Source organism: Trichococcus collinsii, assembly GCF_900107505.1.
Lineage (GTDB): Bacteria > Bacillota > Bacilli > Lactobacillales > Aerococcaceae > Trichococcus > Trichococcus collinsii.
In genome coordinates this window covers 171,931-229,601 of sequence record NZ_FNQH01000003.1, presented here as the reverse complement: position 1 = coordinate 229,601, position 57,671 = coordinate 171,931, and the positions used below count along the sequence as shown (strand labels likewise).

Genomic DNA, 57,671 nt, shown 5'->3' with positions numbered 1-57,671 from the left:
AGAATTGAATAACACCTGTATCTTGACAAGATGGACGGTTCAGTTTCATTGCTTTGTCTTGGTTATCCATCATTGATTGATAAACAACTTTGGATAAAGGAGCCACTTCCTCTTTCTCCAACTCGACCAGTCTCTTACCCACGTCATCCGGTAATCTTTTGCCGATCAAACCTATAAATTTACCTACTGTTTCAGTGATTTTCTGTTGCGCTGTCACTTCATTGTTAAGCGTTTCCATTGTTCTTCCTCCTCGTAATCGGTAACTGAAGCAAAACCAAGTTTCCCTTCGTTCCACTGTGATGCGGTACTGCTGGATTAAAGTCGCACACTAAGGATATCATTTATATTTGATATCTGATAATGTATCCCTTTTACAAGTAGAAATTTACCATATCCTTTTTTCGTTGTCAACACCAATGTGAATTTTTTATTATCTTTTTTAAAACGCTTACATGGTTTTCCGCACCATCATGGGATTTTGCTTATTTGTTTCGGGCAAAAAAAAATAATCCGCACTCCCTTGTTGGTTGGGAGTGCGGACTCGATGGCTCATTGTTGTTTTATTGTGTGGGTTCTTCTATTTGAACCGCGTCAGGACATTCTCCATGCTGCGGTAGATATGCTTCAGCATGACTTTGCGGGACAATTCTTCATCCCCTGCAATGAGTGCATTTACGATTTCATCATGTTCCTGGATGGATATTTGGGCATACTGCTCTTCCGTTTGGAGATCCCCCATCGATAAGCCGTTCCACAGATTGGAGGCCATTTCGATCAGACGCGCATTTTCACTGGCGTTCCAGATGGCAAAGTGAAAGGCCTGGTTCAGATCGGAATAGGAGCTGACATCCCCTGACAGGATGGTTTCTTTTGCATCTTCATGCACTTTGATGATTTCGCTGATGTCTTTTTTCTTTCTGCAAATGATGGCGCAGGCTTCACTTTCTAGGGAAGCTCGGATTTCATAATGATCCTCGAGGAAAGTCGGGGTGATGCCCATGACGATGGCTCCCTTATTGGGGCGCAGTTGGATGAAGCCTTCACGGGACAAAATTTGAAAAGCCTCGCGGACCGGCGTAACCGAAACGCCCAACATCTTCGCAACAGCATCCAGCATCAATTCATGGCCCGGCTCGAATTCCTTCAGGATGATCGCTTTTCTCAGGGAGGAAGCCACTCTTTCCCTTGCAGGCAATAGTTTGATCGGTTTAAGGATGCTCATTGTTCATACCCTCCAGTTCTTTCTTCAGGATCTCAACATAATATTGAAAATAGTCTTCAAATCCATCCATCAATTTTGATAGATCCTTTTCCGCCAGGTACTGGCTGATTTTTTCAATATAGTGGCAGTTTGCTTCAAAATCAAAGTCATAATTTCCGATTACGAAGGTGAAGAAGCCGCTCAATAGTTGGTCGTGTGCCCGCTTAATGGTCGGAACGCCCGTTGCTTCCGACAACAGGTGATGGAAATCCAGTTCCAGCTTGCGACAACCTTCACTATCTTTGGCGACCATTTCCTCTTTGTATTCGTCCGCTATTTTTTGAAATGGCTGCGCATCAGCTTGCTTCTCGGAAAGGATTAGGCAAATTTCTTTTTCAAGCGCCTTGATCATCCTGAATTGGGCTTTGGCCGATTCAAAGGAGATGCCGTTGACTTTCATATGTCTGTTGCCCAGTCTTTCAAGCACGCCTTCCATCTCCAGCATCTGCAAGGCTTCCCTTACGGGCATTCTGGAAACGCCCATTGCGGCAGCGACCTCGGATTGTCTCAGCTTCTCGCCATCCTTGATGTTTCTTTTGAATATTTCATTGCGCAGGATGTCCGCAATATAATCCTTTGTTTGTGTTCTCTCTAATGATTCCAAAGACTACAGTCCCTTTAAATTTTATAGGTCAGTGCAAGATTATGACATTAGCATCCTTAAAGTTTACAGTTCCGCCAATCAGCATCGATAATTCCTTGTCGTTTCTTGCTTCATTTATAGTTTACATGATTTCCTTCATTTTTCAACCTGTTTCTTTTGCGGATGGACAGAATCCGTCCCTAATTTTCAAATACTCCAAAGCAAGAAATCCTTCCCGACTAAGGAAGGATTTCTGAATCAAATCATTTCATTTTGTTAAAGTGCGGCTGTATACACGGCTCTTGCATCTTCGGAAGTGAAGTCGCCGCGCTCAGAAATGTTCTCTTTCTTGTGGCGAACGAGTGCTTCCACCAGACCCGGAATGTCGCTTTCATCCAGCTCGACATCGGAGAAACGGATCGGTGCGCCCAGGCTGGCGAAGAAGTCTTCGGTCTTTTTGATCGCCAAATCGATTTTTTCTTCATCGGTCAGATTGGAATCGCCGCGGATATCCCACACGCGTTCCGCGTATTGTAGCAATTTGTCCCATTTCTGCTGCTTGCGGACTTTCATCATGGCCGGAAGGACGATTGATAACGTGCGCGCATGGTCGATCCCGAATGCCAACGTCATCTCATGGCCCAGTTGATGCGTCGCCCAATCCTGGGGAACACCTGGAGAAATGAAACGGTTGAGCGCATTCGTGGCTGTCCACATGAAATTGGCGCGGGTAGCATAGTCGTGGTTGTCCTCCTCGACAACGTCCGGGCCGATTTCAATTAATGTCTGCAGCAGCCCTTCCGCCCAGCGGTCCTGTACCTTTGCATCGATTGGATAGGTCAGATAGGCTTCCATCACATGGATGAAGGAATCGATGATACCGTTGGCCAGTTGGCGTTTGGGTAACGTGTAGGTCGCTTCCGGTTCTAGGATGGAGAATTGTGGATAAGTATGTGGACTGGCGAAACTGATCTTCGCTTGCTTTTCCACAAAGGTGACAACCGAATTGTTATTCATTTCCGATGCCGTGGCCGGCAGCGTCAATACCGTACCGAAAGGCAGCGCTTTGGTGACCGGCAATCCCTTGCCTACGCCACTGCCGAACATATCGACAGGATTGCCATCGAATACCGCACCTGCCGCAACGAATTTCACACCATCGATGACGCTGCCGCCGCCGACTGCCAACAAGTAATCATAGCCTTCCACTTTGATCTTGTCGACTGCTTGTATCAGCGTTTCATAGGTCGGATTCGCTTCGATGCCGCCGAATTCAGCCCACTCGCGGTTGCCCAAGGCTTCGACGACGCGATCGAAGGTGCCAAATTTTTTGACGCTGCCCCCGCCATACAAAATCAGCACTTTCGCGTCCTGCGGAATCAAGCCGTCGATGCGCTTGATCTGGTCCTTGCCGAAAACTATTTTTGTCAGATTTTGAAACTCAAAATTACGGATTCCGTTTTCCAATCTCATCACTCACTTTTCATTTTTATTCTTTTTTCATTGTAGCACAGCCGTGTGGATAATCCGCTTGGGACGCTTCAGTAGGCGCGGCCGCTAGCGTCGGGTTTCCTGAACTCCGGGGAACAGGGGCCTCGCCGGAAGACAGAAGCCCAGTTAAGACTCCACCTCCGATAAGGACAGCTTCCCCGGAGTTCAGCAAAATTTGCTTCACACTACGTTCGGTGAGCCATACGCTCATAAGAGCTGACATCCGTTTCCAACGCGTTGCTCCGGTGGACACCGGAGCTGACAAAAAATAGGGGCCGCTAGCGGCCCCCACATACTAACAATCATTTTTTCAGGATACGGATACTGTTCAACACGGCCAAAACGGTCACGCCGACATCGGCGAAGACCGCTTCCCACATCGTAGCGATGCCGAACGCTCCGAGAATCAAGAACACCCCTTTGACTGACATGGCGAAAATGATGTTCTGCCAAACGATTTTGCGTGTTTCCTCAGCCACGGTTATTGCGGTCAAAATCTTGGATGGTTTGTCATCCATGATGACGATATCGGCCGCTTCGATGGCGGCGTCGGATCCCAATCCGCCCATCGCCATCCCGATGTCGGAACGGGCAAGCACCGGTGTATCGTTGATGCCGTCGCCCACGAAGATGACTTTTTCGCCTTTCCGTTTGCTTGCCAACACTTCCTCCAGCTTCGTCACTTTGTCCTGCGGAAGCAATTCCGCATGGACTTCATCGATGCCGAGTTCTTTGGCGACCGCTTCACCTACCGCACGGGAATCCCCGGTCAGCATGATGGTGCGGATGCCTCTCGCCTTCAAGCCGGCGATTGTGGCCTTCGCATCAGCTTTGATGGCATCAGCAATCAGGATGTAGCCTGCGTAGTGTTTATCCACAGCGATATACACAACCGTACCGGTTTCATGAGCCTGCGTATGGATGATGCCGAATTTCGCCATCATTTTGTCATTGCCGACCAGGATTTCTTGCCCATCTACCACGACCTGCAGACCGTGACCTGGAATATCATTTGTGGTGGCAATCTGGTCTTCAGCTATCGTTTTCCCGTAAGCTTCCTTGATGGAATCGGCAATCGGGTGGCTGGAATGTAGTTCCGCATAGGCTGCCAGTTCCAGCAAACGCTGCTCCGACAACTCGCCGGCAGTTTCAATCCGGGTTACGGCGAACTTGCCTTCCGTCAAGGTACCGGTCTTGTCCATCACGACCGTTTTGACATCATTCAGGCCTTCGAGGAAGTTGCTCCCTTTGACAAGGATGCCTTTGCGCGAGGCAGACCCGATGCCGCCGAAGAAACCGACTGGAATCGAAACGACCAAAGCGCAAGGACACGAGATGACCAGAAAGATGCTGGCCCGGTACAGCCATTCATTGAAGCTTTCGCCCGGGAAGACGAGCGGCGGCACGATCGCCAACAAAACGGCAGCGATGACGACGACTGGCGTGTAGTAGCGGGCGAATTTGGTGATGAAGTTTTCCGTAGGTGCCTTTCTGCCGCTGGCGTTCTGAACCAAATCTAAAATTTTGACGACTGTGGACTCCGCAAACGGCTTTTCGACAACTACTTCGATGACGCCGTTCTTGTTGATGAAGCCGCTCAAAATGCTGTCACCGATTTTGACGCCACGCGGAACCGATTCTCCGGTCAGAGCCGAAGTGTCTACAGCAGAAGTTCCGCTCACGACTTTCCCGTCCAACGGCACTTTTTCGCCGGGCCGGATCAGGATGGTGTCGCCGATTTTGACGGTTTCCGGAGCCACTTTTTCGATCCCGACAGCTGTCTTCACGTTTGCGTAATCAGGGCGGATGTCCATCAGTTCGGCGATGGAGCGGCGGGATTTGTCGACCGCGATGTCCTGGAACAGTTCACCCAATTGATAGAACAGCATGACCGCCACCGCTTCCGGATACTCCTGGATGTAGAATGCACTCAGCGTGGCGATCGTCATCAGGAAGTTTTCGTCAAACAACTGGCCGTTTTTGATGTTCAGGAGCGCGCTCCAAACGATGTCATAGCCCGCAACCAGGTACGCGGTCACAAACAATGCAAACGAAACCGTTCCGCTGACCGGCGCGAAAATCGCCGTCAACAAAATCCCAAAGCCGACGATCAGGCGGATGAAGGCTTTCCGGATTTCATCCTTATCCCCTTCACCATGCGCATGCGTGTTTTCATGTGCACCATCCTGGTCGTGATGTCCGTCAACGTTTGTGGATGAGTCATCTTTTGGCTTGTTCAAACCTATCGGAAACCCATCCACTCCAATCGGCGTGCCGCTTATTTTCAGAGTCGGATGGATATCCGGCTCCAGTGCACTAAGTTTTTGTTTCACTTTCGGCAAAATCTCGGTCTCTTGATCCTCTTCGATTTCGATCCGCAATGTCTTCGTCATGAAATTCACATTGCTCTCAAGGATCCCTTCTATTTTTGCGATGCCGGTTTCGACTTTGCTGGCGCAATTGGCGCAATCCAATTCATCCAGATACCATTCAATCTGCTTTACCTTCTCAGACATCTTTATCTCTCCTTAGCTCTAAGCATTCGTATTATATATTCGAAAACGTAATGATTCCGCATTACATATGAACACCCATTCATGTGTTGGTCATATTATAATCCTACAGGATGATTGTGTCAACCGGATAGAAATACCCTGAATACCAAAAAAAGCCTGCCGCAACGCGACAAGCTCAACTATATTTATTTAGAAGTTAAAGTTCATCATACCCAATATTGAATGTATCTCCACCGCTCAGATTACCGGTTTCGAAACCTTTCGTGAACCAACGCATCCGTTGCTCGGAGGTACCGTGCGTGAAGCTGTCGGGTACGACATAGCCTTGGTACTGTTTCTGCAAGGTATCGTCCCCTACAGCATGTGCTGCTGTTAAGGCTTCATCGAAGTCGCCGGCCTCCAGGACGCCCTGCTCTTGGACATAATTTGCCCAGACGCCGGCCAAGTAATCGGCCTGCAGTTCCAAACGAACATTCAACTCATTGTATTCCGTTTCGCTTAACTGATTACGACTACTCTGCACCTGATCCATGATACCCAGCAAGTTCTGGACGTGGTGTCCGACCTCATGTGCAACGACATAGGCCATTGCAAAGTCTCCGGACGCGCCGTACTCTTGCGAAAGCTGGTCGTAAAAACTCAAGTCGATGTATAATTTTTGATCGGCCGGACAGTAGAATGGTCCGACTTGGGAACCAGCCACACCGCAAGCAGATTGCACCTGCCCGCTGAAGAGCACCAGTGTCGGTTCGACATATTCCATATTATTGTTGGCAAATTCCTGTGTCCAAGCATCTTCTGTATAAGCCAACACGACGGATACAAATTCAGCCATCTCGTCCTCGGTCTTGTTGCTCGTTTCAGTGATGCCTGTCTGTGGCGTTTCAGTCGGTGTGCTTCCGCCACCACCGCCAAACAGGTCGCCGCCTCCGAAGAGAGCGATGATAATCATGATGATGATCCCAAAAATCCCGCCACCTGCCATGCCACTCATGCCCAGTCCGCCGCCCCCCGTCGAAAACCCGCCACTGCCGCGTCGGTCTTCAACATTGGAACTTCGCCTTCCACCCTTCCATTTCATAGAAATACCTCCAATATTCTATTTTCCGCATCGCTGGCTCTGGTTCTGCCAATCCCCGCCCAGACTTTTACTGCAATCCGAAAATCGATTTCATTTGATACCCTTATTATATAGTATCGACGTTTATTTTAAAAAAAATACACCTGATAAGGACGAATGTTGACTGGCATCCGATGATTCGAGCTACTCGACTGGCTTGCAATTCGTCTTCGACTGTGGCTTGGTTTCAGATTTGTAGGATTTTTGTGAACAATAAAAGTCTCATGATACAAAAAAACGAACAAACAGTTGCTGGTACTGTCCCGGCAACTGTTTGTTCGTTTTTTCAATAGGTTAATCTCTGTGATCTTCCAGGTCTTCGACTTCTTCGATCGTCAAACCTTGATGCTCCTGCATGTAGCGCTCGCGCTCTTTGTTGCGGTACTTGTCCATCTTGCGGCGGAACAACTCACCATTGGAGGGCGGTGTCCAGCTGATGGCGTTAGCACCGGCATTGATTGCATCTAGAATCGTTTCATCAGTTGGGCCACCCGTCGCGATGATCGGAACATCCGGGAAATTTTCACGGATCCGGCTCACGATATAGGCCGTATCCTTCCCTCCGCTGACGTTCAGGATATCAACACCGGCATCCAACCGTTCCTGGATATCCATGTATTCCGTCACGATCGTACAGACGATTGGAATATCCACGGTTTCCTCGATTTGTCTGATGGTATCGATTGGGGTCGGCGCATTGACGACGACAGCCAATGAACCCTGCGCTTCCGAAAATAAAGAAATGTTGGCGCTACGTTTGCCATGGGTCGTCCCCCCACCGACACCAGAAAGGATCGGAATAGTTGAGACATTTGCAATGCTTTGGATAACCGCCGGATGCGGGGTAAATGGATAAACCGCGATGACGGCATCCGCATCGTTATTCAGGATAATAGCAATATCCGTCGTAAAGATCAGAGATTTGATTCGTTTTCCAAAAATCCGGATTCCCGAGCAGTTCCGGATTACGCCAGGGACTTGCACTGTATCACTGCGCAAATCGGTTGTGATGCTTGGTGCTTCTCTTTTTATTCTTTGCTCCATTATTTCGCTCCTTCTCTAAAAATTTAGATAACAAGATATAGGTCAATCAGCTGATGCTGAGGTTTTCTTCTTTCAGGACTTCCGAATAGAAGACCGCGCGCGCAGCTTTCCTTCTCGGTTCAACGATGAATGTCAGGATTCCGAAGATGGCGAACGCCGCCAACATTAACCCTACCAACAACAACGCTTGATACAATAACGCATCGGAATCAGCCGTTGCCGCTCCTACATACATGTTGAATGCAGCTATTCCGACTCCCAAGAACAACGCCACAGGGATCAGGTAAACGACAAAATAAGTCAGATCCAATTGGAAAAGTCTCATCTTCTTGCCTTTCATGAAGGATTCGCTTTGTCTCAGGATGTCCGTCGTTTTCATATCCGGATTATCGAAGTAAATGAAGTTCGATAATGCCAGAGCGTAAAGCTTCATGATGCCCGGTATGATCAGCAACACGGACCATAAAATTACATAGAATGCCTGCAGCGCCAGAACGCCAAGCGTCTTAAACAACTGATTTTCAAATGGTTTAAGCAGATGGCCTGATGAAAGTGGCGTACCGTCCAGCATATCCAGGTACCCCCATTCGTTCCCCATCTGCATGGAGCCGATGATCAGCGCTACGATGATCGAAAGGACCACATTCAGGGTCGTTTGGAAAGGCGAGGATTGCATCGAGAAGATGGAATCCCAATTCGGCAAGGTTTCCCCTGTCATCTGCATGTTCAATGCGCTCTCACCCGTCAGTGTTCTGACTACCGATTGCATGGTGCTATTCGCGATCGTGATAAGGATCAGGTTGATGACCGCCATTTTATAATTGCCGCGTAAATATTCTCTAGCTGTGGATCTGATTTCTTTATTCGTTAACATATAATTATGACCACCCCTTACAATTTTCGATAGTGATAGTATACCATAATTGTACAATTTGTAACGCTTACAGATAATCCTCTTTCATTAATTTTCCAAGTGATTTTTCAGCGTTCCATTCCATCCACTTTCGCTCCGCAATTCGGGCAAAAATGTGCGCCCTGAGGATAGGAGGCACCGCAGTTGGGGCATCTGCTTTCAATTGGCTCACCGGTCTGATACATTTGCAGATCGCTGTCCCGGATCGTAATTGTTTCTTTCCGTTCAATCGCTTTGCCCACATGCGGATCAAGGAGATACCAGGTATCGCAACAAGTTGTGCGGACAAGATACTTTTTGCCGAAGGTTATGACCGGGATGAAAAACAGGCGGAAACGATTGCCCACGAGATAGACCTCATAGCGCCCAAAATGGCCGCAGCGGCTGCAGGTGATCGTCTGGTTGTATTCAAGTTGCTTGCGGAACGGCAATACGTCAAAAAATAAAAACATCAGTCAGTTCCCCTTTCCAATTATTCAAATGCCTGCTCGTATGCGTGCACTGCCGCATCGTCAAAGCAGACAAAGGTTATTTCTGAGATGTCGGACCCCGGATGATTTTCCAGGTACTTCTGGACGGTCCCGACAGCGATTTCGGTAGCTTGTTCCAGCGGATAACCGTAAATGCCGGTGCTGACCGCCGGAAAGGCAAGCGTGCGGATTCCATTGGCTTCCGCCAGCTCCAATGATTTTTGGTAGCACGAGGCGAGCAATTCCGATTCCCCGTGCGTTCCGCCCCGCCAGACAGGACCGACAGTGTGGATGACATGAGCGGCTTTGAGCCGGAAGCCTGGCGTGAGTTTCGCCTCGCCGGTGCGGCACCCGTTCAAAAGGCGGCAGGCAGCCAACAATTCCGGACCGGCTGCACGATGGATGGCACCGTCTACTCCGCCTCCGCCGAGCAGACTTTCATTAGCGGCATTAACAATGGCATCCACTTCGCAACGGGTGATATCGCCTTTAACCACATGCACCGTTGTTTGATTGAACTGTAATTTATTCATCCCAATTCCTCCCTCTGATTCTGTTCAGTCCGGGCATCTCAACACGTACACTTTACCAAAATTCCGGTTGATTATCCATTTGACCGAATCACGCGGAAAGTATCTGTCTAAGTGTTCGCTCCGCTAGACTTTTTGCCAAAAAAGGAATTAAATGGAGGTGACGAAATAATCGGAAGGAAGGGTCTCGAGATGGTGGATAATCAGAAAAAGAAAAAGCGTATCCTCGGCGTCGAAAGCAATATCTTCTTTGTCGGCTTGACCAGTTTCCTGACGGACACAACGACAAAGATGGTCTACAGCATCCTACCTTTATTCCTGACGACATTGGGTGCTTCAAAAACGGAAATCTCGCTGATTGAAGGGATCGCCGAAAGCACTGCTTCCGTCCTGAAATCCCTCTCCGGCTGGTGGAGCGACAAAATCGGCCGCAACAAGCCATTCATGATCATCGGTTACGGCATCACTGCCCTCCTTTCGCCGCTTTTCGCCTTCGTTACGACGCCCCTGCAGGTCTTGTCGATCCGCTTTATTGAACGTGTTGGAAAAGGCATTCGAACAGCTCCCCGGGACAGTCTTGTGGCTGGCTCTTCGGAGGAAAACAACAATGCCGGGCTGAATTTTGGTTTCCATAAAGCGATGGACAATAGTGGCGCCATCGTCGGCCCACTGATTGCCTTTGCCGTATTGGCTGCCTTCCCCGGCGACTACCGGCGCGTGTTTCTGTTTGCGGCTATCCCGGGTTTTTTGGGGCTTCTGTCGATTATCTTTTTTGTCAAGGAAGCCAGACGCGCCAAATCGGAGCGGCTCGGAAAACTGGCCTTCCGGGATTTCCCCAAGGACTTCTATCTTTTTCTGTCCATCGTTTTCTTTTTTACGTTAGGAAATTCGACGGATGCCCTGCTCTTGATCAAAGCCAGCGACGTCGGCGTCAGCGATGTGTTCATTCCGATCATGTATCTGGTATTTAACGCGGTTTCGGTTACTTTTGCCGTTCCACTCGGGAAACTGTCCGATAAAATTGGCCGCAAGCGGATCATCATCGGCGGCTATCTAATGTTCTCGCTGATCTATTTTGGTTTCGGAAAGGCCACTACCCCATTCGCCATCGTCGGCCTGTTCGCTTTTTACGGTCTCTACAGCGCCGCAACGGACGGCATCCAAAAAGCCTTGGTATCCGACATCATCGGCAAGGAAAAAAAAGGGACCGGCCTGGGCCTCTACAACGCCATCTTGGGGATGACGTTGTTGCCGGCCAGCCTGATTGGAGGCTGGTTGTATGATACTTTCAACAACCAAGTACCTTTCTACTTCGGTTCCGCAATGGCTCTGTTCTCCGCATTCTTGATGTTCCTCTTCTACCGGCGCGGAAGACGAAATGGAACGGCCCACACTTAATGCAATACTGTAATCAAAAAACCAGCTGAAGCCAAAACGGTTCAGCTGGTTTTTTATGATCTCTAGCTTCACGGGTTAGCCTTTTGATGCTCAGTTGCAGGGGAGTCTAAGGTGACCTTAGGGAACGTTGCGGAGCACGATTTTCTAAAATTCTTTCAGAGCTGAGCAAACCCGTTCAGCCTTCCTGGTTATTTCAAGAGTTTGACGAGGGCCGCCATTTCTTCTTCGCTAAATGTCAGTCCTTTGCCCATCTTTTCGTGTTCTGGACTCCATTCGCGGATGTCGTATTTTGGTGGTCTGCCGTTCCAACTGACCAGGTTCAATTCTTTCGTCCAACCTTTTGCAGATGTGGACAGGACGCCGAGTTCTTCGACGATTTCAAATGTGATGTCTGACATAGGAAAGATCCTTTCTTTTTTGGAGTTTAGGTTCGCTGCCCAGATGCCTTTCGGATCGGCAACTTGCCACTTTATTATAACGCAAACGAAGGTTCATTTAAAATATCCGTGAATTTTTGAAAGATGCGTTATCAGAATCAAAAAGTAAAAGAGGCGCCTGAACCTTTATGTCCCAGACTCCTCTTTTGCATATATCATAAAAATCCTTCCAATTCGCTCATGTTGCTATTTTCCAGACCGCGAATCGCCTGCATCAGCCACTCCGCTTTTTCCTGATTTGGTGCGGACTCGCGCCATTTACTTTCGAGTTCAGCATCCGTCAACGGCGCTTGCGGCGAACCCTTCGGAACGCAAACTTCGCGGCTGTGGACTGCGCCATCAGCCAACGTGAGCCTTACGATCGTAAAGCGTCCTTTCGGGATGGCTTGCGCGGCCGGCTTGTGCTCTGCGTCATAGCTTCTGGACATTTTCCCCACCAGTTCCTCGGACTCAGCCGAAACAGCGGCGGTTCCGAAATTTCCGAGCGTGAACGGCTGCCCCAGCAATGCCAAAGCGACGACATATTCGACGCTGAAGCGTCCCTGTTCGCCGGTCTTCGGGCGTGTGTGGATCAAAGCCGCATCGCCGCCGGGCGGAAAAATAATTTCTACCTTTTGGATAGTTGCGCTATTCAAGTGCAATTGCGCCAACTCCAGCGCGGCGTCCGCGCCATGGGAAGCGGCTGAACAGAACGGATTACGTTTGAACCAGAGTCCGGGCTCGGCTATCCGCCAAGTTTCCCCCCATCGTTCAGTCAAGGCTTCTCGTACTGCTGCATCCGTTGCATTCCCGCTGTACACATGCAAAAATCCGATTTCTGAATCGAGTGCCGCATCGGTCCCTTGGAAATTCTGCTGGGTCCATTCGATTGACTGGACCGCTTGCTGCGCAGCCAAGCCGGCATGCAACGGCTTCATCTCTGTACCAAACTGCACCCGCAGGCCGCTAGCCTGACTGGCGGCGATTCCAACAGCATTCTGCGTATCGGCAGCCGTGAATCCGAGCAGTTGCGCTCCCGCGAAGGTGGCTGCGACACCGCCGAGCAAGGAGGTATTGTGCCACCCTTTCAGATAGCTAGCAGTCCCGATTGCCTGCCCGAGCCTGGCCATGATTTCGACACCGATGATATAGGCATTCAGAAATTGTTTTCCGGAAATATCCCGACCTGAAGATAAAGCAAAAAGCACGGGCAGAATGACCGAACTGGGATGGCCGCGGACATCGGAATGGACGTCGTCATAATCTAGCGCATGGCCCATGAATCCATTCAGGAGTGCTGCTTGGCCCCGGCTTGCCCGTTTATTTTGGCCAATCAGCGGCGTGACGGGATGACCGCCTTCCGCTTCGATCGCCTGCAACAGTTTGATTGTCCCAGCATCCTCCTGGCCAGCAAAAGCGCTGGCCACATAATCCAGTATCCCGCGTTTCGCTTCGCGCAAGGCTGCTTCGTTGTCGATTGGGGTCGCCTTCAAAACCTCCGCCGCCATCATTTCAGTGACTGCTGTCAGCTTTCCCATTGATCCAAAACCTTGATTGCCAAAGCCGAGAAGTAATCCGCGGCGACCGCCAAGGCTTCTTCTTTGAGGTTGAATTCAGGATGGTGCCATTCGCGCGTGCCATCAACGCCCATGAATACGAAAAATCCGGGGATCAATGTCTGATAATGCGCAAAATCTTCCCCTCCGGCGACCGGTTTCGGTTCCACGAAACGATAGCCTTTTTCCGCCGCTGTCTCTTCCATGATTGCCTTGAAGCGGGCATCATTGTCTACGATGGATACGTATGGGTGCCAACGGAAATCCGCTATTGCTCCGAAACCGGACGCGATCCCTTCGGCTGCACGGCGCATCAAGTCTGGGATCTTCTCGCGGTCTTCTTTTTGGAAAGCGCGGACAGTCCCCTCCATGTAGACTTTCTCGGGAATGACGTTCCATGAGTTACCGCCGTGAATCTGTGTGATGCTGATGACTGCATTATGGAATGGACTTGTATTTCTACTGATGATTGTCTGCAGACCGATGATGACTTGGCTTGCGATGACGATTGGATCGATGGTCGAGTCCGGAATGCCGGCATGTCCGCCGACTCCGTGGATTTCCAGTTCGAAACGATCCGCGCTGGCCATCAGTCCGCCTTCACGTATGCCGATTGTGCCGACAGGGAGATCCGGCTTGTTATGCATGCCGAAGATGGCAGAAACGCCATTAAGAGCGCCGGCTTCTTCGACCCACTTGGCACCTTGAGCAATCTCTTCAGCAGGCTGGAAGATGAATCGGACTGTGCCTTTCAGTGATGCTTTTTTGCTCTGAAGCAGGATTGCCGCTCCAATCATGGAAGCCGTATGATAATCATGACCGCAGGCATGCATGAGCCCTTCCGTTTGAGAAGCGAACGGTAGATTGGTCGCTTCATTGACCGGCAAAGCGTCGATATCCGCACGCAGCGCGATGGTCGGACCAGGCAGTGCGCCCACGACCTCTGCAATCAGACCGGTCTCCAATGGGTAATCCAGGATGGTGATTCCTTCCTCCGACAGCCAGCGGCGGATGCGCTCAGTCGTCGCAAATTCCTTTGCCGAAAGTTCCGGGTGCGCATGCAATTCACGCCGATAAGCGACCAACTTTTCGTAGAGTCCTGTTTTGGTTTGTGTTTCCGTTCGCATTGCAGTCATCGTATCATTCTTCCTTTCGATGGTTCACTATATAAATCTGGGCTGGGCGAACCCGTTCAGCTTTTCTTGTCCAGCTTCACGGGGTAGCCCTTCGAAATTTAGATAAATCGCGCCTATTGCGCTCTACGATGCTCATACGGCACGATTTCCTAAAATTCTTTCAGGGCTGGGCAACCCGTTCAGCTTTCATTGTTTCCCAGTTGTTTGAGGAATTGTTTGGTGCGGGCTTGTTGCGGATTTCCGAAGAGGCTTTCCGGCGGCCCTTGTTCCACGATGTTGCCGTCCGCCATGAAGATGACGTGATCGGCGACTTCGCGGGCAAAGTCCATTTCGTGCGTGATGATGATCATTGTCGTCTGCTGATCGGCGATTGATTTGATCACCTGAAGCACTTCAGCAACCAATTCCGGATCCAATGAAGAGGTCGGCTCATCGAATAGGATCGCGTGCGGATTGACCGCCAAGGCCCTTGCGATGCTGACACGTTGCTGCTGCCCTCCCGAAAGCGTCGCTGGATAATTGCCGGCCTTCTCCTTCAGCCCGACTTTAGTCAACAGCTCCAGGCCGGTTGCCTCCGCTTCAGCTTTCGGTATTTTTTTGGCGACGATCAGTGCTTCGGTCACATTCTGCAGCACGGTTTTATTCCGGAACAAGTTGTAGTTCTGGAAGACCATAGCCGTTTGTTGGCGTAGCTGTTGGACTTCTTTAGTAGTATAGTTCTCGACATTCAGTGTGGCCTCGCCGATTTCGATAAGACCCGCATCCGGCTGCTCAAGAAAATTCAGGCAGCGCAAAAAGGTTGATTTACCGGAACCGGAAGGCCCGATGATCGCTAGAACTTGCCCTCTTTCCACTACTATATCGATTCCGTTCAGTACGGTCAACTCATTAAATTTTTTCTTCAAACCTTTTACTTCAATCATCTGACTTCCTCCTAGGTCCGGTACGGTTTGCTTAGTTTTTCTTCCAACACTCGCTGCAGATATGAGTAGATGATGATCAGTACCCAATAGACTAGCGCGACCGCCAAGTAGCTCTCAAGGAATTTGTAGGAGGACGAGGCCATCATTTTGGCTTCGGCAAAGAGTTCCGTGACGCCCAGTGAGAACGCCAATGAGGTTTCTTTGATCAGGCTGATGAAGGTGTTTCCTGTCCCCGGCAAGGCATTTTCGGCGGCTTGCGGCAGGATGATCCGGTAAGCCGTCTGGAATTTTGACATCCCCACGGAAAGGCCGGCTTCCATCTGTCCTTTGTTGACGGAGATGATGGCTGCGCGGAAGATTTCCGCCAAGAACGCGCCTTGTTTGATGCCCAAGCCGATGACTGTTGCTGTCACGGCCTGCATCGCGGTCAAAGCGGGGAACAGTTGCGGAAGGCCATAGTAAATGATGAACAGCAGCACCAATGTCGGAACCGATCGGAAGAAAGACAAGTAGAGGCTCGTGAAGCCGCGCAACACAGCCCTCTGGCTTTCTTTCATGACCGCCAACAGGATCCCGATTACGATGGCGACAACCATCGCCAAGACCGACATGAACAGAGTCAACGGAACGTATTTCATGATCGCAGGGATCACTTCCAGGACATAGGCAAAATCAAAATTCATCTGTGCTTCACTCTTTTCTTTGTGTTTCTATTCTGCTTTTATGGTGATGTCTTCTTGGCTAAAGTATTTTTCGGATAGTTTTTTCAGGGTGCCGTCTTCGCGCAATTCTGCGATTTCAGCGTTGATTTCGGCTTGCAGTTCTTCTCCGCGCTCTGTCTTCGTGAACGGGAAGGCGATGTCTTCATAGACGAACGGCTCACCGACGAATTTCAGCGGCAAATCATTTTTTTCGATTTCCGCGATCAAGGAAGCTTTAGAGTTCACGTAGCCTTCTACACGTTTGGCCACCACATCGCTCATCGCGCCGTCGCGTGTTTCATAGGTGCGGATTGTGATTTCGCCGTTCGCGTCAAAGTTCTGCAGGTTCGTTACATTGTTTGAGCCCAAGACGCCCGATACAGATTCACCCTTCAGATCATCGAGCGTGTTGATGTCGGTGTTATCCGTGTGCGTCACGATCGTTGCCCCTGCGTAGGCGTAGGTATCCGAAAAGAGGAACTTCTCTTCGCGTTCCGCTGTTTTCGCCACGAAGTTCGCTACTGTATCGATTTTGTCCGTCTCTAGTTGACCCATCACGCCGCTGAAGTCGGAAAGTGTCCACTCAACTGTGTAACCTAAATTTTCAGCCGCGGTCTCGATCACTTCCACGTCGAAACCGACCAACTCTTCGCCTTCGCGGTATGCGTTTGGATAGCTTTGTCCGGTCGCTCCGACCCGCAGCACTTTTTCTTCCGTCGCTGTCGAAGAACTTGCTTCCTGAGAACTTGTTGCACTGCTTCCAGCGCTGTCCGCTGAACTATCCGTTGTCGTGCCGTTTCCGCATCCTGCCAATACGACTGTTGCTGCAAATGCCAATGCCATCAATTTTTTCATCTTCTATTTCCCCTTTTATCTGAATGATTTTATGATTATTTTTTTGAAATACGCGGTGGTATGCCCCAAACCGAGGTCTGTCTCTGCGATTTTTTTATAGCCTCTTTTTTCATACAACTGCGGCAGCCATGGATGCTCGACTGCCGTGCCCAAAGTGATTCCCGGACATTTCAGTTGGTCGCGCGCGATGTCTTGTTCGATGAAATCCAACAAACGGCTGCCAATCCCTTTTTTCCCTGTGGTCGGCGAAACTGCCAGCCAGCCGATGTGCGGTAACCCTGCCGGACCTGGATTCGGTCCCCAAGGCATCCGCAATGAGATCGTCCCCAACAATTTACCCTCCTCTTCCAAAAGGTAGCAGACATTGTTGGTTATATGTTTTTTCGCTGCTTCCGTGTCCACATGCGCCGCGGCGAAGTGGATGCCCAGCTCTGTATTGGAAACATAGGCTTGCCGGAGCAGCTCCGCGAGTGCAGGCGCATCTGCTTCCTGCGCCAAACGGAAAGTCTGCGTCATTGTACATCCGCTCCTTCTGCGCTGTTTTCCAGGCCTGTTGCTGCGAATCGCTGCAGCACCTCGTCGACTTTTTGCGGAGCCGAACCGAGATAGGTTTCCGGATCTAGCAAGGTATCAATATCGTCTTCGGACAGATGCTGGCGGACCGTTTCGTTTTCCACGAGTACATCGCGGAAGGAACGTTCCTCCTCAACAGCGGCCATCGACAGTTCATAGATAAGATGGTGGGCCGTCTGTTTTCCCAATTGCTCGGACAGGACGAACATGACCCGTTCCGACAGCAGCAAGCCGCCTTGCAGGTTGAGATTGCGCAGCATATGCTTCGGTTTCACGACCAACCCTTTCAAGACGGCTTTTGTGGTCGCCAATTGCGAGGAAAGGTAAATACAGATTTCCGGCAAAGCGATCCATTCGCCCCTCCAGCTCATCGCATCGCGCTCGTGTTCGACCATCGTCGATTGTTGGATCAAGGAGACGTTTGCTAAAATTGGGCGCGTCAGGCTGGCGATTCCTTCGAATGCCGCCGGGTTGCGCTTGTGCGGCATCGTTGAGGAGCCGATTTTACCGGGCGTGAACGGCTCTTCGACTTCATCGATTTCGGTCCGCATCAGATTGTAAAATTCATTCCCGACTTTGCCGAGCGTTCCGCTGATGAGGCCGATGATGCTGGCGTATTCCGCGATTCGATCGCGCGAGGACTGCCAGCAAATATCCGGTGTGTTCAGACCCAGTCGCGTCAATGCGGCGGCTTCGATAGCCGGACCTTGCTCTCCGAAAGAAGCATAGGTTCCGACCGCTCCGGCGATGCCGCCCACGAAAATCCGCTCCTCACCTTCCTTCAATCGATCCAGATGGCGCAGCGTTTCGCTGAGCACGACTGCCATCTTGAAGCCGAATGTCGTCGGTAATCCCTGCATCCCGTGCGATCTTCCGGCCATCGGTGTCGTGCGATATTCAGCCGCAAGCTGTGCCAATTCACGCGCGATTTCCTCCAGTTCGCTGATGAAGATCTGGTGTGCTTCATTCAATTGCAGCATCGTCCCCGTATCCACGATATCCTGCGTCGTCGCGCCGAAATGCACGTATTCGCCGTCCGTCCCGCTCAACTCCTGTAAGGCATTGATCGTCGGCATCAAAGAATGCTTCAGCTTGGCTCCGCTGGCCGCCAGCGCCTCCAGATTGATGTATGCACTCTTCGCTTTCGAAGCGATCGTATCGGCCGCAGCTTGGGGGATCAAACCCAGTTCCCCCTCTGCTAATGCCAGTGCCGCTTCGACGTCCAGATGCTTCTGAAGTCGGTTATCCTCCGACCAGACCCCACGCATCGCTTCCGTTCCGAAATTATTCCTCATCATGATCATGTCTATCACATGTGATGCCATTTGTCTGATACCTCCCCAACTTATCTCCGCATTTTCATGCTATGCCTGACTTCTTCGGTCTGCTCAAGCATTTTCCCCGTTCAAAATGAAAAAAAATAGCTTATGCTAGCTTACCATTTCAAAGTGGCTCGGCATATGTCGCATTTCCGAACACGTTTGATAGGAAAAATCGAACACCCGAACAAACCAAAAAAGCTGTGAAACACTCTTTCTCAGTGTTTCACAGTTTTATGACCATTCTATTTTTCTGAATTTTTCAGGTACAGCACCGTTTCCTTGTCGGAAGCAGTCGGTAAGGCGTAGTCCGTCTTGTATTTCTCATGGCCTTTGCCAGTAACAAGAATCCAATCGCCTACCCGAGCCTCATTTACTGCTGCTTGGATGGCCAATGTCCTGTCCATTATGATGTCGATTTTATGCGTCCCAGCAAATTGGTGCTGATAATCAGCATATGCCTGCCTCATCGCTTCTTCAGGAACACTGTTCAAATCGTCGGTAGTTAAAATTACACGCGTACTCTGATCAGTCGAAGCCGCAATCATTTCATCCCGCTTCGATGCATCCCTGTTGCCGCGGAAGCCGAAGATGTGCGTGATTCTTTCCGCTCCGTCCTTATGAATCGACGTCAGAATCGAAGTGACCGCTTCCGGCGTATGCGCGTAATCGATGATACAGTGGATTCGATCCTTCAGATGGACGATTTCGTACCGGCCCGGCACGCCCGCAAAAGAACGCATCTGTTCCGTGACATCCGCCAAAGGATAGCCGAGATCCTGGATCACCGCACTAGCCATCGCAATATCATAGAGATTGTGCTCACCTGGCATGTGCGGATCCAACGCCGACGTCTCATCCGAAATATCCAAGGTGACCTCCTGATTGGTCATCTTTTTGATCGACAGCGCAGCATCTTCCTGATGACCCACGGTGATGACAGCTGTTCCCTTGGCGGCCAGACGCTGCGTCAGTTTCAGCCCCCAAGCGTTATCAGTATTGACGACCGCTTTCCCATCCGGCTTCAGCTTGTCGAACAGCAGTGCCTTGGCTTCGAAATAAGCCGCCATCGTTTTGTGGTAATCTAAATGATCGTGCTGCAGATTCATGAACAGGGCGTAGTCGAAAGCGACGCTCTCCAGACGGTATTGGGTCAGCCCGTGCGAAGAGACTTCGATGACGACAAAGTCATCCTTTGACGCCGCAATCAACTCATGCACTTTTTCAGCATTCGGTGTCGTGTTGGGCGTCGGATATTGGATCCCGTTGATTTCATTGTAGATGGTACCGATCATGGAAACGGTAAAGCCTTGCTGCTCCAACAAATGCTTGAGGAAAAAAGCAGTCGTCGTCTTACCATTCGTACCAGTAATGCCGATAACGCGTTTCCTGCCGGATGGATGATTATAGAATTTATCCGCCAATTGGCCCAACACTCGGCGACTGTTGGCGACTTTTAGGTAAGGAATCGGCAATGCCTCTGGGCAATCGTGTTCGCCGACGATCAAAGTGGCCCCCTGTGCGATTGCATCCGGGATATAATCATGTCCATCCTTTTCAAAGCCAGCGATGGCAACAAAAACCATTCCGTCCTTGATGTCCCTGGAACTATCGGTAATGCCGGTGATTATTTGTTCTCCATCCCACTTCGGCTGCTCTCCCAGCTGAGAATCAGACAGCATTTCTTTCAGTTTCATGGATATGCTCCTTTAATGAGATTTCTAGCGGGCTTCAGTATACTTATCAAATACGAATTTTTTGTGAATTTTTGTAAGTACTACGCGTTGCCTTGTATAGGATATAACATCACGGCGCTTATCTGTACTGTTATGTTGCAGAATTTTTTTTGCGTTGGACGGAAATATTATGATAAATATTCGACTTTAAACAATACCTTATCCAGTAAGGAAGAATTGCCCATCAAGCCATTTTGGGATTCAGTATTTCCCAGACGACCGTCACCGTATCGCTGTTGCTGATGTCTTCCGGCTCGAGATCGATCATCGGAGTGCTGTCATAGGCCATCTTCGCTGAAGCCGCATAGACGCGGGAGCGCACTTCTATTTCTCCCCAGTCATAATCGATCGACAAAATTTTCCCAAGCATGACACCACCCGCAGCAGCCAGTATCTGTGCCTTCCCCTTTGCGTCACGCACGGCATCCTCTAGTAAGGCTTGCTCTACCGCCTGACGATTCTGCAGGAAAAAGTAGACCGAAAATTCCGGACTCGCTTCGCAAGTCGACAAAGCCCACAAAATTTCGCCAAGGCGCTTGCTGTCGTTTTCAAAAATAATTTTAAGATCATTCCGGTAGCGATAGCCTAGGAAGTAGCGCTTGTTTTCGCCGCGGAAATCGTTCCTGTGCTCATACGCACTGTCGATTGAAAAGTGTGTGGACCGGATTTCCTTTTTAGAAAATCCAAGCGGCAACAACGTTTCCCGGACTTGCTCCAGCTCCAGGGCGGCATGCTGCATCGCTAATTCGTACGTGTCCTTGATACCTTCCAACTGCAGCGAAATGGCGATAGCATCTGGTGGCGCGCTGGCGGAACCTTTGCCCTTGACAGTCATGCTTGAAATTTCCATGTTGGTTATCCCCTTTTTGAATGGATCTGGTTCATTTCCCTTAAGCCTAGCACTAAGTAAACGGTTGCACAAAGATTAAGAGCTGACCACAAAAAAACAGTCGTTAAGACGACTGTCGGGTTTCTTCCGCATTCTGTTTCTTTACTGAGAGCCAATCGACTAACGTACGCATACCATACGTTAATGGGATCGAAAGGTGCAAAGCTACCTGCAGACCGTGCAGTATCAAAAATTCTACCGTATTGATCGGTACAGGCAAATCCATGCCCAGCTGATATAGCTGATAAGCCTGCTGCACCTGCAACCCGGCCATCGCCAAAAAGAAAGCGTTGCTCCAAAAAGGTCGGCGCGTATATTGGTCAAAAAAGGCATTCCGATAGACAACGTTCACCAAAAAGAATAAAGCTGTGGTCATGATGATGACCATAATTGCATTTTGGTAAGAAATCCCGCCAACTCTTTCAACCGGCATAGAAATATAAGCAAGAAGCAACGCCGTCATGATCAACAAACTATAAAAGCCGAATTTGTAACGAACCTTCTTTTGCTTCTCATCGTAAAATTTCACAAAAATCCCTCCACATCTTCAGTAAAAGATCTTACTAGCATACTCATTTCACTTTCCAGCATATCGATTTCACAATAGGCTAGTGTCGGATTATTTGCGGCGAAATAGCGGTAAACTTGGTTCACGCGGACGCGGAATTGTTTCGGACTGATCGGCAACTGGTTCGCGCGCTTCACGCCGCCCTTATCGCTCAAGAGGAACTGCCGATTCAATGCATGGATGACCTGAACCCAGGAACAGGAAGCCTGGAAGAAGCTGCCGCTGGCGTAATGGATGTCACCCTGCATAGCTTGGCTATGGCCATTTTCGAGCGAAAGTGTTGCTTCCTTCATGAAATAAGCAATCGTTGCTTGGCGCAGCTTTTCCGGATAGGATCCCTGCATTGCAAGCTTTTCCTTCAGCGTCTTAATCGGATGGTCTGGTGTTTCCCAGAGAATTCGGCCATAATGGATTTCTGCCGCGTAGCTGCTGTTCACGACGCCGAAAGGATGGCCGCTCTCGTGTTTGATCGTAATCTTCCCATCGAGGCAATCAGAGATGGCGTGCATAACAGAATCGACTTCCCTTAGTCTGTAATGTTGGGACCCCTCGATATCATCCAACCGGTGGACAACATATTCTAGCTCCTGATTGGTCAGTCCTCCAGCGACATGGTACAGAAAAATAGCAGATTCCGTTGTATTGTCTCCACCTCCGTAACCCACGATACCTTTCAATCCTGGAATGCTTTTTAGTTCGCTTACAATCTTCTCTCTGTTCACTTGGTCCACGCATGCCACCTCACATTTTTCTGATGGAAAACATTATCGGAACGGCCGGTCGAAAAATCGAATAGCCCCACAACTAGTGGCATCCGGCCTTGGATCGTGCAATTTGATTACTTTTATCCTATCATTTTTAGGCAATTATCGCAATTTTGACAATATCTCCGATATCGGAAAAATGTTGTGGAAACAGCACCCAATCACTGATGCGATTCCCATTCCCCCTTGTCTGACTTCTGAAAACATGCTATTATTCTATCTATAACGAGGGAATGAATGTCTCCCAAAGCAAATCGCTTAAACCGCTTATACAAGCTGATGACTTCTGCGCAATAGGCGCAGTCCGTCGTCAGCTTTTTTTAGTGGCAATAACTTGGAGGTGCAGCTTTTGATTTACAGTATCGCGCTTATTCTCATAATCGGTTTTCTTCTCAGTTCGCTCTTTACCCGGTTCCAACTTCCCGGCTTGTTGGGCTTAATTTTGACCGGTATTCTGTTGGGTCCTTACGGAATGGATCTGATGGCGCCGGAATTACTGGCCATTTCCGCAGATATCCGAAAAATCGCATTGATCGTCATTCTGGTACGCGCTGGCTTGACGATGGACTTGGGCGATCTCAAGAAGATCGGCCGCCCTGCTGTCCTGATGACCTTTTTGCCGGCGACCTTCGAAATCCTGGCAGTCATCCTGTTGGCACCGAAATTGTTGGGCATCACTTTACTGGAGGCTGCCATCCTCGGGGCGGTTCTTGGGGCTGTATCCCCGGCTGTCGTTGTTCCGCGCATGATTATGCTGATTGAGAGTGGCTACGGCAAAGCTAAAGGGATTCCGCAGATGATTCTGGCCGGTGCATCCGTCGATGACGTTTATGTCATCGTCCTATTCACCTCATTCATGGGCATGTACACCGGCAGAGGGTTCCAGGCGATTACGCTGCTTTCCGTTCCGGTTTCGATTGCCTTGGGTCTGCTTGGCGGTCTACTGGTCGGTTTGGGTCTGGTTTTTCTCTTCAGGACATTCCACATCCGCGATACGATGAAAGTGATGCTGGTGCTGAGCGCTTGTTTCTTGTTGGTGACGGCTGAGGATTCCTTGGCAAAATTCATTCCCTTTTCTGGGCTGCTCGGCGTCATGGCTGTCGGAGCCACTTTATTGAAAAGACGCCCGGAATTAGGCAAACGTCTGAATGATAAATTCTCAAAAATCTGGTCCGCAGCCGAAATTTTCCTGTTCGTGCTGGTAGGATCGGCTGTTGACATATCAGCCTTGGGTGGCGCCGGCTTCGCGGCTGTTGCCTTGATTTTCGGAGCTTTGATTTTCCGAATAGTTGCGGTCTTCCTGGCTGTTTCAGGAACCAACCTGAATACGAAAGAACGCATTTTTTCAGCGATGGCGTATACGCCGAAAGCCACTGTCCAAGCAGCCATCGGATCGATTCCTTTGGCTGCCGGGGTCGAAGCGGGCAGCATCATTTTGAGCGTAGCCGTCTTGGCGATCATTTTAACTGCGCCGATCGGAGCCACCTTCATCGACCGCACTTACAAGACCTTATTGACGAAGGATGCCGCACCAAGAAACTAAGAAAAGATACGCCCTCAACTGCATAAGCGCTTGAGGGCGTATCTTTTCCTATTTATCCAATTCTTCGACCATACGGTAACCGACTCCAATTTCAGTCAGGATATATTCGGGTTCTGCTTGGTTTTTTTCTATTTTCCGGCGGATATTGGCCATATTAACCCGTAATGTCCGGTTCTCATCCATATACGGGCCCCAGACTGCCTTCGTGATGAAGTCATGGGTCAGTACCCTTCCGGCATACTGCGACAACAGGACAACTATTTTGTATTCGTTGGGAGTCAAATGGACCTCTTTCTTCCTTACGGCCACTTTCCTCTTTTCATAATCGATCGTCAATTCTCCGACACTGAAGCTGCCCACTGGCAATGCCGAAGTATTCACTTGGTGCAGACTATGCCGCAAGGCAGTACGAATGCGCGCCAACAATTCCGAAGTGCTGAATGGTTTGGTGACATAGTCATCCGCACCGCAATCCAACGCCTCCACTTTTTCCCGTTCATTGCCGCGCGCGGATACGACCATGACAGGCACAGCGGAGAAAGTACGGATTTTTTTCAGGACCTCCATCCCATCTATATCAGGCAAGCCCAAATCCAACAGAATCAAATCTGGATTGTAGGAGGTCATCAACGCCATCCCTTCCTTGCCGCTCGCCGCTTTCAGAACGGTATAGTCATTCGAAAGCAGGATAGCGGTCAAAAAGTCGGTAATGTGCTGCTCATCCTCAATCAAAAGTATCGTGAGTTTATTTTGCATGATTTTCTCCTTCTGTCAATGGGAGTGTGAATTCGAAGACAGCACCGCCTTCGAGACGGTTTACTCCCTTCATTTTCCCGCCATGCGCCTGAACAATCGTCATGCAGATGGACAGGCCAATTCCCATACCTCTGGATGAATCTGAACTTTTTTGGTTAGCAACCGAATTCGCTTCAAACAGGAAAGGAAATTGTTCATCTGAAATCCCCTCTCCATAATCGACTACGGCAAAGATTGCCTCATCTTTCTTTTCATGCAGATAGAGATCAATGACAGAATCATCCGGGGAATGCGTAATGGCGTTCTCCATCAGATTGATCAGTACCTGCATGATCAACGTGGCATCCATAGGTACAAACAGCGCCTTTTCGGGAATACTGACTCTGAACTTGCGTTTCGGAAACCTCTTTTTGATTCGGCTGAGCGCATCGGAAATGACCTCCTCAGCGATCTCATCTGTTTTATTTACGGACACGGAACCTTCTTGAATACGGGTAACTGACAGAAGGTTTTCCACAAGTCGAATTAGCCACTGCGCCTCGCTCTGGATCGAAGTCAGCAACTTATGCTGCGTTTCTTTATCGAAACTTTTTTCGTTTTCCAGCATGGCGGAACTCGCCCCTAAAATCCCTGTCAAGGGTGTCCGCAAATCGTGGGAAATAGAGCGGAGCAAATTACTCCTCATCTTTTCCCTTTCATTTTCCACAATCGTTTCCCTTTGTTTATCGGACAGTTGTTGGCGTTCAAAAGCTAATGCTATCAGCGAAGATATCATCTGGAGTGTCGAACGGCTTTCTTGGTTAACAATACCTTCTCTGCAGCCGATTCCGACTACGCCCAACACGTTCCTTTCAGATGCAATCGGCATGTAAAAACCATCCGCTCCGCTCAGCGTATCCGTACCTGATCCGGCAATTTTATTGTTCAAAAATACCCAATTGGCGACCGCTTCCTCGTCCCGGGTGAGCAGGTAGTCCGCCTCTGCTCTATTTGAGCTGCTGACTGAGGTCTTCGGGATTCCTCCCTTTTCATCGATGGCATAAAAAACAACTGGGCGATTGAACGAACGGCTAATATAATCATTCGTAATAGTAACGATGCTGTCGAGGCCGCGTGTTTTTAATAACTGCCTGTTAATATCATACAAGACCTGCAGGCGCTGCTCCCGCTCCACTATCAGTCTAGCTTGGATCCGTGAACTCGTGATGAGACTTGATGTGATCAAAGCGATAATCAATAATATAAAAAAGGTGACCAAATACGATGGATCATCGGTTTTGAAATGGAAAATTGGATCTACAAAAAGGACATCGAACAAGAGCACACTGACCACGGAAGCAACAATTCCATAAGCATAGCCATCCGTTACCCGCGAAATCAAGATGACCGCAAGCAGATAAACCATTGCCAAATTATGCTGTTCCACTCCCCAGGATTTCAACAGATAAGAAATCACGGTTGTCACAAATAAAATACCCATCATCTTGCTCGTCTGGGTGCTGGACATTGTCCACCAACTCAACCACCGCTTGAATGAAAAGCTGCGGAGCGTCGTCACTTGGGAAGCATCTGGGTCGTTGTTGGAAAGGATATGGATCTCGCTTTTGTCCAACAAGGAAATGAGTCTGTCTTCAAAATCATGTTCCCATAAACTGCGGATACCTTTTTTCTTTTTGCTTTTTCCGATAACGATATTTGTGATTCCAGACATATTAGCAAATTCCGCTAATGTTTCAGCAACATCGTTCCCATGCAAGATCAATGTTCTGGCACCCAACTTGTCCGCCAGCTTCATATTTTCCTCTAAGTCATCCCGCTGTTGTGGAGACAGCCTGCTCTCGTCTCCGGTCGCAACATGGACGGCTGTCCATTTGCAATGAAAAGCCTCCGCAGTCCTTGCAGCCCAACGGATATTTTGAGCAGAAAAAGGCGATGCGGTGACGCATGCCAAAATGTTTTCGTTCACTTGCTTATCCAAAGAACCGGCAGTCGCCTGCTGCTCTGCGCTGATCCGGTCAGCCAACTTGCGCATGGCTATTTCACGCAGCAGGCGCAGATTTTCTTTCGTAAAAAAATTCTGTTGGGCCAGTTTCACCTTGTCTTCCCGATAGATTTTACCTTCTTTTAACCGTTGGATAAGTTCTTCGGAATCAATATCAATCAGCTCGATGCTGTCGGCCCGTTCAAAAATATAATCAGGTATTGTTTCATTTACGATCACATTGGTTATTTGAGCCACAACATCCTTCAAACTCTCGATATGTTGCACATTCACTGTCGTATAAACGTCAATTCCCGCCCGTAGAAGTTCTTCGACATCCTGATATCTTTTTTTGTTCCGGACTCCGATTGCATTCGTATGCGCCAATTCGTCGACCAGAATCAACTCCGGGTTCCGTTTCAACGCAGCATCCAAGTCAAACTCCTGCAATTTGATGTTCTTGTAGTTGATTTGCTGAGGCGCAATGACCGGCAACCCAGGCAAAAGGAGATTCGTCTCAGGACGGGTGTGCGGTTCGACGTATCCGACGACGATATCCACACCTGCAGCCAGTTGATCATGGGCTTCTTCAAGCATCGCATAGGTCTTCCCTACTCCAGCCGCATAGCCAAAAAATATCTTCAGTTTGCCGAATTTTTGGCTATCCCGTTCTTCCGTTTGCTTGATCATTTTTAATAGCTGCTCCGGGTCAGGGCGCACATCCTCCTGTCTTCTCATTGCCATCCTCACTTTCCTATGTTATTGCCTCTTATTCCGCGGCGGATGCTTCATCCAGTGCTAAGTTCACTTCCAGTACATTCACTGCAGGTTCGCCGAAAACAAAGAAGGCGCGTCCAGACGTCTTTTCATCGATTATGGCTTGTACACGTTCAGAATCCATTCCACGTTCCGCAGCTATACGCTCCACTTGGTAAGCGGCTGCCTCCGGTGAGATATGCGGATCGACACCGCTTGCCGATGCCGTCACCAGTTCCATTGGGATATCTGCTTCATTCAAAGGAGCCAATGCTTCCCAAAAGTCGATCCTTTCCGCGACTGCTGCCGCCTGATCCCCGCTTGAAGGGGCTGCGTTGCTGACGGTCTGAGGACGTCCGATCAGATATTGCGGTTCCGTAAATACTTGTCCCAGCAAGCTGGAACCCACAAGTGCTTCTGAACCCTCCTGTGTTTCTATGGTTATCATACTACCATTTGCTTTGTCTTGAAAGAGCAACTGTGAGATCCCCGTTATAGCGGCTGGATACATTATCCCGCAGATGACGGTGAAGACAGCCAGCACTCGGATGCTTGTACTAAATTTCTTCATGATTTCCTCCTATACTAATCCGAATAACGTTATGACGAAATCGATCAGTTTGATCGCGATGAACGGTGCCACCAAACCGCCTAATCCATAAATCAAAATATTGCGCTTCAGCAGTTTTCCGGCAGGTATCTCTTTATAAGGTACCCCTTTTAACGACAACGGGATCAAGAAAATGATGATCAGTGCATTGTAGATAATCGCCGACAGGATAGCGCTGTTTGTGCTTGTGATGTTCATGAAGTTCAGCACGCCCAACTCCGGGTAGATGCTTAGGAACAGCACCGGGATGATGGCGAAGTATTTTGCAACGTCATTTGCGATGCTGAAAGTGAATAAAGCGCCGCGTGTCATCAGCAATTGTTTCCCTATACGGACAATTTCAATCAACTTCGTCGGGCTTGAATCCAAATCGATCATGTTTCCGGCTTCTTTGGCTGCCTGCGTCCCGGAATTCATCGCCACGGCCACATCGGCTTGCGCTAATGCAGGAGCATCATTGGTGCCGTCACCCGTCATAGCCACCAGATGGCCTTCCCGCTGATATTCGCGGATCAGGTTCATCTTGTCTTCAGGTGTCGCTTCCGCCAAGAAATCATCCACCCCTGCTTCGGCTGCAATCGCAGCAGCAGTCATCGGGTTGTCACCGGTGATCATGATTGTCTTAATGCCCATACTGCGTAAATTGTGAAATTGCTCCTTCACGCCGTTTTTCACGATGTCCTTCAAATAGATGACGCCCATAACTTTATAGTTCTTCGCTACTACAAGCGGTGTTCCGCCTTTTGTGGCGACTTCCCTGACGATTGCATCACACTCTTCGGGAAAGGGTTCGCCGTGGTCAAGCACATACGTCTTGACGGTATCGGCTGCCCCCTTGCGTATTTCATTCCCTTGATAATCTATTCCGCTCATCCTCGTCTTCGCGGTGAATTCGATGAATTCTGCCTGCAGCGCGCCCATATTGCGGCCGCGAATATTGAACTTTTCTTTCGCCAAAACGACGATGGATCTGCCTTCTGCTGTTTCATCCGCCAGTGACGACAGCTGCGCAGCATCCGCCAAGTCCTCTATGCTGACGCCGGCAACCGGATAGAATTCAGCAGCTTGACGATTACCCAAGGTGATGGTTCCTGTCTTGTCCAGCAGCAAGACGTCGACATCCCCGGCCGCTTCTATGGCACGGCCACTCATTGCCAATACATTCGCTTGATTCAAACGGCTCATCCCGGCGATACCGATTGATGACAGCAGCGCACCGATTGTCGTCGGAGCCAAACAGACAAGTAAGGCGATAATGTTCGTGATCGTAATGGCATTCCCTTGACCAGTCACTTGTGCTGAAAAGGCGGTGAACGGAAAGAGCGTGCCGCTCACGACCAAGAAGATGATTGTCAGCGTGACCAGAATGATCTGCAGAGCAACCTCGTTCGGAGTCTTCTTTCGCGAAGAGCCTTCAACCATTGCAATCATCTTATCCAGGAAACTTTCTCCGGCCTCCGCAGTCACTGTAATGACTAGCCAGTCGGACAAGACGGTTGTCCCGCCTGTCACGGCGCTTCTGTCGCCGCCGGATTCACGGATGACCGGCGCTGACTCGCCAGTAATGGCGCTCTCATCAACAGATGCAGCCCCATCAACAACATCTCCGTCCATCGGTATTTGACCGTTGGCTTCCACAAAGACTAAATCGCCCCTCTTCAAGCTGCTCGAGATGACCCACTCAAACGTGTCATGATCTTCCTTCGTCAACAACCTTTTCGCTTGTACATCGGAGCGGGCACTTCGTAAGGTATCAGCTTGGGCGCGGCCGCGGCCTTCCGCAATTGCCTCCGCAAAATTACCGAAGAGCACAGTGAACCACAGTATCAGTGTGATGATGAACGTGTAACCTGAAGACTCATCCTTTGTTCCGGTCAGCGACAGGAAAAACAGGATGGTCGTGAAGATGGCACCCAAATACACAACCAACATGACCGGATTACGCACTTGTATTTTCGGTGACAGCTTCTTGAATGACTGTTTGACCGCATCCAGTAATATATCTTTTGATATGGCATTATTTTCCATTTTTTAATTTCTCCTCATCGTTATCGTGTGGCAAAAAAATCTGCAATCGGACCCAGCGTCAATGCCGGCAAGTAGCTCAGCGCCCCAATGATGAGGATGACACCCAACAGGAAAGCCGTGAACAGGCCATCACTTGTGGAAAGTGTTCCTTCGGTTACAGCGACCTGTTTTTTCCCGGCGAAATTACCGGCTAAATAGATGGCTGCAATCATCGGCACGAATCGCGCAATTACCATAATGCCTGCCCCAGCCAAATTGGTGAATAGCGTATCCGACTCGAAGCCAGCAAAGCTGCTCCCGTTATTGTTGGCGAGTGAGGTGTAATTATAGAGCGCTTCTGTAAAGCCGTGCGCACCAGAAGTATGGAGCCACTTCGTGATCATCGGCAGCATAATGGCGACAGCTGTGCCGATCAAACTCAACAGCGAAGGCGTCAAGATGATAACGCTCGCCATCTTCATATCGAATGGGTCTACTTTCTTGCCTAGATATTCTGGCGTCCGTCCGACCATCAATCCCGCTATGAATACGGTCAGCAACACGAATGCCAGCATCCCATAGATGCCTGAGCCGATACCACCGAAGACGATTTCGCCTAACTGCATCAAGAACAAGGGTGCTAGGCTTCCCAATGCGGTATAGCTGGACAAGCTGGAATTGGTCGCTCCCGTGGAAGTCGCCGTAGTTGCTGCTGTCCACAGCGCCGATCCGCCAATTCCATGGATCACTTCTTTCCCTTCCATGTTTCCGCTAAGCTGCACGCCTTCAAATATGGGTCCCAACGACCATTCACTGTAGGTTACCAAGGCCAGCAGACCCACGAATAGTGCCGCCATCGTGATGAAAAGGGCACGTGCATGCAATCTGTCCTTCACGGCTTTTCCGAAAGTGAAGAGCAAAGATACCGGGATCAGCAAGATGGAAAGCGTCTGCAGTACATTCGATAAGGCGGTCGGATTTTCCAAAGGATAGGCTGCATTCGTTCCGAAGAAACCTCCCCCATTTGTCCCCAGAACCTTAATGGCTGCTTGGCTCGCTACCGGCCCTAAGGAAATAGAGAACAGCTTTCCGGACTCCAACGCGTTTGCTTGTTGTGCGCCTTGAAAAGTCTGGATGACGCCCTGAGATGCGAGTAAAACGGCCAAGACAGTAGCCAATGGCAGCAGGATGTATAGGACGACCCGCGTTAAATCCTTCCAGAAATTACCGATTACTTTGCTTTCCTTTAAGATCAAGCCGCGAATCACTGCAAAAAGAACAGCAAGTCCAACAGCTGCAGAAAGAAAGTTCTGTACCGTTAATCCCAACATCTGCGACAGATAGGACAAGCTCACTTCACCGGCGTAGGCTTGCCAGTTCGTATTGGTGATGAAGCTGGCGGCGGTGTTCAATGCCAAGTCCCAGGACATCCCGGCTTTCCCTTCCGGATTCAATGGCAGGAAGCCTTGGAACATCAAGAGCATCCATAAACCTGCAAACCCAGCGAGCGAAAATTGGACGACTGCAAGGGCATAGGACTTCGCATCCATCTGTTCTTCTTCATCGACTCCGATGAGCCGGTATACAGCCTGTTCTATCGGTGCAAGAATTCTCGTCAACATCACTTTCTTTCCTGCCATCACTTTATAAATCCCATTTCCGATAACCGATGCAAGCAGCACTAACAGTACAAAGAAAACGACATATTGCACAACTACGAAACTCATAGATCTTCACCCCTAAACAAGACATAAAATAAATACAACAATAAGCTCAATCCCAATAAACAGGCAAAGATGGACACAATACCCACTATTCCCACTCCCAACTTTCAATTCTTTAGTTCTTTACTATGTCAATCATACTGCCAAAGCGTGTTAAGAAAGTGCTAAGGAAATGGACGGCGGTGTTAAGATTGCATATAGATGACGGTTTCAGTAAAAAAAAGATTCCCTCTTTCGAAGGAATCCGTTTCTGATCTTACTATTTTGTTTCCCGTTTCTGCAAAATATAGAAAACATAGTTGTAGTAGGCACTATATTTTTCGAAATGTTTCATTTCCTGGCGGTTCTCCTCCACCAATGCTTTTGCGTCCTCACTGTCGCCGTGCCTTTCCAGGAATGCCGCTTCATTGGTTTCATAGTAATGATAGTAATGGCTCGTCCAGTCCGATTCGGGCAGGATGAAATGCGCCACCGGAATATAACCGGCCTCCTCGATTTGAGCAGTCTTCTCAGCAATCGTCCCCATTTCCGGGTAAACTTCGGTCCAATATTTGTCTACGATTTGAGGACGTTCCGGTGTCAGCCAGGAAATTTCGGAAACGACCAAAAACCCGTCTTTTTTCAGCAAAGGACGCCATTCCCGGATGCCTCTGGAAAAGCCGATGTTGTAGATGGCGCCTTCCGCCCAGATGACGTCCAAAGATTCGGGAGCGAAGGCAAGCCGTTCCATATCCATTTCCTTAACCGTCAACCGATTTGTAATGCCATGTTCCAGAACTTTGTGTTTGAGTATACTCAAAAATTCTTTGCTGCTGTCGACCGCTGTGATATGAGCTGGCGTCTGTTCGCTCAGCACCATCGTCTGCGCGCCGGTTCCGCAGCCTACATCCAGCAGTTGCGTTTGCGGGGTCAATTGCGGCAGAAACTGCAGCGCTTTGATGGTGCTCTGTTGGCTGCCGGGACCTTGGCGCGGGTTGCTTTTATGAAAATCGATGATCAAATCCAATGTTTCCATGAATTCCCCTCCTGATCTGCGTTGTCGTACCTGTCAGCGTAAGGACCTACTGCCTTTCGCCGACGACTGTGTAGCGTTGTCTCAGATGTCGTTGTCTTTCGATCTCGTCCACCAGCGCGATCGCATAATCCGCGTAACTGATGTAACTTTCACCCTCGCTGTTCAGCAGCAGCGTTTCTGCACCTTCCGCGTATTTTCCGGTCCGGTTGCCGTTGGGGTCGAAATAAGCGGATGGCGAAAGATAAGTCCAATTGGCTTTGCTTTCCTTCAGTATGCTGAGAGCCTTGGCCATGTTCGTGGCAGTCGGTTTGAAAGCCTCCGGAAAATTGGCCGTTTCCATCACCCTGATCGTTTTTCCGGGATCCGCGTAAAGGCTGCCGGCTCCGCCTACAACGATCAAACGCGTTTCCGGAAGATGCTCCAGTTCATCGATCAAGGACTGCAACGAGGTCACATGCTCCTCTTCCATTCCCGCAGGCGCATTGAATGCATCTACAATCACATCGAATCCTTTCAGATCCTCCACCTGCACATCGAAAATGTCCCGCTCGATGATGGTTACTTGTTTGTCCGCAAGCTTGGCGGAATTCCGGATGATGGCGGTCACCTCATGTCCCCGGGCATGCGCTTCTTCCAATATCAACCTGCCCTGTCTGCCTGTCGCTCCGATGATTCCGATCTTCACTGAAACCCCTCCATTCTGGTTATAAACGTCCTGCTGTCTCCTTCATTTTAGGATTCCGGGGATTAAAAGTAAAGCCGGACACTTTTCCGGAACCGAAATCCCCCCTAGTGCGACTCCAATAAAAAAAACCCCACAGAACCCTTATCAGGCCTGCAAAGCTTCTCACTTTTCTTACTTTTCTGGGATAGGATCCCCAATCGTATGCGGATAGATGTTCGCAATGACTTCTTTGTCGATTTTCTTGTTGAAATAAATGCTCATGACCAAGGCGAAGACTTCCGCAATCGGAAACGCCCACCAGACAAACGCAACGTTGCCCATCAAGGAAAGCAGATAAGCTGCCGGCAGCAGCACTACCACCTGGCGGATCATGGAGACCCAAAGGCTCAGGCCACCTCTTCCAAAAGCCTGGAACACAGAACCGGAAACGATATTGTAGCCTGCAGCAACATAGCAGAGACTGATGATCCGCAAAGCCGGGATGCCGATCTCCAGCATTTCATCGGATGCGTTGAACAATTGCAGAAGTGTGCCGGGCACCAGCAAGAAAATGGCAGCGCCGATGAACATGATCGCCATCGCATATCTTTTTGACAATCTGATGGTCTCTTTGATCCGCTCTTTTTGATCGGCACCATAGTTGTAGGCGATGATAGGAACCATCCCGTTGTTCAGGCCGAAAACCGGCATGAATATGAAACTTTGGAGCTTGAAGTAGACACCGAAGACAGCAGTCGCTGTCGGTGTGAAGCGGATCAGAATGTTGTTCAGGCTCAAATTCAGGAAGGAACCGACAGCCTGCATCAGAATCGACGGACCGCCGATCGAATAGATTTTTTTTATCGTTTGCATATCCGGACGGAACCCTTTAAAAGATAAAGTGATTTCCTTATTGAACCGAACATTGAAAAAGAACGCCAGTGAAGCCGCGGTTATCTGCCCGATCACTGTTGCGATTGCAGCGCCTCTTGTCCCCATCGCCGGAACGCCGAACCAGCCGAAGATGAAGATCGGATCGAGGATGATGTTCAGGATCGCGCCTGTCGCTTGGGTCGCCATCGTGAACAAGGTTCTGCCGGTGGATTGCAACAAGCGTTCCATGCTGACTTGCATAAATATTCCGATTGAAAAGACACAGATGACTTGCAGGTAATCGATTCCGTAGGCGATGATTTCTGCATCCTTCGTCTGGAAGGAGAAATAAAGAGGGATGAAGAACAGGCCCAACGCCAAAAACAGCAGAAAATGCATGGCATTCAGAAAAATCCCATTATCTGCAGTGCTGTTTGCGGCTGCGTAATTCTTTTCCCCGAGGCGTCTGGAAACCAACGCATTGATCCCGACCCCGGTCCCGACCGCCAGAGCGATCATCAAGTTCTGCACCGGGAAGGCTAAGGATACCGCAGTCAGGGCTTTTTCACTGATTTGGGCCACAAAGATGCTGTCCACTACATTGTATAAAGCCTGCACCACCATGGAAATCATCATTGGTACGGACATGGAGATCAGTAATTTGTTGACGGGCATGACACCCATCTTATTTTCCGCCATCGCTGGCTGTTTGTTTTGTTGCATATTTTTTCCTTTCCAAAAAAGTGGAGCCGTCTATTCGACGGCTCGCCTTTTTGTAGCTATAATTTTTTATGATTCATCTGCCTCTTGGATAGGCAATTCGATTTTGGTCAAGTATTCCTGAGGCGTGAAGCCTTCGCCGTTGTAGTAGGTTTCATAGGAGATGCCGTTCGTTTCGAAATCATGGACTGCCAACCACTGGTCCATTTCCTGGTAAATCTTGGGAATTTCATTGTAAGGACCAATGTTCAGACAGGATACCCGTTTCCCTCCTGGAATGATGGACATGCGGATATCATCCTGCGGAGGCAACATTTTTATGATCGGATAGCCGACTTCGATTTCGACGTTTTGCTTCGTGAATGAGTAATAGATCGTGAAACAGGGACCTGCTGGCAACTCTTCCAACAGATTCAGATAGGTCAGGATTTTTTCGCGGCAATCCTCTATCTTCGTCTGCATATTCTTTAGCGTCGTTTCCGTTTTGATGGAAATGACGCGCTGCTCCGGTTGGTTGGTCAATGTGATGTCTGAAATTCTTCCCATTTTACAAAACCCCCTATCAAGGCTTGCGATGCACCGACTTTTATAAACTTCAATATAAGGATAGCATATTTCTCAGAAAAAAACCGTTTTGGTGCATCAAGTGTCGAAAAGTCGCCTCTTTTCCAATTTCTTAAGTTCTTCTTGAACAGTTTTGGCCAAGCCCAGATCTGTCAAAACATGCAGCACATCCCCCGTCTGCATAATTGTTTTTCCGGTTGCCACAACATTCTGTTGGCCTCTTCGGATCGATGTCACCAACACATCCTCAGGCCACCTGACATCACGGATCTCCTTGCCAGAAAAATGACTTTCGGCTCTGACCGGTAGATCAAACAGATATTTTTTCCCGTTGCGCTTGCTGTCATGCGAAGCGATGAGCCTTTCCAAAAGGCTCTCATAGATAGGATCCACACCCAACAGATCGGCCGTGACAAAGGCGCTGAATGAACAAATGGCAAGCGGCATCAACTGATTCATCCCACCGACCATCTCCGTCACCAAAATGATGGCAGTCAAAGGTGCTTTTCCGATGGCTGTGAAATAACCCGCCATCGCAAAAATAATGAAATGCGGCAAATATTGCGGATCGAACGAAAGCAGAGCCAAAGCCGCTTTTCCGTAGATAGCACCCAAGATTGCCCCCAATGACAAGATCGGCAGAAAAATACCGCCGGGAACACTCGCGCCGTAAGAGACCATCGAAAATACAAAGCGCAAAACCCATAAGCCAATCAACATCCCCAAGGAGAGTTGCCAATTGCTCAAATGCAGGATCAGCTCACTGCCTCCTCCGATGACCTGCGGAAGAAAATAGCCCATCGGGATGACCAGAATGAATGGCAAGATTGCGTTATAGTGAGCCGGGATGAATGGTAGCCGGCCATATAGTTTAGGCAATGACAAGACTACTTTGGTGTAGAGCCAGCCATTCAATCCCAGAAAGACGCCCAAGCCTATAACCAAGCCGTAGTAGGATATCGGGATCGTGTTCATCATGCCGATATCCAACGCCGGAGTCAATCCGAAAATGTTCAAGGACACAAAATTTGCCACAAGTGCGGAGGAGAAGGTCGTGATGGCAAGCAAAGGGGAAAAATTATGATGGACTTCTTCGAGGACAAACATCAAGCCGGCCAAGGGTGCGTTGAAAGCTGCCGCCAAACCGGCGCCGGCACCGCTCGAAAGCAAAATCTTCTCTTCGACGTCATCCCCTTTTGTGAGACTGCTGATGCCTTGTCCCACTGCGGATCCCAATTGGATGGAAGGACCCTCCCTTCCTAAGAAGAGTCCGGATCCGATCGCCAGCAGACCTCCGATGAATTTTTTCCAGAGCACCGGCCACCAGTTAAGGCTGATGATTCCTTGTACTTGCCCCTCCACTTGCGGAATGCCGCTACCCTTGATATTGGGTTCGCTTTTGACGAGTTTTCCGACGATGAGCGCGGCTGCCACTGAAAAAATTACCCAAGGGATGAGCCAGATTGGATGTTCTTGCATATAATGATAGCTTTCAACTACTGTTTCCAATATAAATTCAATTCCTAATCTGAAAAGGCTGACAATGAAGCCGGCTGATAATCCTACAAGTGTTCCTTTCGCAAGGTAAACGACGCGCTCATCAGCCATGAGCTTCCTGTAAATATCCAAAGATTATCCCTTCTTTCTATTTTTTATTGTTCAATGAAAATCAAAAAACCTAAAACTATATACATAATTTTAGGCGGTTTTGAGTTTTTGAAGAATGATGAATCATCGTATCCCTTTTAGTCGAACTCTGAATTGCAGGGGGGTGAGCAATTCATCGTATCCTACGCAAACGCGTTTTGAAAAGCAGATACCACTCCCGTTTCGCAAATAACGTAGTGAACAAAAGAGGTTCACTTCGTTATTTGCTCCAACGTCCGGGTATCTAAACGCTTTTCATCTCGCTCTACATTTTTTCTGGGGATTGGACTCCTAGGAGTCTTAGGCCTTCTTGCAGGACTATGGCTACGGATTGGACAAGTGCCAAGCGGGCGTTGCGTTTGTCGTCTTCCACTAGCACTTTGGTGTTGCCGTAATATTTATTGAATGCTTGGGACAAGTGGATCGTGTATTTCGCAATTACGGATGGCTCAAATTTTTCATAGGCTTGCTGGATGATTTCAGGGAAACTGTTCAACAGTTTTACGACTTCCCATGCGTAAGCGTCATCCAGGCCAAGGTCGGCTGCTTCGGTCGTGTCCAGTTCGACTTCTGCTTTGCGCAGGATACTCAAGCCGCGTGCGTTTGTGTATTGGACATAAGGTCCCGTCTCGCCTTCGAATTGCACGACTTCCTCCAAATCAAAGTCAAAATTATTCAGACGGTCATTTTTCAGGTCATGGAAAACGACGGCGCCGACGCCGACTGCTTTGGCGACTGCTTCCTTGTCTTCCAACGTTGGATTCTTCTCGTTAATCTGTTTCAAGGAAAGCTCGGTCGCTTCGTTCAGGACTTCCTCAAGCAGGATGACTTTCCCTTGACGGGTCGACAATTTCTTGCCGCCTTGCGTAATCAGACCGAATGGGACATGATGCATGTTTTCTGCCCAATCGTAGCCAAGCTCTTTCAGAACAGCTTTCAGTTGTTTGAAGTGGTTGCTTTGTTCATTGCCGACTGCATACAGGGACATCGCAAAATCATAATTGCGTTTGCGGTAAATCGCCGCCGCCAAGTCGCGGGTGATGTACAACGTTGCGCCGTCCGATTTCTTGATCAAGGCCGGATTCAAGTTGTATTTTTCCAAATCAACGATGGTTGCGCCGCGGTCCTGAGTGAGGATACCAGCTTTGTCCAGCAGTTCAACGACTTCATCCATCTTATCGTTGTAGAAAGCTTCGCCGTTGAAGGAATCGAAAGTGATCCCCAACATATCGTAGATTTTCATGAATTCTTGCAGTGATTCGGAACGGAACCACTCCCAAAGATGCAAAGCCTCTTCATCGCCATCTTCCAATTTCTTGAACCAAGCGCGGGCTTCGTCGTTCATGGTATCGTCTGATTCTGCTTCCGTGTGGAAACGGACATATAAAGTCAATAATTCATTGATCGGCTCAGCCTTGACTTTCTCTTCGTCGCCCCACAATTTGTAGGCTACGATCAGCTTGCCGAATTGCGTGCCCCAGTCGCCCAAGTGGTTGATTTTGATTGGGTTGAAGCCAACTTTCTTCATGATATTGGCCAAAGAATTTCCGATTACCGTAGAGCGCAAATGACCCATCGAGATCGGTTTCGCGATATTCGGTGAGGACATATCAATCGGCACATTGCCGCCTTTTCCGATATCGGCTGTTCCGAATGCTTGCTTCTCGGCAGCAATTTCATGCAGGACCGCATTCGTTACCGCTGCTTTTTCAAGGAACAGATTGACGTAAGGGCCTACTGCTTCCACTTTTTCGATGTAAGGATGGCTCAGTTGTGCCGCCAAATCTCCGGCGATGGCTTGCGGTGCTTTGCGCAGTGCTTTCGCTAGTGCGAATGCCGGAAATGCGACGTCCCCGTGCTCTGTATATTTAGGTACTTCCAGCAATTGGTACACTTGGTCATAGGTTAAGTGCTCCGGAACCAGCTTTTGAATCTCTTCAGCAACAATCTTTTTATAATCCATATTTTTCTGCTCCTTTATTATATGCCTCTGCCTATCCACATAATGAATGGATCACTTGTCTTCTCATAGGTGTCGCAAATGCGCGATAACGATAAAAAAAGCCCCTATTCTGCCCTGGCAAAATAGAGACGAATATCCGTGGTACCACTCTAATTCGATAAAGCAATACAGATGGGCTCTGATTATTTTATCCTTTTGAACCGCTAACGGGGCTAAACCGAATGACGCTACTCACAACCGCTCTTTCCGACGAACAGGGGGTTGCGCTTGTTTTCAAGTCATTTTCTCTGAAGTGCGTTTCCTTCTTCACTCTGTTGCGGGCTTCCACCTTCCCCGCTCGCTGGGAACATTGCTCGAAGTACTTTCTTCATCAATGAATGTGATTACTATCTGTAATACTATATCAAAGCCGGCCCTATTTGTCTAATGGATTTTCATTTCCCATCATTCCGATCGATTTGGCAATTGCTTCGGGCGGCTCATCCAAATGCTTTCCGAATAGTCCATGAAAATTTTTCCAATCCATGATTTTTTCCGATGCACTTCGCGGAAGCCGATCCGTTCGTAAACACTTTGAGCCCGTCCGTTGCTATCAACGACATCCAAGGCGAAAGTTCGGTAAGGTTCTGTTTCAATCAACTTGAGTATCATCTGACCGGCAATGCCTTGGCGCCGATCTGCTTCATTGGTTGCGACGCACTCAAAATAAAGCGTCTCATCGTCGATTGGCAAGGGCTCCCCGTATTCCTTATGGAAGCTGAAATAACCGATATGCCCCCAGATGAATCCGAAATTAGCCAAGAAATCTTCTTTGTTCACTTCCATGGCACGGCGTTGATTGGTCGAACAGCCCACCATCGCGACCGGGCGATCCCCGTCCAACGCAACCCGGATCAGTTCTTCCTGCAGCAGTCTGCGGAATCCGCCCAGCAAGCGCTCAGTATCCCGGTGCAACGTCTTCATGTCCTTGTAATAGCTGGTGACGAAAATTTTTCTGACTTCCTCTTTTTGGGCTTCCGTTAATTGGCTCATTTTCGCCATCGTTATTTCTGTCATATTTTCTTCCCTTCATACAAATCTTGCTGATTATTTGATTCGCTGCATTACTGCTGACGGTTATTTTTAATAAATGATGTGATGCCTTCAACCGTCAGTTGTTGCTGCTGATTGGGAGAGATAGTTGCAGTTCCATCCCCCGCTTGCATTCCGTAATCGCCGAACTGACCATGATTACCGCCATCCAGCACGATTTCCATATAGTCATCCGGCAGCTTTTCTTGCGCTTCCTCGTAGCTTTCACGGCTCAGCACTTCATCTTCTGAACCATAGATGGAAAGTACTGGAAACGGCGCATCGGTCAAATCTCCTGATGGATAGGAAGCCAGGAAAATCAAGCCTGCTACCTCATCAGATTGATCGGCAGCAAAACTGGAAGCCATGACCCCGCCAAGAGAATGCCCCGCGAGATACCAATCCTGGACACTTTCTTCCTGTGCCATAATCGCTTCCGCCGCGTCCGCATCAAACACCGCCAAATGAAAAGGCATCTTGGCGACGACCACTAACAAATCCGCTTCAGCCAAGCTGCGCAGCAAAGGCGCATAGGCTTCGCTCTCCACTTTTCCACCTGGATAAAAAATGACGCATTCCTCTGGAGTTTCTCCATTCGGCGCAAAGGTGATTGCGTCATCGGTTTCAGTGATTGTGACCAATCCATCCGACTGCAGCGCCTCGAGTGCATCTGCCGTCGCTTGATAGTAGTCATTCGCGTACCAAAAGAACGCACCTGCAGCAATCATTATCAGCGCAGCCAAGCCAAGAATCAATTTACGGAGCCAGCTGAAATTCTTATTTTTTCCCATAGTATCCTCCCTTGTTGGATCATGATTGCACTTTTCCCGAAACTATTCTAAAGTAATCATGACAACTGATTTACGAGTCGCTTCCACCTCAGAAAGGCAGGTTAACACCATGTGACTTGCAGAAATCATCGAAAATAATCTTAACCAAAAAGAATTCTTCATCAATAAAGCCATCGGTTGGAGTCTGCGCGACTTCAGCAAAACGAATCCTGATTGGGTGCGCGCATTCATTTCCGCCCATAAGAATGACCTATCCAACCTGAGCATCCTCGAAGGCAGCAAGTATGTTTGAAACGAGTAGCCTTTATTTTTGGATGGGCTCGTAGGTGAGCTGCACCAAGCCGGAATCGAACGTGGTTGCTTCAACCAATTTCAAAGGCAGCTCCGCCTTGCTTTCTTTGAACAAAGGAATACCTTCGCCGAGCAGAATTGGGATGATAGATACGGTATAACTGTCGATTAGCCCTTTTTCACGGAATAGATCGATTGCTTCGGAGCCACCATCGATAAAGATGTCTTTGCCGCGCCTGCTCCGGATTTGATCCAACAGATTATCGGGAGATCCGCTGTAAAAATGGATTTGCCCCTCAGAAGGGCGCTCAGGCCGGGAAAGGACATAACAGTCCCGGCCTGCATGCGGGAAATCCCCTCCGAAAGATAACACCTTTTCATAGGTCTTGCGCCCCATAATGACCGTATCAATCGTTTCGATGAAAGCCGCATAACCGTAATCTTCATCCGGTCTGGCGACGCTATCGAGCCAATCGATATTGCCGTCCGAATGCGCGATGTAGCCATCCAGACTGACTGCGATATAAACTTTGACTTTCCTTTTTTCCATTTGATCACCCCATTCACTTATCTATCCATTACGGTTCAACTATACGCCTGGTTGACAATCAAGGAAAGAAATTTTCGTTCGGAATTTGAAAATAGCTCAAAAAAGACGATTCTGTGCGAATCGTCTTTTTTGCTTGCAGCTTTATTTTTAGGTTGACAATCGGGTATTGTCCAGCTCGTTGATCTGAATCAACTATGGAGCGGATAAGCCAGGATCAAACGGATAGCGGAATTGGCCACAGCCACTTCCTTTAACAGGCTAACCAGGGAGTCCCCATAATCGCCGAGTTGGTTTTGCACCATTTGCGGATTCTGAAGGATGATCATTTTTCCGGAAAAATCAGTCGTCAGACAATCCCACAAGGCATCCAGATTATTGCCGTAATATTCGGGGAGATCCAGTTCTCTTTTCAGATAAGCATGCATTGCTTTCCGGTCGGTCATCTTCCTGCCGTCCAAACGGATGATTTCCATCTTCAATCACTCCCCCTTTCCGTACAACTGTTCGAACGATTCGTAATGATCATCCGTGTAAAAGATCAGACCGTCATTCGAGTACACGATGCGCTCTGCTCCACGGAAGCCGCCGTCATAATCGATGTCTGCCTCGTAATAGGTCCTGCCCGATTTCTTCGGAAGCAAGCCCTCACGATTGCCAAAAAAATCGCCACCAATGGACATTTCGTCCGTCACTTCCCACAAGTTGCCTTCAGAGTTGTCCCAGCCCAATGCTTCGGCTTCATCCTTTGTCAGATAGTTGGGCGGCAGCTCGTTGAACTGATGAATATAGGCGGCCACTTCGTCTTTCGTTGAATAGGATTGCCCTTCCCTAACACCACTGCTGGTTGCCGTTTCGGTTGATTCCTGCGTTTCAGTATCTGGGATAGCTTCGGGGATACCTTCTTCAATTGCTTGCGAGCTGCTGGCGGCGATGCTGATCGAAGAATCGGGTGTTTGCTCCTCTAAAAGCGAATCTACGCCATTGACCCATACGGCGAGAATGATCGCCAATAAAGCGAACAAGACTTTCAAGCCGCTTTTTAAATTTTTCATCCATTAGTCCCCTTTTTGTTAAGTGTGTTCCCCGATACGATACAAAAGGAACGCCGAATTGTCCAGTATTTAATCGGAATCCTGTTGAGCCGTTCCGACTCGCACCATGATTTCGTTATGCCGGAACATCGGCGGCACGAATGGTGCGTTGAAGGACGCCAGCATATAGTTCGAAGTAGGCTGGTACTTTTTCTCCTGCACCCACTGCGCCAACTTCTCCAGCATGTCTCGCTCTTTCCGATCATTCGAATACCCGCCGTACTGGATGACCGCAAAAAGACCGCTGTCAAACTTTTTGACGGCCAACGAAGGGCTGTTGGGCTGCGGAATATCTTCCCATTCCGCCTTCGGGACAACGAACGCCATCTTCGTGCGATCGTCCGATAGTTCTTGGATTACCGGAACTGTCATGCTGATTTTTCGGTCCGCTTGATTGTCTTTTGAAATATAACGGAACAAGGTGCCGAACCCGCTGTCCACATCCGGATCAGCTGCATTGTCGTATTCAACGATAAAGAAATCCCGGTATTCCCTCAATTCAAATGGCTCCTCCGACAGCAGGACCGTGTATTCCGGCCGTTCATATTTTGACATGATTTTCCTTCCCCCATTCTGTTCTCTATAGCTGAATTTTACCATGATTTTCTTTTTTTCCGAAAAGTTAGGCTGCTTGACTAGTTTGGGGCTTGTGCTATCCATCTACAACTGATATAAATATATTAAAGACAAATGAGAGCGTTATCACCTTTAGAGATTGGAGGCGGAAGCCATGCTGAAGAGTTTTTCGTTGCAAGAAAAAAGTTGGATCATGTACGATTGGGCCAATTCTGCCTACTCCATCATCATCTCCTCGGTCATTCTGCCGCTTTTTTATAAATCGATCACGACCGGTGAAGGCATCGCCCCGAACTTGGCGGATTCCTATTGGGGCTATGCGACCTCGGCTGCGACATTGGTGATTGCGATCAGCGCCCCGCTCCTGGGGGCAATCGGCGATTATCCGAAATGGAAAATGCGGCTTTTCAAAAGCTTCTTCCTGCTCGGCGTATTCGCTACTGCAGCGCTCAGCTTCACGGACAATTGGCGCCTGCTGCTTGTTTTCTACATGCTCACGACAATCGGCTTTTCGGGCGCTAACATTTTCTATGACGCCTTTTTGGTGGATGTCGCGACAGAGGATCGGATGGACCGGGTCTCCACTTACGGATTTGCGATGGGTTACATCGGGGGCAGCACAATTCCGTTCGTGCTTTCGATCCTGCTGATTATGTTCGGGGAAAGAATTGGCATTCCCAGGACGACCGCCATCAAATCCGCCTTCCTGTTCACGGCTTCTTGGTGGATCGCCTTCACGATTCCGATGCTGCGCAATGTGAAACAACGCTATTTTGTCCCGGCCACCGAACACATCATCCATGACAGTTTCGCTCGGCTTTACAAAACGTTGCACCAGATCCGCAGCCACAAGAAAATGTTCCTGTTCCTGATCGCCTACTTCTTTTACATCGATGGACTGAACACAATCATCCACATGGCCGCCGTCTTCGGCGACAGCATCGGAATCGTATCAGACATGCTGATGATAGCCGTGCTGGTGATCCCGATCCTTTCCTTTCCTTTCACAATCCTTTATGGAAAACTGGCCAAGCGTTTCGGCAGCAAAAAGATGATTTTGGTGGGCATCGTCATTTACCTGTTTGCCTGCCTGCTGGCTTTCCGGATGACCACCGCCCTAGAATTTTGGATCCTGGCTACGCTGGTCGCAACTTCGCAAGGCGGTATCCAGGCACTGTCGCGTTCCTATTTCGCCAAACTTGTGCCGAAAGAGAACGCCAATGAATATTTCGGTTTCTACAATATCCTCGGCAAATTTGCCGCCATCATGGGTCCGGCGCTCTATGCGCTCACGAGCCAGCTGACCGGCGACTCGCGCAACGGGCTCGCCAGCATTTCCCTCCTCTTCATCATCGGCGGCGTGCTGATGCTGCGCACAGCGGACAATTGATCCTGCGTTACATCTGATTCATCCCCAAAAGGCTGACTCCCACGCGGAATCAGCCTTTTTGATTTGTCATTTTGTTATTTCAGGATGATTTTTTCAGGGAAAGGCTGCAGTCTTGAAATATGCCACATCTTATCGATGTAGGCTGTCGTATACGCCTGTTCGACATCATGATAGAGATAAGCGGCCTTATCGGTCAGTTCGTAGATGCGCCCTTGCTTCCTGAGATAGCCCAACTTAGTCGCCAAGAACAGCTCCAGTCCGAACATCCGGTTCAAGGGGGTGCCGATGAGTTCCTCAAATCTGTCCGTATCGATCCTCATGGCATAGGCACTCCAGAACAGATAATAGACCGCCCGCTGCCTTTTGGTGAAATAGAGCGTCAAAGAGGTTGGCAATGCATCCCCCTCGACCCGCTTGATGTATTCGGGAATCGAAAATGTATTGATCTTGAAGACGTCCTTCAGCAGTGTGGTTGCGGAAACACCGAAGCCCAAAAAGGCATCCCGCGTGACGGAAGAATATTTTTCGGTTTGCTGCTGCGCGAATGTCCAGACGGATGTCCGTTCGATGCCGTTTGCGTGGCAGTACGCCGTCAAATGCTCCAACATCTCGCGCTTCGTTTCTTCGCTCATCGGCTTGTAGGCATTGTCGGCAAAAGTGAAGTCGATGAAGGGATAAGTCGAAACTTGCGTTGCTCCACTAGCGAAGGCCGTATGGATGTCATTCGCCAGAATCTCGTCGGTCTGGCCAGGAATGGCAAATATCAGATCCACGTCGACAACATCGAAACCAAAGCTTCTCACCAAACGGATTTTTTCGACAAAAGAGTCGCTTCTTCTCCCGATTTTCCGGAGGCATTCTTCCTGGAAAGATTGGACGCCGATGCTCAACATCGTCACCCCCGCCTCCCTCAGCTTCTGCAGATTCCTTTCAGTGACGTCGCTGGGATGCAATTCCACGCCGATGCCGCCCGTCAGAACGAAATATCCCTTCAGTTTCGCTATGATGTCCTTCAGATCGTCCAACATCATAGCAGGCGTTCCGCCGCCGAAATAAAGGCTGGTCGCCTGTTTTTTCCCGGACATTCCCTTGCAGACCAGGTCAATTTCCTTCAGTAGCGCAATTTTATAAGCATCCGCCTGCGGTTTATTGTGGACCACTTTGCAATAAGGGCAGAAACTGCACAAGGAACGGCAAAATGGGATATGCACATACAGCCCCAAATCATCGAGTTTTTCAAAATCCAATTTGTCCTCATGGGTCCCTTCAAAGACGAAGGGCTTGAATGATCGGGTAAGGTACACCCGCAACAAGGATGTCCAACGCATAACTTCATCTCCTATATATATTTCAGATAAGTCCTGAGCAGATCCCAAATCACCTTCACATTCCCTTTGAAAAGGAGCGAAAATTCGGCAGCGAAAAAGAAGCCGCATTCTGCGCAGAGCCCTTCGATGTCGATGCACCGTCCGCATACCCATTTGTCCCCGTTCTCCACAACAATGCATTGGTAACAAGGCGTGGGAAACGTATTGTTCACTATATAAGGCAAAGCGCTTTTCAGATTCAGGATTGGATAGCCCGCATCGATCAGCTGCACAATTTGGTCGGCACAAGCCTGCTTTTCAGTTCGGCTTAGTTTGAGCCGCTCCGTACCGGGATAAGGCGTGTGGAAGTTGAACGAAACAGCCTGAACGTTTTTCGTATGCGCAGCCGTTTCGCAGACTGCCCTGATTTCTCCCTTGTTGATTTGGTTGATCGCCATATAAAGGCAGACATTCCCCCGGGATGCCTTCTCAATATTAGCGATGATGCGGTCGTAGCTATCGCCTCTGATTTCGTTGTGTTTTTCTTTGCCGCCGTCAAGACTCACCATGACCAGGTCCGCTTCCGGCAGGTCCACCTGCAGCGTGCCGTTGGTGACCACGTTCACGAGCAGAAAACCGATCTGCTTTGCTTCGATGACTAGATCCCGCAGGGTGTGTCCCTGATTGCGCCAAAGGAAAGGTTCCCCTCCGTAAAAAAAGAGAATTCTGACGCCTTCTGCGTATAGCCACTGCATCTCAGCCCTGATCTGCGGATATGGGTAAATGATCGAGGTGATGTTGCTGACGGCGCAGTGTTTGCAGGCCAAATTGCATTTGTCGGTCAAGATGATGGAACCCACCAGCGGCCGTTTCCTTTTGAATAAAATCGTTGTAGCGCCAAAGTACGCCAACTGCAGCAACGAACGCAGTTCCATGATGCACCCCTTTCAGGCAAAGACTATTCATTGTTGCTTCATTCCAACAAATCGCTTTTCTTCTGCTTGAATTCCTCGGCATCGATTTCCCCACGCGCATACCTTTCGCGGAGGATCTTCAGTGCTGAATCTTCCTCCGAATTTAGTGGAGTTGCCCTATCGCCAAAATATTTCTTGAAGAGCTTTACCGCAAAGACGATGACGACCGCCCAGAAGATTAGGTACATGGCCATCGACAGCAAGCCGATCCACCACTGCCCTTCTGCCAAAAACTCAGTGACTGATCCATAAAAAGGATGCATACAGCTCACCTTCCCTCTCAAATTACTGGCCTATACAAGTATTACCCAAAGGTTCATTTCTTCACGAAACTGGACAATGGGCGTTTGACGAGTTCAGTGACGACAAGATAAGCAAAAGCAATCCCAAAAATGATCCCCAAATGCGCCATTGTCGGCGTTTGGAATTCAAAGAAAGCAGCAGTAGCGGGGATCATCGGCAATCCGACGGCAAGTACCATGGCAATTACCGAAAGGATCACGATCGATGGCGCCGGCCAACCTGCCTTGTTGATTGGTGCCAAGGAACGGATGGAAAGCATCAACAGGATTTCCGTCAGCACGCTGGCAATGAACCAGTTTGTCTGCAGCACTGCCGGGGAGATCCGATAGAACAAGCCGAAACAAATGAAATCGAAGACCGTGCTCACCAGCCCCATCGTGACGAAAATGATATAGAGAGAATGCAGATCGTACCGCTGCGGTCGTTCCACTTCCTGAGCCGATACGCGGTCAAAGGCGATGGCCATCATCGGAAAATCAGAAAGCAGATTCAGGAGCAGCAGTTGTTTCGGAAGCATCGGCAAAAAGCTGATGAAGAGCGAGCCGATGGCGACCGCATAGAAATTGCCGAAGTTCGAGATCAAAGTGGCGCGGATGTATTTCATCGTATTGGCGTGCGTTTCACGCCCGAAGCGGATGCCGTCGACGATGACCCGCAGATCGTTCTGGAGCAATACGATATCAGCGGTCTCGCGGGCGACATCGGCCGCCGATTGCACGACCATCGACACGTGCGCCGCTTTCAGAGCCGGTGCGTCATTGATCCCTTCACCCAAATACCCGACCGTGAACTGTTCCTTCAACAGTTGGATCACTTCCAGTTTCTGCTCCGGCGTCGTCCGGGCAAAGACGCGGATCGAGGACAGGCGTTTCTTCCTTTCGGTCAGCGGTAATGCCAAAAAGGCGGCGGCTTCCGTGACTTCAGCGCTCTCCTTCACCAACCCGGCTTCCCTGCCGACTGCCTCGGCCACCTTCAGGGCATCCCCAGTGATGACCGTGATGGCGACATTCATCTGTTTTGCGGCCGCAACGGTCGCAATAGTGGAATCCTTGATGCGGTCCACGAAAGAGACAAATCCGCCGAACTGCGCACCGGTGCTGTCATCATAGCTCACGCCAAGTACCCGGTGTCCTTTTTCTTCCTCAGTCTGCAACCAATCCGCAACAGCATCGCGGGAAATCAATCCTTGCCCGAAGAAATATTCCGGGCTCCCGCGGCGGATATGCAGTGTCGTTCCGTCTGTCTGTTTCACGATTGCACCGTTGCTGCGCAGCGCTGGATCGAAAGCCTCCTCCTGCACGAGACTGTAGCGCTCCACAATCTGCCGTTGTGCTTGTGTGAGGGCCTCATCGCTTGCCCGGTCGAAAGGTTCCGGTATCCGCTCATGCAGATTGATGGCGGCCAACCGCGCCAATACCAACGGATCGTAAGGCGAGCCATCCCTAGGGTAAAGATTGCTGAACACAAGATGGTTTTCCGTGATCGTTCCGGTCTTGTCGGTGCATAACAGATTGACGGATCCCAAGTCCTGTACCGCGGAAAGCCGCTTGACGATTACGTCGCGTTTGGCGAATTCCAATGCTCCCCGTGAAAGCGAGAACGTCAGTACCAAAGGCAAAGCTTCCGGTATGGCCGATACGGCAAGCGCGATCGCAAAAATCAGCAGGCCCGTGACATCCGCCTGCCGGCCTTCGATCAGGATGTTCGCCACCACGACGAACCCGAGCGTCAGCAGCGTCACTTTCATGATGAAGTTGCTGATTTTATCCACGCTCTTGACCAGTTCGCTCTCCGCCTGCACGGCGGATGCCGTCGAAGCGATATGGGCCAACTGCGTTTCCTGACCGATTGCGGTGATTTCAGCCAACGCATTTCCGCGCACAATCACAATACCCTGCAGAAGGCTCTCTTCATCGGCGACCATCGCTATGTCGGCAACGGCTGCGCTTGGCGCAGCGGCACGTTTCGTAACCGGAATGGACTCTCCCGTAAAGGTCGTTTCATCGACTAACAGATCGCGGGCAGCGCGGACAATGGCATCAGCCGGCACGATATCGCCCGACTCAAGCTTCAAGATATCACCGGGCACCAACGATTCGGTGGGAACTTCTTTTTCCGAACCGTCCCTCATCACCGTGATCGTGCTCAGCAGGTAGGCTTTCAGCTTATCTGCTGCCTGATTCGATTTGTGCTCTTGATAGACGTTGAGTGCTGTCCCGAGGAATACAAACAACAGGATAAAGGTGCCGTCTATCGGCTCTCCCAGCGAAAAAGTCACCCCCGCCGCAATCAGCAGCATCAGATTGAAGATGCCCCGGAATTGTCTCAGAATCAAGCCCAGGAGGCGGTGCTTCGGTACCGGCAAGGCGTTCGCTCCATATCGGACTCTCCGTTCAGCCACTTCCGCTTCCGACAATCCCGTCCATTCATTCCGATCATTTTTATTTGTCATAACTCATCATCGCAGCTTTCGCATCAAAGTATGTAAAATCCCCTTCGTCATAGTGCCAGACAGCCTTCAGATTCGTCGGCTGGCGGATACCATTGATTTCCTTGTACCCGCCGCACAGAGCTGACCATCTGACTTTCTCGCTTTTGCCATCCATCGTTGTGGCTTCCCGATCATCGGTTGTGAAAGCTGTCATCTCATCATCTTCATTGAACGTGAAGACCCCTTCTGCAGTGGTTCCGTAAGCTGTGATCACCGCTTTGGCGTGGTGCGCATCGATTGCCTCCCAACGGATATAGTCCTGAAGAGCCGCATTCGGAACGAAGAGGCACTCGGAGAGGAACGTCACCAAACTAGCCTTGTCCATCGCTTCACCGTCAATGTCGAACAGTGTGATATTTTTTGCCACGATTCCTTTCATCGAGCCCTTACCGTCGACGTAGGCATCCACCCCTTCAAAAGGTATGCCGTAGAGCGAACTGTCGATATAGGCGATGCGGCAAGGTCCGTCCACAAAGTTATATTGCGTGTAGGCGATCTTGATGGTCTTTTTTCCCTTTCCGAGCGAAAAGGCAACATCAGGGAAAACTACCTTCATGTAGGCCATCTTCGGTTTCCCAAGATGACCGCAACGGCGCAGATGGCGTCGGACAGGGCCAGGCAGCGTCGCAATGTCAGCTTCAGTGAAGCGACCTTTTGCCGGCTCCGTTTCCTTCAACAAATCCTCCGCCAAATCGGTAAATTCCCTAGCGGCCTTCGAGGGTGCCGTGCGTAGATAGGCATGAACAACGCCAGCAGTCCCGAGCAGGACTCCGCCGACCGCAATGATTTTCTTTATCGCTATCATTTTCTCTTCCATCCTTTCGAAATCCTCAAAATCGTTTTATTATTTTCTTTGCATAACCCCTTAAAAACAACACTCAAACGTAAATTACACTTACATTAAAGTAATTTCCCGTAGCATCAAAAGTGAACTTTAAGTGTACTTTTCCCAAAACAGATTGACGACAGCAAGCAATATGGATATAATCACCCTGACATTATTTTCAGATTTGAAATCAAAGGAGAACGAACTACTAATGAAAAACGCATCAAACACACAGAACAACACGATCGTCAGCTTAAAAGAATTCACTGCTAATCCAGCGCCGCTTGGCTTATTGGGCTTCGGAATGACAACAGTCCTGTTGAACATCCACAATGCAGGTTACTTCCCGATGAACACGATGATTTTAGCTATGGGTATTTTCTTCGGTGGCATGGCGCAAGTCATTGCCGGCATCATGGAATTCAAGAAAAACAACACTTTCGGTGCAACTGCCTTCACTTCTTACGGCTTCTTCTGGCTTTCCCTTGTCGGAACAATCGTTATGCCTGGTCTTGGCATGGGCGAAGCGGCTTCGGCTCAAGCGATGGCTGCTTACCTGTTCATGTGGGGACTGTTCACTTTGGGCATGTTCGTCGGAACATTGCGCATCAGCAAAAACCTGCAGATCGTCTTTGGTTCTTTGACATTGCTTTTCTTCCTGCTTGCGTTGGGAGACTTCACGGGCAATGAAATGATTTCAAGAATCGCTGGTTACGAAGGCATTTTCTGCGGATTCTCAGCCATCTACGGCGCTTTGGCACAAGTTTTGAACGAAGTCTACGGCGAAGAAGTCCTGCCGTTGGGCAATGTGACAGCTGTCAAAAAAACAGCAAAAGTCGAAGTAGCAACAAGCAAATAAGAAAATATGAAAAAACGGGCGCTATGCAACATGATTGCATAGCGCCCGTTTTTTGCTTTTTCGGTGGCGTTCCTCGATTGTACTTCGAGGAGTGTCATTCGAAGTCAGCAGCAATCTGTTTTACGGGGCTGGCTTGTGCAACCTGACCTGAAAATTTGCCTACTGCTCTGTCCTGAATAATGACTGGTTCGATTGATTCCTGCTGGTTGCCTCTTGGGAGTCTATCTGTTGACGATCCGGCAGCAATGGATCCTGGCGGCTTTCTTTTTGCCCTCTTCGATTTCCTGATCGAAGGCTGCCCGCTCTTCCGGCGTCAAGTCGTTGATGGACATGAAGCTCAGGTTGGAGAGTCTGTATGTTTCCTTCACATCGCTGTCGTTTCCGAAGGCCGTCGCTTCAATGTTGTTCAGTACCTTTTCGGGATTGCCGGCACCCATCGCCTCGAGGTTTTCTTTATCCTGCTCTGAAAAACGCATCGCCAAATCGAGCGTCGTCGTCTTGTAGACGGTGCTGCCCATGAAGGTGATTCTAGTCAAATATTCATTCGTATCCTCATTATAAAGGATGTATTTTTTAGCATTTGTCTGTTCCATAACTAATTGGTTCCCTCCAAAAATACCGGTCTGCCGCTCAGCGGAATCCCATTTTGTTTGCATTCCCATTATAGACCATCCGCTCCGCTTTTCACATACCCGCAGAACTAGTTTGCCGATTCAGACCGGCTTTTTGCTGTTTTTGTAGGCATCATGGAAACCCTCAAAGGAGTCCAACAGGAAGATGAAAAGGAATACAGCTTTAATCGAGTTGAATGCAGTATTGAGTACCCGTTGTCCATCCGTGGCTTCCGCGATTTTTGTTACGATTTCCGGATTCAGGACGGCCGTATCTTGAAGGATGTACCATAGAAACAGAAACGAAAGGATATTCAAAATCAGATTTACGGTCGCAACCGGGTAGGTCCACTTCCTGAAAACGAACTTGCTGGCGGAGAACAGCAATTGCAGCACCAACATAGCATTGATGTAAGGCAAGTAACTGCGGAACACTTCCTGATTCAACATCGGAATCATTTCCTGGATGCTGCCGTCCAACGTGTAGTAGAATCCCAACAGCTGGCTGTATTGGTTGACGAGGACGAGGAAAAGCACCGTAAAGATGATGCCGATGATGACCCCGATTCTGTTGAACGGTTTCTGCGGAACTTCCTTCTCCGGCAGATCAGCCAGACTCCAGTCTTCCTGGATTTCCCTCAGGATTTTCTCTTTTGCCGTCCTTTCCATGATGGCGAACACGAGCGTCACCCACCCGAAGGCGCCGATTGCCGCACTGATTGCCGTTGCGAAACTTATAGCGAAATAACGCAGCAATTCCACATCATTGACGATGAAATCGACGGTATTCCCGATCAGCGTACCGATGACCGCCACAGTCATGACGATTTTCACGATCAGGAGGTAGGTGCCGTACAGCTCCGGACCGATCAGATGGGGCGGTTCCCGCAGTTGCTTTTCAGCCAGAAGCCTCGGACTCCCCAATCCTCTCAACACTTCGCGTTCCGTCTCTTCGGAAGGAGCGCCACGTTCTTGCAGCCGCTCCGCAATGATGCGGCGCATGGCTTTTTCCACTTCATCTTTTTCGGTCGGCGGGATATGTTTCAGGCCGGCCGCGATGTACCTTTCCTGCAGTTCCATTTTTGTCCCTCTTTTCTTTTCAGCCTTTGATGACAGCTACGGTCTTGAGGCGGCGGACCGGTTCGACGAGATCCAGTTCCTGTGAGAGCACAAAGTCGATGGCCTTATAAGCAAAACGCGATTCCGTACCGACATCTGTCCGTTTGGCTTTCGCGAGAAAAACGCCTAATGCCCTCAAATCCAAGATAGTGTCCTGGACACTGAACTGTTCCCTGGCATCCAAACGGCTCATGCGCCTGCCCGCCCCATGCGAACAGGAAAGGAAGCTTTCCGGATTGCCTTTGCCTTTCACCAGATAGGAATACGTTCCCATTGCTCCCGGGATGATGCCCATTTCGCCAGTACCGGCGCGGATCGCTCCTTTGCGGTGGACCCAGACTTTTTTGCCGTAGTGTTCTTCCAGTGCGGCATAATTGTGGTGGCAGTGGACGGCGTCCGACAAATTGACGTGGTTGATGCCGGCATATTTTTTCACCCAGAGTCGGACGATATCGAGCACCTTCTCCATCATCTGGTTGCGGTTTTCTTCGGCGAAATCCATCGCCAATTTCATCCAGCGGAGATACAGTTTCCCGAGATCACTTTCGGTGGAAAAATAAGCCAGATCCCACTCGGGAGGGACCGGAGACTGGTCCAGTCTGTTCACTTCCTTGGCCAAATCGTTGAAATAATGGCAAATCTTGAAGCCCAGATTGCGCGACCCGGAATGCAGCATGATGCCAAGCTTACCCTGATCGTCCGTCTGCAGTTCAATAAAATGGTTGCCGCTACCGAGCGTGCCGACTTGATAGGCAGCGTCATCAAGTTCCTTCATCAATTCCTGCGGCATTGTTTCCTTTTCCTCGGGCGTCATGCCCTCAAGGAAACGGGCGACCGATTCGCATTGCTGTTTTTTCTTATGGTGCTCGAAACCTGTCGGAATATTCCGCAGGATGTCGCCCGCGATTGCCTGGGCCAGTTTCCCATTCGGTGTCTCGATCTCAATCAGCCGTTCTACGGGGATGTTCGTCTGGACAAAGCTCATCCCACAGCCAATATCCACCCCGACCGCATTCGGAATGATGACCTTTTCGGCAGCGATGACGCCCCCGATTGGCATGCCATATCCAGAATGCGTATCCGGCATCAGCACGACCCATTGATACAGAAACGCCAGATTCGCCAAATTTTTCGCTTGCTGCAGACAATCCTCGCCTATCTGTTCCTCATTCTCCAGCCACACCTTGATTGGCCACTTCTGTTCCTCGGGATTAAAGATGGTTATCATCACAGAATTCCCCCTTTTTGCGAATAACTTGCGCAGCATACTATTTTATTTTTTATCCATCCGCGCAGCTGACTCGCTGAACTGCTGCAGCAAATCCGTGATCTGCCTTTCGCGGCGCGGATTTTTCCAGTTGATGACGCCACTGCCGATAACTTCGGCACCGTGTTCTTCGCAAAGCGCAGTCATCTGCTTTAAAGCATTTTTGCCACCCATCCAAGGGAATGGAAAAAACTCGGTCACAAATAGGAGCGTCGGCTTTTTCTCAAACTGGCCGATCCGCGAAAAGTAATGCTTCAGAACAGGGGAAGCGGAAGCTCCTCTGACGGGTCCGGCGATGATCAGGAGATCGTGCGCCTGCGGGTCCGGATAGGACTTCAGTGTTATGTTCGCGCTGTTTGATTCGTTTGTGTTTTCTTCGCCGATGGTCTTGAGCTGTTCGATTTCCACGTCGTGCCCGTCAGCTGACAGTCTTTCCTGCAGCCGCTCCGCTACCGACAAGGTATTTCCGGTCAAAGAATGGATAATGATCCCGATTTCCATAGCCTTTCCCACTTTCTGTTTTTTAAATTTGCGCCATTAATGGATGTGTTTCGTCTGTCCGAATGGGGACCTTGCTGCGACCTCGACTTTGATCCGATCGGGGTCTTCGAAAAAGACGGCGTAGTGTTCTTTTCCGCCTGCGAAAGGATGTCTTTCGGGATACAACAACGGTATACCACGACGTTGCAGTTCCGCATACAATTCGTCCACCTGATGTTTTGTGTCGACCGCGAAAGCGATATGGTTCAATCCCGTCCGGCCGCGATGATAGGGTTCGTCCAGGAAACGGTCGGCTGTCTGGACGAAGACGATGTAAGCATCACCTTCCTTATAACTGAAACCTTGCTCCCATTCCTGGTGTTTGCTGAATCCCAGCTCTTCCAACAGCCAGGTCCAAAACACCTTGCTGGCAGACAGATCGCTGACGTTTATTTCGATATGATGGATGATCCCCACATTCTCACTCCTTTTTCCAGTTAAGTCAGTCTCTTGAACTTGGAATACAAAATCGGGCCGAGGAAGACACCTAGCAGCAACAGGTAAAATCCATAAGATCCAAAAATAGGACCGACATTGTCGTTCCCTACCGCTATGATCGAGTAAAAACCCAACACAACCGTTGTCCAGATGATACTCTTGCGGTAGGCGCTGACGATGGTCGGAACTTTCGTCACCATCGCCGCCATGTAGGTCAGGATCGCGGCCGGAATTGCCGTCAACAGGAATTCGCGATTCAGATAAACGGCAAGCCCTCCGCTCTCGCCGCCAGGTTCCCCGAACGGCAACGTTACCGCGAATTCCAATACCATTATAAGTACAAAAATAAGCAGACCCGACAGTACATCTTTTATGATTGCTTTCACTTTAAATCCTTCTTTCTATATCATATTTCACCTTTCTCGCTTACATTTTAGAAGCTGATTCTTTGTCCCAAGCGACTCGGTTTGTTATAGTCAATCTATCAGTATTTCGCAACTAGCCTGTTCAAATTTATTCAGAAAAAAATCGGAGGAAATTATGAAACTAAGCATCTTGGACCAAGTCCACATCACAGCAGGCGGAAACGCCGAGCAGGCCCTGCAGAACGCCAAAGAACTCGCCCGTTTAGGCGACACTCTTGGGTACGAACGCATTTGGTTCGCCGAGCATCACGGCAGCAATTTGATGGCGAGCGCCGCACCCGAAATCATCGCCGCCTTCATCGCGGCCGCGACGGATCGGATCCGTGTCGGAACCGGAGGCGTCATGATGATGCATTACTCCCCTTTGAAAATCGCGGAAGTCTTCAAAACGCTGTCCGGCTTTGCACCCGGCCGGATTGATTTTGGTGTTGGCCGTGCACCCGGAGGCGATCGTCAATCCATGAACGCATTGGCGCAAGGCAACCCGCCCCAATTGGACAATCATTACGAAAAACTGCAGACGATCCTGGACTTGTTGGAAGACCGGAAACCCCAGGATCCGCTTTACCGGGACACTCCCGCGGCGCCTGTAGATGTAACCATTCCACAGACCTGGCTGTTGGGTTCGAGCGGAAACAGCGCCGTGCAGGCCGGCAGAATGGGCGTCGGCTATTCGTTCGCGCAGTTCTTCACCGGGACGCTTGATAAAAGCATTTTCGATCTCTACAAGCAGCATTTTATTCCGTCCGCGGCCATGCCCGAAAAACAGATAAGCGTCGCCTTCCATGCCATCGTCGCAGATACGCGCGAAGAAGCGCTCTACGAAGAGTTGCCGTATGCAATCTTCAAGATGCAGCTCTTCCGTGGAATGATGCGCAACCATCTGATGACCCCGGAACAAGCCGCCGCTTATCCGCTGACGGAAATCGAGAAGCAGCTCATCAATGACATCCGCAAAACGCATATTCTTGGGACCGCAAAAGAAGCCGGAGAAACATTGCAGAATCTGCAGGGCCAGTATGGTTTCGATGAAGCGATGATCATCAGCATGCCGCATTCCCAACAGGCGCGGCTCAAAACCTATTCCCTTTTGGCGCAAGAGTTGCTGTAGACTGTCAGCCGCATCAAGCTCCGCCATCCTCTTCACGGGGGTGGCTTTTTTTTGC

At 49.5% G+C, this 57,671-nt stretch carries 56 protein-coding genes, 1 pseudogene, 1 riboswitch and 1 other annotated feature (2 of these 59 only partly in view); of the genes and pseudogenes, 6 read left to right on the top strand and 51 right to left on the bottom strand.

What is annotated here, in order from left to right; translation table 11 throughout:
- From ttdA to BLV66_RS08545, 10 genes are all read right to left on the bottom strand, one after another.
- Nucleotides 1-238, bottom strand: the start of a protein-coding gene (gene ttdA / locus BLV66_RS08595; RefSeq protein WP_086985702.1) for a L(+)-tartrate dehydratase subunit alpha. 674 nt of this gene lie to the left of the window's left edge; 238 of the gene's 912 nt are visible here — the first part of the coding sequence; its start codon is at nucleotides 236-238; its stop codon lies beyond the left edge, outside the window.
- Between the two features lie 339 nt (nucleotides 239-577).
- Complete coding sequence (locus tag BLV66_RS08590) at nucleotides 578-1,222, bottom strand: GntR family transcriptional regulator (RefSeq protein ID WP_086985701.1); 645 nt, start codon at nucleotides 1,220-1,222, stop codon at nucleotides 578-580.
- Nucleotides 1,209-1,865 (bottom strand): GntR family transcriptional regulator, encoded by a 657-nt coding sequence (locus BLV66_RS08585; protein ID WP_086985700.1) that lies wholly within the window; start codon nucleotides 1,863-1,865, stop codon nucleotides 1,209-1,211. The genes BLV66_RS08590 and BLV66_RS08585 overlap by 14 nt, the downstream gene beginning before the upstream one ends.
- A 255-nt stretch (nucleotides 1,866-2,120) precedes the next feature.
- Entirely contained in the window at nucleotides 2,121-3,317 is a 1,197-nt protein-coding gene (locus BLV66_RS08580; RefSeq protein WP_342746288.1) for an iron-containing alcohol dehydrogenase, read from the bottom strand.
- Between the two features lie 320 nt (nucleotides 3,318-3,637).
- Entirely contained in the window at nucleotides 3,638-5,851 is a 2,214-nt protein-coding gene (locus tag BLV66_RS08570) for a heavy metal translocating P-type ATPase (protein ID WP_086985698.1), read from the bottom strand.
- 196 nt (nucleotides 5,852-6,047) lie between these two features.
- Nucleotides 6,048-6,932, bottom strand: coding sequence for a KPN_02809 family neutral zinc metallopeptidase (gene ypfJ, locus BLV66_RS08565; protein WP_086985697.1), 885 nt, complete (start codon nucleotides 6,930-6,932; stop codon nucleotides 6,048-6,050).
- 333 nt (nucleotides 6,933-7,265) lie between these two features.
- Nucleotides 7,266-8,015, bottom strand: a complete 750-nt coding sequence (locus tag BLV66_RS08560; RefSeq protein ID WP_086985696.1) for a beta/alpha barrel domain-containing protein — start codon at nucleotides 8,013-8,015, stop codon at nucleotides 7,266-7,268.
- A 46-nt stretch (nucleotides 8,016-8,061) separates the two neighbouring features.
- Nucleotides 8,062-8,889, bottom strand: a complete 828-nt coding sequence (locus tag BLV66_RS08555) for a DUF975 family protein (protein WP_086985695.1) — start codon at nucleotides 8,887-8,889, stop codon at nucleotides 8,062-8,064.
- Between the two features lie 107 nt (nucleotides 8,890-8,996).
- Nucleotides 8,997-9,380, bottom strand: a complete 384-nt coding sequence (locus tag BLV66_RS08550; RefSeq protein ID WP_086985694.1) for a zinc ribbon domain-containing protein — start codon at nucleotides 9,378-9,380, stop codon at nucleotides 8,997-8,999.
- 20 nt (nucleotides 9,381-9,400) lie between these two features.
- Complete coding sequence (locus tag BLV66_RS08545) at nucleotides 9,401-9,931, bottom strand: O-acetyl-ADP-ribose deacetylase (protein WP_086985693.1); 531 nt, start codon at nucleotides 9,929-9,931, stop codon at nucleotides 9,401-9,403.
- Between the two features lie 189 nt (nucleotides 9,932-10,120).
- Between BLV66_RS08545 and BLV66_RS08540 the strand changes: the two genes are divergently transcribed.
- Complete coding sequence (locus BLV66_RS08540; protein ID WP_086985692.1) at nucleotides 10,121-11,326, top strand: MFS transporter; 1,206 nt, start codon at nucleotides 10,121-10,123, stop codon at nucleotides 11,324-11,326.
- A 188-nt stretch (nucleotides 11,327-11,514) separates the two neighbouring features.
- On the opposite strand, the gene BLV66_RS08535 is transcribed toward BLV66_RS08540, so the two are convergent.
- From BLV66_RS08535 to BLV66_RS08480, 12 genes are all read right to left on the bottom strand, one after another.
- Entirely contained in the window at nucleotides 11,515-11,724 is a 210-nt protein-coding gene (locus tag BLV66_RS08535) for a YdbC family protein (RefSeq protein ID WP_086985691.1), read from the bottom strand.
- A 194-nt stretch (nucleotides 11,725-11,918) separates the two neighbouring features.
- Entirely contained in the window at nucleotides 11,919-13,280 is a 1,362-nt protein-coding gene (locus BLV66_RS08530; protein ID WP_086985690.1) for an MmgE/PrpD family protein, read from the bottom strand.
- On the bottom strand, nucleotides 13,268-14,434 hold the full coding sequence (locus tag BLV66_RS08525; protein WP_281251187.1) for an amidohydrolase: 1,167 nt from the start codon (nucleotides 14,432-14,434) through the stop codon (nucleotides 13,268-13,270). The genes BLV66_RS08530 and BLV66_RS08525 overlap by 13 nt, the downstream gene beginning before the upstream one ends.
- 179 nt (nucleotides 14,435-14,613) lie before the next feature.
- Nucleotides 14,614-15,357 carry an amino acid ABC transporter ATP-binding protein gene (locus BLV66_RS08520; protein WP_086985689.1) on the bottom strand — a complete coding sequence of 248 codons (744 nt, stop codon included), beginning with the start codon at nucleotides 15,355-15,357 and terminating at the stop codon, nucleotides 14,614-14,616.
- An 11-nt stretch (nucleotides 15,358-15,368) separates the two neighbouring features.
- On the bottom strand, nucleotides 15,369-16,040 hold the full coding sequence (locus BLV66_RS08515; protein ID WP_086985688.1) for an amino acid ABC transporter permease: 672 nt from the start codon (nucleotides 16,038-16,040) through the stop codon (nucleotides 15,369-15,371).
- Nucleotides 16,041-16,067: 27 nt separating this feature from the next.
- A complete protein-coding gene (locus tag BLV66_RS08510; protein ID WP_086985687.1) occupies nucleotides 16,068-16,913 on the bottom strand; it encodes an amino acid ABC transporter substrate-binding protein in 846 nt (281 codons plus the stop codon).
- A 15-nt stretch (nucleotides 16,914-16,928) separates the two neighbouring features.
- Nucleotides 16,929-17,429 carry a GNAT family N-acetyltransferase gene (locus BLV66_RS08505; protein ID WP_086985686.1) on the bottom strand — a complete coding sequence of 167 codons (501 nt, stop codon included), beginning with the start codon at nucleotides 17,427-17,429 and terminating at the stop codon, nucleotides 16,929-16,931.
- Nucleotides 17,426-18,811, bottom strand: a complete 1,386-nt coding sequence (gene purB / locus BLV66_RS08500) for an adenylosuccinate lyase (RefSeq protein WP_086985685.1) — start codon at nucleotides 18,809-18,811, stop codon at nucleotides 17,426-17,428. The genes BLV66_RS08505 and purB overlap by 4 nt, the downstream gene beginning before the upstream one ends.
- A gap of 239 nt (nucleotides 18,812-19,050) precedes the next feature.
- Nucleotides 19,051-20,502, bottom strand: coding sequence for a UDP-N-acetylmuramoyl-L-alanyl-D-glutamate--2,6-diaminopimelate ligase (locus BLV66_RS08495; RefSeq protein WP_086985684.1), 1,452 nt, complete (start codon nucleotides 20,500-20,502; stop codon nucleotides 19,051-19,053).
- A gap of 223 nt (nucleotides 20,503-20,725) precedes the next feature.
- On the bottom strand, nucleotides 20,726-21,391 hold the full coding sequence (locus BLV66_RS08490) for an SIMPL domain-containing protein (RefSeq protein ID WP_086985683.1): 666 nt from the start codon (nucleotides 21,389-21,391) through the stop codon (nucleotides 20,726-20,728).
- Between the two features lie 103 nt (nucleotides 21,392-21,494).
- Nucleotides 21,495-21,959 (bottom strand): hypothetical protein, encoded by a 465-nt coding sequence (locus BLV66_RS08485; protein ID WP_086985682.1) that lies wholly within the window; start codon nucleotides 21,957-21,959, stop codon nucleotides 21,495-21,497.
- Entirely contained in the window at nucleotides 21,956-22,729 is a 774-nt protein-coding gene (locus BLV66_RS08480) for a hypothetical protein (protein WP_086985681.1), read from the bottom strand. Before BLV66_RS08480 ends, BLV66_RS08485 begins: the two co-directional genes overlap by 4 nt.
- 253 nt (nucleotides 22,730-22,982) lie before the next feature.
- A riboswitch (Fluoride riboswitch) is annotated at nucleotides 22,983-23,058 on the top strand.
- A 44-nt stretch (nucleotides 23,059-23,102) separates the two neighbouring features.
- Here BLV66_RS08480 and BLV66_RS08475 point away from each other — a divergent pair.
- Nucleotides 23,103-24,305: a cation:proton antiporter domain-containing protein gene (locus BLV66_RS08475; RefSeq protein ID WP_245826675.1), complete on the top strand. Its 1,203-nt coding sequence runs from the start codon at nucleotides 23,103-23,105 to the stop codon at nucleotides 24,303-24,305.
- Between the two features lie 48 nt (nucleotides 24,306-24,353).
- Here BLV66_RS08475 and BLV66_RS08470 read toward each other — a convergent pair whose 3' ends face one another.
- The 13 genes from BLV66_RS08470 to BLV66_RS08410 form a co-directional block, all read right to left on the bottom strand.
- Nucleotides 24,354-25,061, bottom strand: coding sequence for a response regulator transcription factor (locus BLV66_RS08470; protein WP_086985679.1), 708 nt, complete (start codon nucleotides 25,059-25,061; stop codon nucleotides 24,354-24,356).
- Complete coding sequence (locus BLV66_RS08465) at nucleotides 25,051-27,786, bottom strand: DUF4118 domain-containing protein (RefSeq protein ID WP_218131828.1); 2,736 nt, start codon at nucleotides 27,784-27,786, stop codon at nucleotides 25,051-25,053. Before BLV66_RS08465 ends, BLV66_RS08470 begins: the two co-directional genes overlap by 11 nt.
- 25 nt (nucleotides 27,787-27,811) lie before the next feature.
- Entirely contained in the window at nucleotides 27,812-28,369 is a 558-nt protein-coding gene (locus BLV66_RS08460) for a potassium-transporting ATPase subunit C (protein WP_086985678.1), read from the bottom strand.
- Between the two features lie 9 nt (nucleotides 28,370-28,378).
- Complete coding sequence (gene kdpB / locus BLV66_RS08455; RefSeq protein ID WP_086985677.1) at nucleotides 28,379-30,436, bottom strand: potassium-transporting ATPase subunit KdpB; 2,058 nt, start codon at nucleotides 30,434-30,436, stop codon at nucleotides 28,379-28,381.
- A 20-nt stretch (nucleotides 30,437-30,456) separates the two neighbouring features.
- Entirely contained in the window at nucleotides 30,457-32,142 is a 1,686-nt protein-coding gene (gene kdpA, locus BLV66_RS08450; RefSeq protein WP_086985676.1) for a potassium-transporting ATPase subunit KdpA, read from the bottom strand.
- Between the two features lie 256 nt (nucleotides 32,143-32,398).
- Nucleotides 32,399-33,154, bottom strand: coding sequence for a class I SAM-dependent methyltransferase (locus BLV66_RS08445; RefSeq protein ID WP_086985675.1), 756 nt, complete (start codon nucleotides 33,152-33,154; stop codon nucleotides 32,399-32,401).
- A gap of 46 nt (nucleotides 33,155-33,200) precedes the next feature.
- On the bottom strand, nucleotides 33,201-33,839 hold the full coding sequence (locus BLV66_RS08440; RefSeq protein ID WP_086985674.1) for an NAD(P)-dependent oxidoreductase: 639 nt from the start codon (nucleotides 33,837-33,839) through the stop codon (nucleotides 33,201-33,203).
- Between the two features lie 171 nt (nucleotides 33,840-34,010).
- Entirely contained in the window at nucleotides 34,011-35,414 is a 1,404-nt protein-coding gene (locus tag BLV66_RS08435; protein WP_086985673.1) for an MATE family efflux transporter, read from the bottom strand.
- Between the two features lie 66 nt (nucleotides 35,415-35,480).
- The gene (locus BLV66_RS08430) at nucleotides 35,481-35,957 is read right to left on the bottom strand and encodes a GyrI-like domain-containing protein (protein WP_086985672.1); all 477 of its coding nucleotides are present in this window, start codon (nucleotides 35,955-35,957) and stop codon (nucleotides 35,481-35,483) included.
- 96 nt (nucleotides 35,958-36,053) lie between these two features.
- Nucleotides 36,054-37,583, bottom strand: coding sequence for a ClC family H(+)/Cl(-) exchange transporter (locus tag BLV66_RS08425; protein ID WP_086986031.1), 1,530 nt, complete (start codon nucleotides 37,581-37,583; stop codon nucleotides 36,054-36,056).
- Nucleotides 37,584-37,887: 304 nt separating this feature from the next.
- Nucleotides 37,888-39,585: an arginine--tRNA ligase gene (argS, locus tag BLV66_RS08420; protein WP_086985671.1), complete on the bottom strand. Its 1,698-nt coding sequence runs from the start codon at nucleotides 39,583-39,585 to the stop codon at nucleotides 37,888-37,890.
- A gap of 121 nt (nucleotides 39,586-39,706) precedes the next feature.
- Nucleotides 39,707-39,968, bottom strand: a binding site (T-box leader).
- Between the two features lie 61 nt (nucleotides 39,969-40,029).
- Nucleotides 40,030-40,641: a GNAT family N-acetyltransferase gene (locus tag BLV66_RS08415; RefSeq protein WP_086985670.1), complete on the bottom strand. Its 612-nt coding sequence runs from the start codon at nucleotides 40,639-40,641 to the stop codon at nucleotides 40,030-40,032.
- 47 nt (nucleotides 40,642-40,688) lie between these two features.
- On the bottom strand, nucleotides 40,689-41,447 hold the full coding sequence (locus BLV66_RS08410) for an alpha/beta hydrolase (protein ID WP_086985669.1): 759 nt from the start codon (nucleotides 41,445-41,447) through the stop codon (nucleotides 40,689-40,691).
- A 115-nt stretch (nucleotides 41,448-41,562) separates the two neighbouring features.
- Here BLV66_RS08410 and BLV66_RS08405 point away from each other — a divergent pair.
- Nucleotides 41,563-41,739: pseudogene (locus BLV66_RS08405) on the top strand (DNA alkylation repair protein); the annotation flags it as partial.
- A 12-nt stretch (nucleotides 41,740-41,751) separates the two neighbouring features.
- On the opposite strand, the gene BLV66_RS08400 reads toward BLV66_RS08405, so the two are convergent.
- The 4 genes from BLV66_RS08400 to BLV66_RS08385 form a co-directional block, all read right to left on the bottom strand.
- Nucleotides 41,752-42,288, bottom strand: coding sequence for a dihydrofolate reductase family protein (locus tag BLV66_RS08400; RefSeq protein ID WP_086985668.1), 537 nt, complete (start codon nucleotides 42,286-42,288; stop codon nucleotides 41,752-41,754).
- 188 nt (nucleotides 42,289-42,476) lie between these two features.
- The gene (locus BLV66_RS08395) at nucleotides 42,477-42,761 is read right to left on the bottom strand and encodes a barstar family protein (RefSeq protein WP_086985667.1); all 285 of its coding nucleotides are present in this window, start codon (nucleotides 42,759-42,761) and stop codon (nucleotides 42,477-42,479) included.
- A gap of 6 nt (nucleotides 42,762-42,767) precedes the next feature.
- Complete coding sequence (locus tag BLV66_RS08390; protein ID WP_086985666.1) at nucleotides 42,768-43,340, bottom strand: ribonuclease domain-containing protein; 573 nt, start codon at nucleotides 43,338-43,340, stop codon at nucleotides 42,768-42,770.
- A gap of 69 nt (nucleotides 43,341-43,409) precedes the next feature.
- Complete coding sequence (locus BLV66_RS08385) at nucleotides 43,410-43,934, bottom strand: SOUL family heme-binding protein (RefSeq protein WP_176974185.1); 525 nt, start codon at nucleotides 43,932-43,934, stop codon at nucleotides 43,410-43,412.
- 175 nt (nucleotides 43,935-44,109) lie between these two features.
- Between BLV66_RS08385 and BLV66_RS08380 the strand changes: the two genes are divergently transcribed.
- Nucleotides 44,110-45,345: an MFS transporter gene (locus BLV66_RS08380; RefSeq protein WP_218131826.1), complete on the top strand. Its 1,236-nt coding sequence runs from the start codon at nucleotides 44,110-44,112 to the stop codon at nucleotides 45,343-45,345.
- A 74-nt stretch (nucleotides 45,346-45,419) separates the two neighbouring features.
- Here BLV66_RS08380 and BLV66_RS08375 read toward each other — a convergent pair whose 3' ends face one another.
- Genes BLV66_RS08375 through BLV66_RS08355 form a run of 5 tightly spaced genes read right to left on the bottom strand, consistent with a single transcriptional unit; the run spans nucleotide 45,420 to nucleotide 51,237 of the window.
- Nucleotides 45,420-46,673, bottom strand: a complete 1,254-nt coding sequence (locus BLV66_RS08375; protein WP_086985664.1) for a coproporphyrinogen-III oxidase family protein — start codon at nucleotides 46,671-46,673, stop codon at nucleotides 45,420-45,422.
- 11 nt (nucleotides 46,674-46,684) lie between these two features.
- Complete coding sequence (locus BLV66_RS08370) at nucleotides 46,685-47,587, bottom strand: radical SAM protein (protein WP_086985663.1); 903 nt, start codon at nucleotides 47,585-47,587, stop codon at nucleotides 46,685-46,687.
- Nucleotides 47,588-47,625: 38 nt separating this feature from the next.
- Nucleotides 47,626-47,889 carry an SHOCT domain-containing protein gene (locus tag BLV66_RS08365; RefSeq protein WP_218131825.1) on the bottom strand — a complete coding sequence of 88 codons (264 nt, stop codon included), beginning with the start codon at nucleotides 47,887-47,889 and terminating at the stop codon, nucleotides 47,626-47,628.
- 53 nt (nucleotides 47,890-47,942) lie between these two features.
- A complete protein-coding gene (locus BLV66_RS08360; protein ID WP_086985662.1) occupies nucleotides 47,943-50,381 on the bottom strand; it encodes a cation-translocating P-type ATPase in 2,439 nt (812 codons plus the stop codon).
- Complete coding sequence (locus BLV66_RS08355) at nucleotides 50,371-51,237, bottom strand: DUF6544 family protein (protein WP_218131824.1); 867 nt, start codon at nucleotides 51,235-51,237, stop codon at nucleotides 50,371-50,373. The genes BLV66_RS08360 and BLV66_RS08355 overlap by 11 nt, the downstream gene beginning before the upstream one ends.
- Nucleotides 51,238-51,457: 220 nt before the next feature.
- Here BLV66_RS08355 and BLV66_RS08350 point away from each other — a divergent pair, with 220 nt between their 5' ends.
- Nucleotides 51,458-52,105: an acetate uptake transporter gene (locus tag BLV66_RS08350; protein WP_086985661.1), complete on the top strand. Its 648-nt coding sequence runs from the start codon at nucleotides 51,458-51,460 to the stop codon at nucleotides 52,103-52,105.
- Between the two features lie 221 nt (nucleotides 52,106-52,326).
- Here BLV66_RS08350 and BLV66_RS08345 read toward each other — a convergent pair whose 3' ends face one another.
- Genes BLV66_RS08345 through BLV66_RS08320 form a run of 6 tightly spaced genes read right to left on the bottom strand, consistent with a single transcriptional unit; the run spans nucleotide 52,327 to nucleotide 56,466 of the window.
- Nucleotides 52,327-52,767 (bottom strand): hypothetical protein, encoded by a 441-nt coding sequence (locus BLV66_RS08345; protein WP_086985660.1) that lies wholly within the window; start codon nucleotides 52,765-52,767, stop codon nucleotides 52,327-52,329.
- Nucleotides 52,768-52,818: 51 nt separating this feature from the next.
- Nucleotides 52,819-53,796, bottom strand: a complete 978-nt coding sequence (locus BLV66_RS08340; protein ID WP_086985659.1) for a hypothetical protein — start codon at nucleotides 53,794-53,796, stop codon at nucleotides 52,819-52,821.
- Between the two features lie 19 nt (nucleotides 53,797-53,815).
- The gene (locus tag BLV66_RS08335) at nucleotides 53,816-55,063 is read right to left on the bottom strand and encodes an RtcB family protein (RefSeq protein ID WP_086985658.1); all 1,248 of its coding nucleotides are present in this window, start codon (nucleotides 55,061-55,063) and stop codon (nucleotides 53,816-53,818) included.
- 45 nt (nucleotides 55,064-55,108) lie between these two features.
- Nucleotides 55,109-55,603, bottom strand: coding sequence for a flavodoxin family protein (locus BLV66_RS08330; RefSeq protein WP_086985657.1), 495 nt, complete (start codon nucleotides 55,601-55,603; stop codon nucleotides 55,109-55,111).
- A 36-nt stretch (nucleotides 55,604-55,639) separates the two neighbouring features.
- A complete protein-coding gene (locus tag BLV66_RS08325; RefSeq protein ID WP_342746286.1) occupies nucleotides 55,640-56,059 on the bottom strand; it encodes a VOC family protein in 420 nt (139 codons plus the stop codon).
- 20 nt (nucleotides 56,060-56,079) lie between these two features.
- A complete protein-coding gene (locus tag BLV66_RS08320; protein WP_086985656.1) occupies nucleotides 56,080-56,466 on the bottom strand; it encodes a hypothetical protein in 387 nt (128 codons plus the stop codon).
- A gap of 154 nt (nucleotides 56,467-56,620) precedes the next feature.
- Here BLV66_RS08320 and BLV66_RS08315 point away from each other — a divergent pair, with 154 nt between their 5' ends.
- Nucleotides 56,621-57,616: an MsnO8 family LLM class oxidoreductase gene (locus tag BLV66_RS08315; RefSeq protein WP_086985655.1), complete on the top strand. Its 996-nt coding sequence runs from the start codon at nucleotides 56,621-56,623 to the stop codon at nucleotides 57,614-57,616.
- 13 nt (nucleotides 57,617-57,629) lie between these two features.
- On the opposite strand, the gene BLV66_RS08310 is transcribed toward BLV66_RS08315, so the two are convergent.
- Nucleotides 57,630-57,671: the 3' portion of a YdeI/OmpD-associated family protein gene (locus BLV66_RS08310; RefSeq protein ID WP_086985654.1), read on the bottom strand. The gene runs 561 nt beyond the window's last position; the window shows 42 of its 603 coding nt (coding positions 562-603); its start codon lies off the right edge, out of view; it ends in the stop codon at nucleotides 57,630-57,632.

Coding starts and splice junctions, on each gene's coding strand:
- BLV66_RS08515 (WP_086985688.1), bottom strand. CDS start 16,040: ATGAATTTTGATTTTGCCTATGTCCTGGAAGTGATCCCTGCGATCATG.
- BLV66_RS08395 (WP_086985667.1), bottom strand. CDS start 42,761: ATGGAAATCATCCGTTTGGACGGCAGGAAGATGACCGACCGGAAAGCA.
- BLV66_RS08415 (WP_086985670.1), bottom strand. CDS start 40,641: ATGACAGAAATAACGATGGCGAAAATGAGCCAATTAACGGAAGCCCAA.
- BLV66_RS08315 (WP_086985655.1), top strand. CDS start 56,621: ATGAAACTAAGCATCTTGGACCAAGTCCACATCACAGCAGGCGGAAAC.
- BLV66_RS08390 (WP_086985666.1), bottom strand. CDS start 43,340: ATGAAAAATTTAAAAAGCGGCTTGAAAGTCTTGTTCGCTTTATTGGCG.
- BLV66_RS08505 (WP_086985686.1), bottom strand. CDS start 17,429: ATGACGCAGACTTTCCGTTTGGCGCAGGAAGCAGATGCGCCTGCACTC.
- BLV66_RS08545 (WP_086985693.1), bottom strand. CDS start 9,931: ATGAATAAATTACAGTTCAATCAAACAACGGTGCATGTGGTTAAAGGC.
- BLV66_RS08530 (WP_086985690.1), bottom strand. CDS start 13,280: ATGGGAAAGCTGACAGCAGTCACTGAAATGATGGCGGCGGAGGTTTTG.
- BLV66_RS08385 (WP_176974185.1), bottom strand. CDS start 43,934: ATGTCAAAATATGAACGGCCGGAATACACGGTCCTGCTGTCGGAGGAG.
- BLV66_RS08425 (WP_086986031.1), bottom strand. CDS start 37,583: ATGGCTGATGAGCGCGTCGTTTACCTTGCGAAAGGAACACTTGTAGGA.
- kdpA (WP_086985676.1), bottom strand. CDS start 32,142: ATGAGTTTCGTAGTTGTGCAATATGTCGTTTTCTTTGTACTGTTAGTG.
- BLV66_RS08460 (WP_086985678.1), bottom strand. CDS start 28,369: ATGAAGAAATTTAGTACAAGCATCCGAGTGCTGGCTGTCTTCACCGTC.
- BLV66_RS08355 (WP_218131824.1), bottom strand. CDS start 51,237: ATGGAAGAGAAAATGATAGCGATAAAGAAAATCATTGCGGTCGGCGGA.
- BLV66_RS08435 (WP_086985673.1), bottom strand. CDS start 35,414: ATGCAACAAAACAAACAGCCAGCGATGGCGGAAAATAAGATGGGTGTC.
- argS (WP_086985671.1), bottom strand. CDS start 39,585: ATGGATTATAAAAAGATTGTTGCTGAAGAGATTCAAAAGCTGGTTCCG.
- BLV66_RS08570 (WP_086985698.1), bottom strand. CDS start 5,851: ATGTCTGAGAAGGTAAAGCAGATTGAATGGTATCTGGATGAATTGGAT.
- BLV66_RS08380 (WP_218131826.1), top strand. CDS start 44,110: ATGCTGAAGAGTTTTTCGTTGCAAGAAAAAAGTTGGATCATGTACGAT.
- BLV66_RS08540 (WP_086985692.1), top strand. CDS start 10,121: ATGGTGGATAATCAGAAAAAGAAAAAGCGTATCCTCGGCGTCGAAAGC.
- BLV66_RS08340 (WP_086985659.1), bottom strand. CDS start 53,796: ATGGAACTGCAGGAAAGGTACATCGCGGCCGGCCTGAAACATATCCCG.
- BLV66_RS08580 (WP_342746288.1), bottom strand. CDS start 3,317: ATGAGATTGGAAAACGGAATCCGTAATTTTGAGTTTCAAAATCTGACA.
- BLV66_RS08535 (WP_086985691.1), bottom strand. CDS start 11,724: ATGTCAGACATCACATTTGAAATCGTCGAAGAACTCGGCGTCCTGTCC.
- BLV66_RS08375 (WP_086985664.1), bottom strand. CDS start 46,673: ATGCGTTGGACATCCTTGTTGCGGGTGTACCTTACCCGATCATTCAAG.
- BLV66_RS08510 (WP_086985687.1), bottom strand. CDS start 16,913: ATGAAAAAATTGATGGCATTGGCATTTGCAGCAACAGTCGTATTGGCA.
- purB (WP_086985685.1), bottom strand. CDS start 18,811: ATGGCATCACATGTGATAGACATGATCATGATGAGGAATAATTTCGGA.
- BLV66_RS08490 (WP_086985683.1), bottom strand. CDS start 21,391: ATGGAAATTTCAAGCATGACTGTCAAGGGCAAAGGTTCCGCCAGCGCG.
- BLV66_RS08550 (WP_086985694.1), bottom strand. CDS start 9,380: ATGTTTTTATTTTTTGACGTATTGCCGTTCCGCAAGCAACTTGAATAC.
- BLV66_RS08430 (WP_086985672.1), bottom strand. CDS start 35,957: ATGGGAAGAATTTCAGACATCACATTGACCAACCAACCGGAGCAGCGC.
- BLV66_RS08555 (WP_086985695.1), bottom strand. CDS start 8,889: ATGTTAACGAATAAAGAAATCAGATCCACAGCTAGAGAATATTTACGC.
- BLV66_RS08365 (WP_218131825.1), bottom strand. CDS start 47,889: ATGCATCCTTTTTATGGATCAGTCACTGAGTTTTTGGCAGAAGGGCAG.
- BLV66_RS08590 (WP_086985701.1), bottom strand. CDS start 1,222: ATGAGCATCCTTAAACCGATCAAACTATTGCCTGCAAGGGAAAGAGTG.
- BLV66_RS08560 (WP_086985696.1), bottom strand. CDS start 8,015: ATGGAGCAAAGAATAAAAAGAGAAGCACCAAGCATCACAACCGATTTG.
- BLV66_RS08400 (WP_086985668.1), bottom strand. CDS start 42,288: ATGGAAAAAAGGAAAGTCAAAGTTTATATCGCAGTCAGTCTGGATGGC.
- BLV66_RS08360 (WP_086985662.1), bottom strand. CDS start 50,381: ATGACAAATAAAAATGATCGGAATGAATGGACGGGATTGTCGGAAGCG.
- BLV66_RS08370 (WP_086985663.1), bottom strand. CDS start 47,587: ATGGAACTGCGTTCGTTGCTGCAGTTGGCGTACTTTGGCGCTACAACG.
- BLV66_RS08350 (WP_086985661.1), top strand. CDS start 51,458: ATGAAAAACGCATCAAACACACAGAACAACACGATCGTCAGCTTAAAA.
- BLV66_RS08345 (WP_086985660.1), bottom strand. CDS start 52,767: ATGGGAATGCAAACAAAATGGGATTCCGCTGAGCGGCAGACCGGTATT.
- BLV66_RS08335 (WP_086985658.1), bottom strand. CDS start 55,063: ATGATAACCATCTTTAATCCCGAGGAACAGAAGTGGCCAATCAAGGTG.
- BLV66_RS08470 (WP_086985679.1), bottom strand. CDS start 25,061: ATGCAAAATAAACTCACGATACTTTTGATTGAGGATGAGCAGCACATT.
- BLV66_RS08525 (WP_281251187.1), bottom strand. CDS start 14,434: ATGACTGCAATGCGAACGGAAACACAAACCAAAACAGGACTCTACGAA.
- ypfJ (WP_086985697.1), bottom strand. CDS start 6,932: ATGAAATGGAAGGGTGGAAGGCGAAGTTCCAATGTTGAAGACCGACGC.
- BLV66_RS08495 (WP_086985684.1), bottom strand. CDS start 20,502: ATGAAACTGAAAGAAATGCTGTCTGATTCTCAGCTGGGAGAGCAGCCG.
- BLV66_RS08465 (WP_218131828.1), bottom strand. CDS start 27,786: ATGGCAATGAGAAGACAGGAGGATGTGCGCCCTGACCCGGAGCAGCTA.
- BLV66_RS08445 (WP_086985675.1), bottom strand. CDS start 33,154: ATGGAAACATTGGATTTGATCATCGATTTTCATAAAAGCAACCCGCGC.
- BLV66_RS08330 (WP_086985657.1), bottom strand. CDS start 55,603: ATGGAAATCGGGATCATTATCCATTCTTTGACCGGAAATACCTTGTCG.
- kdpB (WP_086985677.1), bottom strand. CDS start 30,436: ATGGAAAATAATGCCATATCAAAAGATATATTACTGGATGCGGTCAAA.
- BLV66_RS08410 (WP_086985669.1), bottom strand. CDS start 41,447: ATGGGAAAAAATAAGAATTTCAGCTGGCTCCGTAAATTGATTCTTGGC.
- BLV66_RS08520 (WP_086985689.1), bottom strand. CDS start 15,357: ATGATTGAAGTAAAAGGTTTGAAGAAAAAATTTAATGAGTTGACCGTA.